Below are 57,671 nucleotides of genomic sequence, written 5' to 3' on the forward strand. Positions count from 1 at the left end.
ATATAAGATATATGAACCTTTTATAAATACTTCTAAAAACTCTTTCGAAAATTTATGGAATGATATTAAAGAGCAAATTATTGAGATATCTAAGAAAGGCTACCCAGATTGGTATGAAGCCTATTTGCGTGGAAAAGATTTTAAAAAAATAGATTTAGATCCTCTAGATAAGGTTTATAAACCAACCACTTAAACATATAAGACAATTGTTTATATTCATTTAAAAGCGCGCTTTAGCCCCGACTGTAGCGGTATCCTGCTGGTTTGGGCGAGTTGCGGTGGCTAGAGTTTGAGGTGGTGTCGAGGTAACAGTAACATCTCAATTCGTGTCACCGCCGCGCCCAGACTGGCAGATACAAGTGGAAGGCGGGAAATAGCTCACTTACTTATAAAAAAATTTATATATTACTCAGCTCTTTTAACGCAGATAGCGCCTGCTCCGCCTTATCGTTCGACACAAATATATGGTCATGATAATAGGCAGCGATCACATTGGCACTGATACCTTTTGAGGTCAGTTTGGTTGACACGGCTGCGGTTAGACCTACCGCTTCTAAGCTTGAATGCACCATCAGAGTGATTTGGCGAAACACGCCCTCGTAATGCAAACCTGCCTCATCAGCTTTGTCTTTTGTCAAAACCAGAGTCAGCCCTTCTGACTCTACAAACGTCGCTATTGGCGCTAAGTTTACGTATTCAGCCAGTTGTCCTTTCACAGTACAAAACACAAATAACTCATCAACCAATGCTGGCTGCATAGAACCCAATAGCTCATTGATATCTGTAATTCCTGACATGTTCTTATTCCTTATTTTGCCTGATTTTAATCTTTGTTAACCGCAATTTTAACATGTGTCTCATCACCTATACTCGTGAAAACACGGTATAAACATTAGCCTTCATTTCCAAACACTCAAATCTTAAACACAAAAAAGGTGAGCCTAAGCCCACCTTCTTATTTTGAAAAACAGCTATCTAAAACCATAAGCAATTGCTAGAGGTTTGCGACTAGCGCAACCAAGCTCGGGCGTTACGGAACATACGCATCCACGCGCCGTCTTCGTCCCACTCTTCTGGTTTCCAGCTGTGGTTATAGGCTTTTAGATTACGCTCAGGATGTGGCATCATGATAGTGACGCGACCATCAGTGCTACACAGACCCGTGACACCGCCGACAGAACCATTTGGATTGAGCGGATAGGTCTCAGTCGGATGACCTTGGCTATCGACATAACGCATCGCAAGCTGACCGTGTTTTGCCATACCGTCGATTTGTGTATTGTCTAGTGTGGCATAGCCTTCACCATGCGCGACAGCGATTGGCAAAATGCTGTCTTGCATACCTTTGAACAGGATAGACTTGGTACGCTCGATTTTCACATTGACCGTACGCGCTTCAAAACGAGCCGACTGGTTGGCGATGAAGCGTGGGAAGTTATCTGCACCTGGGATAAGGTCTTTTAACTGAGCCATCATCTGACAACCGTTACAGACGCCTAGTGAGAAGGTATCAGGACGGGCAAAGAAGCGGACAAACTGCATGCGTAGCTCGTCATGGAACAAGATAGAGTTTGCCCAGCCAGAGCCTGCGCCGAGTACGTCACCATAACTAAAGCCACCACAAGCGACCAAACCATCGAAGTCACGTAGATTGATACGGCCACTGAGTAGATCACTCATGTGTACATCGACCGCTTCAAAGCCAGCTTGCGTAAAGCCTGCTGCCATTTCTGTCTGACCGTTGACGCCTTGCTCACGCAAGATAGCGACTCTTGGCGTGCTGTTATCAGAATCAGCACGACTGTTTACATATGGTTCTTCAACTTTTTGATTCAAATCAAAGTTTAGCGCAGCGATCAGGCCTTTATGGCTAGCGTCGCTAATCAAGTCATACTCTTGCTGTACGCACGCTGGGTTATCACGGCGGCGAGCGATTTGATAGCTGACCTGCGTCCACGCTTGCTGTAATTCAGTACGGCTAAAGCGTAAAGTGTCATCACCCATGAGCGTTGGCGTTTGGATAAGAAGACTGTCTTCTTCCGAGCTTTGACCAACGAGGCTGAGCATGTCAGCAACATTAAACTCTTCTGCCAATTGCATTAGAGCCGCAACGTTTTCTGGTAATACTTGAATGACTGCGCCCAGCTCTTCACTGAACAGTTGACCGAGTAAGTTATCGTCGGTCAATGACAGTTTGATACCTTGACGGCTGGTGAATTGCATCTCAGCGATGGTTGCTAATAGACCACCATCACCGATATCGTGATAGGCGCTGATGACGCCTTGCGCGTTACCCGCTTGGACAAAGTTAAAGAAGTCGACCAAGTCGCTTGGCTGCGCCAAATCTGGGCAGTCGTTACCTAATTGGCTAAGCGTTTGCGCAAGGATTGAGCCACCTAAACGCAATTTACCTTTAGACAAGTCAATACGGTAAAACGCGCTGTCGCCATTGATTAGCTCAGGGGTTAGCGTTTTTGCCACATCAACCACAGGAGCAAAGGCAGTAATCACCAAGCTCATTGGTGATACGACTGATTTATCCGTCTCACCTGCTTCACTGCTGTCAGTCCAATTGGCACGCATCGATAGCGAGTCTTTACCGACTGGGATAGCGATACCCAATGCTGGGCACAGCTCTTCACCGACTGTATATACAGCATCAAACAATGCTGCATCTTCTGCATCATCGCCACATGCTGCCATCCAGTTCGCTGACATGGTGATATCAGACAACTGAGCAATGCGCGCACCAGCGATGTTGGTAATCGCTTCGCCAATTGCAAGGCGTGCTGAGGCTTGAGGGCTGATTAGGGCAACTGGCGTACGTTCACCGATACTCATCGCTTCACCGCTCATCACCTGACCATCTAACGCGATCAAACCTGATGCCGTAACCGCACAATCCGATACAGGTACTTGATAACGACCAACATACTGATCACGCACGACCATACCAGTGATAGAACGGTCACCAATGCTGATCAAGAATGATTTGCTAGCGACGGTTGGATGACGCAATACATCAGTGATAGACTCAGCTAAATTGACGTCGCCTAACTCTAATGCAGGCAAGCTGCTGTCATGACGCTCAAAGCTACGCTTCATCTTCGGCGTGCCACCTAGCAATACTTGCATCGGCATATCGACAGGCTGCTCATCCAATAGCGTATCATCAACGACTAGCTGACGCACATCCGTGGCTGTTCCTAAGATGGCATACGGGCAACGCTCACGCGCACAGATCGCATCGAATTGGGCTTCGCTTTCTGGGCGAATCGCGAGGACATAACGCTCTTGCGCTTCGTTTGACCAGATGGCCATTGGTGACATGCCAGCTTCTAACGATGGTATTTTACGCAGGTTTAGTACCGCGCCCATCTCGTGGTCATTGACCAACTCTGGCATTGCATTAGAGATACCGCCAGCGCCCACATCATGCAATGACACGATAGGGTTGCCATCTTTACCATTATTGCTGGCATCGACATCACTACCCGCTAGTGCCCAGCAGCGATCCATCACTTCTTGGCAACGACGCTCCATTTCAGCATTGTCACGCTGTACAGAGGCAAAATCTAGGCCTTCATCAAGTGAACCACTATCAACCGAAGATGCCGCACCACCGCCTAGACCAATCTGCATCGCAGGGCCACCAAGGACGATCAATAAATCACCTTGTTGAATGGCATTTTTTTCAATGAGGTTGCGTTTGATATTGCCGTAACCACCTGCCAGCATGATTGGCTTATGATAGCCACGCATCTCGCTGCCGTCTTTTGCTGCTGAGGTGTCCAATTGGAAACTACGGAAATAACCGCATAGGTTAGGACGACCAAACTCATTTGAGAAGTTGGCTGAACCGAGTGGCGCTTCAGTCATAATCTCAAGGCTGGTTGCCATACGATCTGGCGTGCCATAAGCCTGAGTACTCAATTGACCTGACTGCTCCCACTTTTCGCTAAGCTCTGGGATATGTAGGTGTGATACGTGAAAGCCTGTCAGACCTGCTTTTGGCTTACCGCCACGACCTGTTGCGCCTTCATCACGAATCTCACCACCAGCACCTGTCGCAGCACCTGCATAAGGGGCGATAGCGGTTGGATGGTTATGGGTTTCGACTTTCATCAGAATGTCGATTGCTTCTTGATGGAAGTCATAAGGATGGGCAGAGTTTGCATCCATCGCGTCAGTCGGAATGGGGTAAAAACGCATACCGTCAGACCCTGCCATCACAGCAGCGTTGTCTTTATAGGCAGATAAGATACCTTGTGGATTCGACTGGTAGGTATTTTTAATCATTTGGAACAGTGACTTTGGCTGTACTGCACCATCAACTGTCCACTCAGCGTTAAAAATCTTATGACGGCAATGCTCTGAGTTTGCCTGTGCAAACATCATCAGCTCAACGTCAGTTGGATTACGCTTTAGCTCATTGACATACGCATTCATTAAATAATCAATGTCTTCACTTGATAACGCAAAACCAAACTGGGTATTGGCTGACTCTAGTGCTGACTGACCTTGTCCGATGACATCAATATGATTCAATGATGCTGGCTGCTCATCATCAAACAATTTGTTCAAATCATTCAAATCATAGACCAAGCTCTGCGTCATACGGTCAAACAACAACTGCTCAGCGTCTACTGGTAGTTTTTCGCCTGCGTCACCATCAATTGTTAACGTATAAACAACCACACGCTCAACACGGTTGAGCTCGATTTCACAGTTATTAAAAATATCAGTCGCTTTACTTGCCCATGGCGAAATCGTGCCAAAACGTGGACCAACGATGACTTGTATCTGATTAGCTTGTGGGTCGGCGAGCACTGTCGCACTGTCAACAGCGAGTAGGTCTAACGCCTTTTTATGTTCATCACCTTCGAGCTTGCGTGATAGCACATACACTTGCTGGGTACTTATTTGACTGACATTGAGCTCGGTTTTTTGCTGAAACTGACTGATGAGTTGCTGCGTCTGAAAATCGGTAAGAAACGGTTGTCCGGCGATGGTCATCATAAAGGCATAATCCGTAAGATCAAGGCATCTCTGCCATGCTAAGTAAATGGTCTGCGTATTATAACAAGAAGCCCTGTAATAAGCAGGTCTAAACCAAGATAAATTGCCGAAAAGCGCATTTATTGAACTCGCAAACGGTTAACAAATAATTGCCTTGTTCTTCCCTTTGACCTTCTCCCTGATCTACTCTTTAGGCTTCCATCTGTGACATCATATTACATACCGTTTTTTTCAGAGCAGCAAACTTGGGTGGGCGCATACATTCGATTCAATTTAAAAGCAGTGAAAGACAACTGAGTGTAGATGTACATTAAATACCTCAAGCGAAGTTAACGCAGTAACACTTTTATAGTGAAATGAGTATAACGTCACAATTTTTACTTAACCCTTATACTCCTTACAAACTCTAACATCGTATTACTGGCAACCTATATAAATAGACCACTGGTTATCGGTATTCTAAATACGAATTGTCAAAAAGCTAAAAATTAATAAATAAAAATCTACCTAACAAAAACTTCATAACTATTAATCAAATACTATAAAGAAAAGGAAATTTACTATGAGTAGACAAGACCATATCGATAAAGTGCAAGAGCTGGTAAAAGACATCAAATTTGCCATGATGACCACCCGTACTCACGAAGATCATCTACATGCCTGCCCAATGACCACCAGTGAAACCAGCATTGGAGCAAAAGAAATTTGGTTCATCGGTGATAAGACCACTGAAACGGTCAAAGACATCGAAAGAAATCCGCAGGTCAACTTGGCCTACGTCAGTCAAGATGCTAAGAATTATGTCTCTATCAACGGTAAGGCAGAATTGGTCGAAGACCAAGAGAAGCTCGATGAGCTATGGTCACCAATTTACAATGCATTCTATGAGCAAGGTAAAGAAGATAAGAATATCCAGTTGATTAAAGTTGTACCACACGGTGCCGAATATTGGTTAAGTGGCAGCTCAGTCGTCAATATGTTTAAGATGACGACTGCTGCAGTCATGGACGGCAAAAAAGCGACCAATCTAGGCGAAAACAACTCTGTAACGCTATAAGAATCTGTTATATGAAAGCAAAATAGTAGAATACAAAAACGCCAGTGGCTAATGCGACTGGCGTTTTTGTATGATTTATCTATTATCTATTGATAGGCATTATTGCGGTGGTTTCGCATAACCATTATCAGCTGGATAAGCCTGTGGCTGCGCTGGCTTTGGCTTAGTAGGATCATACAGCCCATAAACTGCCGTACCGATTACACCCGTATTATTGATAGAGCCCGAGCTGGTATTGGCAGCATAGGCACTCTCTGGCTTGCTAAAAACAAAGGATGCCACCGAGCTCTGGCTCTTACGGAAGCCTTCAATCACCAAATCATCATTGGGATTTAGCACATATCCACTATCATAACGGCTAGCAGCGCTACCATTGAGGACGTTTATTCCATCAACACTAGCGACGATCTCATAAGTATTGGCGCTATTATTATGATACACCAGACGGTATGCCTGACCTGCTTGACCTCGGACATAGTAATTGCCCGAGTCTCGATAAAGGGATAGTGCACCTGTATCTGTTTCCATCGAAAAATCAACCTTGCCCGCCAGTAGCGACATGCTATTGACGGCACGACCAGTATAGGACTTATCTGCATAACGAACCTGCATCTGCTCAATAGGCTCAGGATGGGTACGGCGCAAATCAACAGTAGTGACCTCTGAGTTAACATCATCACCCCATTTGGTACCCAAGCGTTCTGATTCAGCAGCATCCTGAGTAGAACGTTCTGCAATAGAGTCTGTTTGGATAGACTTTTCTTGCTCAATGGTTGAAGTGGATTGCTCCTGCATATTTGAGCCAGAGGAACACCCTGTCAATAATGCCAATAGTAATACGGCAGCGCCCGACTTTTTCTGATGTGATGTCATGCCTATTTCCTTATTTGAATGACCTCTCGTCATACTTCGGCCAATTCTCTTGTATTTTGTTCACTAATTTTGAGTATATATGAACAATACATACAATCAAAGAGTAAAATAAATCGACCGCCCCGTAAGCGAATACTAGACAATAAAAAACGCCAGTGGCTAATGCGACTGGCGTTTTTATCTAAATTTTATGATACTACAATCAATAACATGGCTTAACCACTCTGCTTGAGATATGGCCAAGCGGCTCTTAGATAAATCATCATCGACCATAATGTCAGAACAACAGCTGCAACCATCAACACATAGCCAATGGTTTCAAGCGACTCCCAATTTAATAGCAGCACCGTAATTGCCACCATCTGAAATGTCGTTTTTAACTTACCAACATAAGATACTGCCACGCTGGTACTCTTGCCTAGCTCTGCCATCCATTCACGCAGTGCGGATACCGCAATCTCACGCGAGATAATGACAATCGCTGCTATCGCCATTATGATATTGGGATGCCACTGTACTAAGATGATAAGCGCTACTGCAACCATCAATTTATCAGCGACGGGGTCCAAAAATCGCCCAAAGGCTGACATCACATTGAGCTTACGCGCAAAGTAGCCATCTAGCCAATCGGTAATCGCAGCGATAATAAAAACGCCCGTCAATAATAAATGGCGTACCAAGCTATCGCTAAACTCGCTCATGCCTACCCGCGCAATCACATTATCTGAGATGGCTGGCATGCCGATTCCCATAGAAGGTGGCCAATAAGCAATGGCGACAAATAGCGGAATCATTAATATTCGCGCAATAGTCAGGTTGTTGGGCAAGTTAAAAATACTCTTAGTATTTTGCGTACTTGATGGCTCCTGCGTATGCAAATGCGTATTCTCAGTCATGGCAAACCCAGTTTCATATAGACATAATAATGGCGGATAGCTTAGCATTTTTCGGGCAAGTCGTCATGCCATCTCTTTAGCTACTAAGTTACCAATTATATTAAAATCCATCCGTAATCGTTATATAACTACGAAGCATTAACACTATATATTAGTAGTGTGCATAAAATCACAAAAGCATCCATGTTTATTCGACATCATACTAGCGATATGTGTTCTATCCCATACCTCCTCCGAATGTCTTTTTAAACGTAATATCATGTAACCAAAATCGCCAAACCGTGGCTGTTTACGCTATGATGACTATTCCAATAAAACACTTGTACACTTAAGCAGGTAAGTAACTACATCTACCTATTGAATTAACCGCTATCACTCTAATTTTAGAGACTGATAGTAGAGTTACTTATAATAACAACAACGCCCAATCACTGCCCTTGTAGTCATCATAGTTATTACTATACGCTCAGTTTCCTCAGCCCACAGTTCCTCCTTTGTGGGCTCTTTTTTGTCTACATTTATTCATCAATAAATATTTCATCATTTATACTAATACAATGCCCTTTTATACCCACCTGAGCGTTTTAATTGTTAAAACCCTATGAAAGCATTTTTTGCTTTAAATTAAAAAACCCACTCAGCGGTAGGTTTTTGATACAGATTGTAAACCTGTTGAGCTAATACAATATAAATTACGACATTTCGAATTTCACATCACTCAAAGTCATTGGCAACACTTTGATTGGCACAGCACATAACCATGCTATACCTGCGGTACAGTAGAATTTTTCATCATCATAAGATACGATTCTCGCTGTAAAATCATTCTCGATTTGATCTTTCATAGCATCTTCATCGCTACTATCATCTACCGCACACCATATCTCCTGACAACCATTTTCGAGCATCACGCGAGTTAAATCACTTCCTATCAGCACTTTATCCACTTCTAGCTTCATACTATTTAATATATTACGAAAAGCAAATATATCGGTTTATCAGAGATTTTAATAGTGTTATTTGTAACTTAAAGACTATATTTAATACACAAATATTGATTATTTATATGCAAATTAATCTCTCTCGACTTTACACATCATTGATTACTCCTCTACTTTTGTAGAATTGGTTTGAATTAGTTTGTTAACATTTCAGATACATTTCATCATTGATCAGACCCTACGAGATAATGAACGACTCATCTCCCATCAGACAACTTTATGAATATAATAGATAGCCTCGACCGTCTGTTGTGCCATTTGATAGCAGCTTTCGATATTGCCTTGGCCACACCAGTCACCACTGACAATCCACTGATACGTCTCGTCGAATAAAATACCTGACGCATCTTTGTCGTTGTTGTCATTAACCACCGTTGCAGCATAACGCCAGCGATGACTGTCTATTTGGCTAGGTGCGCTTTCCTCGTTCCAGTTCAATGCTTGCTGTGCGGCTTGTAGCAATTGTGATTGGACGGTCTCAATATCATCATCGACATGCTGCTCTGACCAATGATTGTTGGCATGAATGGTCACACTGGGTAGCAGATCATCATGAGCAGGCTTTTGATGCTCGATAAATATCCTATCGAGAATAGAATCACTCAGATAAGCAACATCCCATTGCTGTGCTGCCAAACTGCTTAGCGTTTTCGGTAAGGCGGCAATATCATTCCACCCCAACATCAGCGTATAGCAAGCCTGCATCTGTCGCTCAGTAATCCTTAATTGCTCAGCAAAGCCACTATCTGCCATCAGCTCGACTGCCTGACCATTCGGCGCGGTACAAATCACCCAGTCAAAGTGACCTAGGCTTGCGCCAGTATCGTCAAACAGCTCCGTTTTTTTATCAACTTTTTCTGCTATAGCGCTGTCATATTGAGCCAACGGTGCAACGCGAGTTTTAAATTTCATGGTGGTGTGCTGCAATTCATCAGCCAATTCACGTCCCCAGCTGGTCATTTTGGGGGTACTGATATAGCGTGCTTGCGTGGTATTCCATTGCTCTTTGCTTTGGATATCGGATGCCTCAATACTATTGTTTGCTGGTGTTAGGTTGACCACTTGTGCACACCATGGTTGCAATAAACCTGACTCTAGCCAAGGCACAATGAACTGTTGAAAACTGGCTGTTTTAGCCGTAAAAAACTGTGCCCCAAATGCCCATTGCCAGTTTTTACCCGTTTGACTGTCGGTACGATAACGAGTGGCTAAACGTCCAACACTGCGAGACTTTTCAAAAATCGTAATATTAGGGACTGGTGTTTTATCATTACCTTGGCTAAAAGCACGCTCTAATAATGTGGCAGTAAATAGTCCTGTCAGACCACCACCGATGATAGCGATTTTAGGTGAAGTAGTATCAGTACGGTTTAAAGGATGATGAGTCATAATGACAATAAGCCTTATAGGATATGTGGTCAGAAAATAGTATGTATAAAAATAACGGGTTGTTTTAGTCGATACAATTTTAAATAGTATTAAACTTTTAAATAGCATTGAACCTTTAAAACCTACTCATATCAATATCGTCTACGTAAAAAAGCCATGCTATTTCTATAACATGGCTTCTTTTTAATTGCCTAACGAGGATATAGCTGTGACTATTCTCCACGCTCAGCTTTGACCACTTCGACCAACTGATTAATCACGGAACTATCTGCAAGGGTGGATAAATCTCCCAAGCCGACATACTGTCCTGCCGCTAGATTACGCAAGATACGGCGCATGATTTTACCTGATCGCGTTTTTGGTAGCACATTGACGATATGAATCGTATCCAGATTGGCAATGGGGCCAATCTCAGAGCGCACTTGTCGATTCAGCTCAGCCTTCAGTGACGCTGTCTCTTTTTCGCCTGATTTTAGAATGATAAAGGCGCAAATACCCGTCCCTCTAATCTCATGTGGCATACCAACGATAGCAGCCTCAGCCGTGGCAGGATGTGCGACCACGGCACTTTCAATCTCGGCTGTACCCAGACGATGACCCGCGACATTGAGCACATCATCGACACGTCCCGTAATCCAGTAATGTCCGTCCTCGTCGCGCTGCGCCCCATCACCAGTGAAATAATAGCCTGGATAATCGCTAAAATAAGTCTCTAAAAAGCGTTCATGGTCATTATAAATGGTCCGCATTTGGCCCGGCCAGCTACTATTAATTAATAAATTACCTTCGGCAGAGCCTTCTAATATAGTGTCATCTCTATCAACGATTTCTGGTTTTATACCGTATAGAGGATTCATCGCCGCACCGGGTTTAAGTGCAACTGCGCCGGGTATCGGAGCCATTAGAATGCCACCAGTCTCCGTCTGCCACCACGTATCTACGATTGGACACTTACCGTCACCGACCACATGATAGTACCAATCCCATGCTTCGGGATTGATTGGCTCCCCCACGGTTCCGAGCAAGCGCAGGCTAGAACGATTAGACTCACGGACAAAGGCATCTCCCTCCTTCATCATCGCTCGAATCGCAGTCGGCGCGGTATATAAGACCGTCACATTGTGCTTATCAATGATATGACCGATGCGTGCCCATGTTGGATATTCTGGTACACCCTCGAACATCACTGTCGTCGTGCCATTGGCGAGCGGTGCATAAGTTGAATAAGTATGACCCGTAATCCAGCCCACGTCGGCTGTACACCAGTAGACATCATCGTCTTTAATATCAAAGACATCTCGAAATGTAGAGAGCGCATAAGTGATATAGCCGCCAGTCGTATGCAACACGCCTTTAGGCTTGCCAGTTGAGCCAGACGTATAGAGTAAAAACAGCGGGTCTTCGGCATTCATCACTTCAGGCTCGCAATACTGCGATTCACCGTCTACTAAACTATGATACCAAAGGTCGCGGCGACCACTCATCGGAACAGAGTTACCAGTACGATGAACGACGATGACGTTGGTTACGCTGTCAGTGCCATCCATATCAAGTGCACGATCGACATTCGCCTTGAGCGGCGTACGTTTATTACCACGTAAACCTTCATCAGCAGTGATAACCAGTTTCGAGCGACTGTCTATCAAACGGTTGCCCAAGCTCTCAGCAGAAAAACCACCGAAGACCACTGAATGCACGGCACCGATACGCGTACACGCCAGCATCGCTACCATCGCTTCCGGTATCATCGGCATATATAAGGTGACGCGATCGCCTTTTTTGACCCCAAGCTTGCGCATGGCGTTACCCAAGCGGCAGACCGATTCGTGCAGCTCTTTAAAGGAGATGATTTTATGTAAGGAAGGATGATCGCCTTCCCAAATAATCGCTGGTTTGTAAGGGTTGTTTTGTAGGTGTCGATCAAGGCAATTGACAGAAATATTCAGCTCGCCATCTTCGAACCACTTAATTCGAAAATCCTTTAAATCATAATTAACGTCGCTGATTTTAGTTGGTTTTTTTATCCAATCAATCAGCTCGGCACGCTTCGCCCAAAAGGCATCATGAGACTCAGGGGATTCGATAGACTGCTGGTAGTCGGTGCGGTATTGTTCGGCTGTCGTATTGGCAGCAGCGATGAACTCGGCTGCAAGGGGAAATGATTTCTGAGTCATAATAGTCATCCTTTTTAATTATTATGACCTGTACCAATCGTCAATAAAGACCATCTGTACAGGTAATAAGAGCCATCTTCCATAATGCGTGACACGTAAGGTTAGTTTGACAAATAAGCCGGACGGTTGCAAGGCATCAACCGCCATTCATAACAATATCACTGTACAGCTGTATAATTGGTCATACATGATAAAATTTATGGACAAGGCAATAAGCTATTTAATCCTTGTAACCTTAAATAAAATATGGACAATAGCTACTCTAAAGCGAACGCTAAGAGCGACTGACTCTTTTCAAGCACGACTTTATTAAATATAAGCAATCGGCTTTATTTTTACTATTTTATATCTATAGTCAATTCACCCTATTATCGATACAACAAACTGAGTGCTCACGATACGGTTGGATAGTGAGCGAGGTTGATACCTGTAGCGATTTTATAGTGGACAGGCTCTATCATTTTATGAGACCACAATGAGCAATCAACGCAATACATCACAATACGCCCACTACGATGTCATTATTATCGGTGCTGGCGCGTCAGGGTTATACTGTGCGCTCACTGCGGGTCGCCGTGGTCGCCGCGTACTGGTATTGGATCATGCCAATAAAGCGGGCAAAAAAATCCTCATGTCAGGCGGTGGCCGCTGTAACTTTACCAATTACTTCGTCGAGCCTGAGCATTTCCTTGGTGCCAATCAACATTTCTGCAAATCAGCCCTCAGCCGTTATCCCAGTTGGGAGTTTATCGGTATGGTTGAAGCGCATAAAATTCCTTACCATGAGCGTGAGCACGGTCAGCTGTTCTGTGATGACTCTGCACAAGATATCTTGAGCATGCTCCTTGATGAGTGTGCAGCAGCAGGCGTGCAAGTCAAACTAAATGCTCAAATTGAAAGTGTTCAAACTGTCGAAAATGATAAAAATGCTCGTTTTCAATTATTAACGACCAAGCAACTCAGTAAAAAAGAAAAGCAAGAGAGAAAAGAGGCGGCAAATCAAACCAAGCTGCCACAAACAGGCTACCGCTGTGAGTCGTTAGTCGTCGCCACGGGCGGATTGTCTATACCAACCATGGGCGCTAGTGGCTTGGGCTACGAGGTGGCACAGCAGTTTGGGCATACACTCATACCGACTGATGCCAGTCTCGTGCCTTTTACATTCACCGATAAAACAGGCGAACTGATTCGAGCATTGTCAGGTATTAGCTTGCCAGTCATTGCCAGTAATGAGCGTATTTCCTTTAAATTACCACTGCTGTTCACCCATCGTGGACTGTCTGGTCCTTCTATGCTGCAACTATCCAACTATTGGCATACGGGTGAAACCATCAGCATTAACCTGCTACCAGAGACAGATACGACAGCGCTCCTATTGGCTCATAAAAAATCCCATCCCAAGCAGCTGATTCGTACGGTGTTGGCGGACTATACAGACAATGCATTACCAAAAAAGCTACTGACTGCGCTGCAGACTCACCTGTGGGAAGACATAAAAGATACAGAGCTTGCTAATATTAAAGATGAGCGTTTGGCAGAGCTTGGTGCGAGTCTAAATGGTTGGCAACTTAAGCCGTCTGGTACTGAGGGTTACCGTACCGCTGAAGTCACGCGCGGCGGTGTCAAAACGGATGAAGTATCCTCAAAAACTATGCAGAGTAATTTGCAAGAGGGTCTGTATTTCATCGGTGAGGTACTCGATGTCACAGGCTGGCTTGGTGGTTATAATTTCCAATGGGCGTGGGCAAGCGGTTTCGTCAGTGGCGAGATTGTCTAACGGTTCATTTTTTAACAACTCATCTGTTTAGCCATTAGTCTATTTAAAAGTCAGTCGTGCTCAATGATTTTGATCAGGTATTAGGGCGTGTTTTTAGAGCACGCTGAACACGCTATAACTATCTACGTTTAATTTTTTATTCTACTTAAGTTGATTTTTAACTCAATAAAGGCTTGATAACTGCTAGAATAAGAAGCATGACAAAAGTGAAGCCGCTTAGTGGTCACGCTTGAAAAGCAATAATAAAAATTAGAATAATATATTTGGTTCGATATAATTTGGATACAAGGAAGCCGAGCGAAAGGGCTACAAGTAGTAGACTAAGCGAGACTGACACCGCATCCAATTTATAGAGGGTTGACTATACATCTCATTTTATGGGGGAATACATGCGTCCGATTGAGAACGTTCATAGTAAAAAGGCACCGCATTGGGTCGGTGATGGCTTTTATGTAAAAACCTTCATCAACCATCTCGAAGAAAACCCCGACTTTAACTATGAACACACTGATCCATTTCTGTTATTCGATTATGGCGAACCGACTACCTTTGAGCCGAACCCCAATTACCAAACGGAACCGCATGGTATCGGTAAGCATCCACACAAAGGTTTTGAGACAGTCACCATCGCCTATTCGGGCGAAATCAGCCATGCAGACTCGACCGGTGGATGCGGTGATATTCTAGAAGGTGATGTGCAGTGGATGACAGCAGGACGCGGCATCATGCATGAGGAGTTCCATTCAGCAGCGTTTGGGCAGCGTGGTGGCGTCTTTAGTATGGTGCAGATGTGGGTCAATCTACCGAGCGCAGACAAACTAACCCATCCAAAATACCAAAGTATCAAACGGGCGGAGATACCTCTCGTTGACTTGATAGATAACAGCGACGACAGTGACGGTAGCAATCAAGCCACTATTGGCAAAGCTGCTATCATCGCTGGCGAATGGCAAGGAGTAACAGGTTCAGCCAGTACCTCTACACCCATTAATGTCTGGAATATCGAGCTGTATGCCTCTGGTTCAACGACACTGCAAATACCCAACACACACAATACACTGCTGCTAGTGCAAGAAGGTGAGTTACGGGTCAATGATACGCCTGTGAGTGCAGGCAATCTAATTCAGTTTGAGGCACCCACGCAACATCGTGCTGACATTCAAGATGAGCAAGCACCTGATACTGACACCATTGATCTGTACTGCCCTACTACCGTAACCGACGGACAAACACTAACGCCTATCAAACTTTTGCTATTCAGCGGTGAGCCTATTGGTGAGCCAGTGGCAGGTTATGGGCCTTTTGTCATGAACACGCAAGAAGAACTGCGCCAAACGTTTCGAGATTATCAGACAGGTAATTTTATTAAGTAACTCAATTAGCTGAAGTAGTTCAAGTAGCCGAAACCTATTTATCATCATGCATAAAAAAGCCACCAGACGATTATCGCCTGGTGGCTTTCGATTGTCAGTTATATAGAACTAACTATAGTCAAAGAACTCTAAAGTGGATACAAGGCAGCCGACTGCAGATTGTACAAGTAGTACGTCTAAGGAGGGTAACGCCGTAGCCGTGTAGTAGTTCACCGACTATATATTACGCTTGGTTTAAAAACGGATAGTCGGTGTAACCTTCAGCACCGCCACCATAAAAGCTATCAGGATGCTGCTCATTTAGCGCAGCACCTTCACGAATACGCTCGGCCAAATCAGGGTTGGCAATATAATCGCGACCAAAAGCAACGGCATCGATGTAGCCAGCTTTCACATTTTTTTCTGCTTTTTCGGCAGTATAACCACCAGCAGCGATAATCAAGTTATCAAAAGCAGCGCGGACACGTTGACGGAATCCATCACTATAAGGCGTGCCACCAGCCCAATCAGGCTCTGACAGATGTAGATACATCAAGCCACGCTTGTTAATCTGCTCAATTAGCCAGATATTCTCATCTTCATTATAGCCAGCTTCTACATTGTTAAATGTTCCAAGCGGTGAGATACGAATACTAACGTGATCAGCATCCCAAGCATCCACACAAGCATCGATAACATCTAATGTTAGACGCGCACGGTTCTCACGGCTACCACCATATTCATCTTCACGCTGGTTGGTTTGCTCAACCCAGAATTGATGCAATAGATAACCATGGGCACCATGAATCTCAACCCCATCAAAGCCCGCTTCTTTGGCATTTTTGGTTGCTTGTGCAAAGTCAGCGATGACTTGCTTGATTTCATCAAGTGTGGCTGGGCGTGGCGTCGTTGCTTCAACGCGGATGGCTTGGTTATTGCTATCACGCAATGAGGTACGTATACCGACATGGACATCAGAGGCAGAGATTGGTGCTTTGCCATCCGGCTGTACGCTCTCATGCGAGACCAGACCGGTATGCCATAGCTGTACCACAATCTTGCCACCTTTGGCATGGACATTATCAACGATGGTTTTCCATGCGGTGATTTGGTCTTGGGTATGAACGCCAGGTGCACCTGCATAGCCTTTTGCTTGAAAAGAAACCTGCGTTGCTTCAGTAATCACAAGCCCTGAGCTAGCACGCTGTGAATAATACTCGCTAGCAAGTACAGTCGGTACATCACCGGGCTCTACTGAACGCAGGCGCGTCAACGGTGCCATAATGATACGGTTTTTTAGCGTTTGCGTGCCCATTTTTACGGATTCAAATAAATTATCGTGTGCCATGTTATGCCTTATTATGTTTGTCGTTATAAGTTACTGTTCTTTATTATGAGGTTCATTACTATTAATTAAAGTGCTCGACTATTCATTAAAGCCCTCAAAAAAAACTGGCTTAGAACCATAAAAAAATGCGAGCCATTGAATCAATAGTATTGGGTCAATAGAATATATCGTTGCCTATTTGCTAAGCAAAGACGCATATTGAACGACCGTTATCTTTATAGGGAGTGTCCGTTATTATTCAAGTAAACTTTACAAACAGAAACACTGCTTTATATTTATTTAATAAAGAATGATAGCCACTATTTCGATAGCCTATTAAAGGGTAAAATCACCATAAGCAAACAATAGTTTTATTATTCGTTTATTAGAATTTATTTTAAACTATACATATTCATATTTTACGGCATGTTAAGAGGATACAGTCTGTGCAAAAAAATCAAGTGTCATTCATCATAGGTTCAAGCCTGCTGCTCGTTAGCACTGTTACTGTCACTGCATGCCAGCCAACCTCGAATACCCCATTACCCCAAGCACAAGCTATTGAAGAATCAAACATACCAACGGTCGTAGAGAAACCTGAACCTAGTAAAAAAAGCTTAGGTGTAGATGCGAAAACTTGTGTACAGCTGAATCAGACAATGCAAACAGTGGATGGTACTAGCAAGATTGAAGATATTTATGCCATTCAAAAACAATTAGATACTTGCTTACCGACGGCCAGCAATGCTGAAGTAATGGCATTATTGAGCAGTTATGAGTCAATGTATAAACAGTTTCTAGTAGGTGATATTGATATAGACGATGAAAGCTTTAACAGCATTGTCTATGACTTATATTATGAAGAAAGTGCAACATCAAAGCAGCTAGCGACCCTAAGCCCACGTGCACAATACTTGATTGGGCTAATACAAAGTGGTGCCGATGTGAGATTCCGTGACTTGGGAGAAGGTCTATTTTCATTTGATCATGACATGCTAGCGATGGTAAACATATTTATACCTTATCTACAAAAAGACCAAGCAGCATTTATCCAACGTATGGCACAGAACAATCAAGAGAGTTTTTGGATGGATGCATCAGTGACTACCACCTTTCAGGAATTGGTCGAACGTGCAACATTTTGGGAGCTTTATATACAGCAATATCCAAATGGCTATGCTGTAAAAGATGCCAAGACTTTATTGAACTTATATCGCTATGTGCTTTTCTATGGCGCAGACAATACACAATGGACAGATGATGCTATCCATCGGTTTATGGAACCTAGTTATAAAAAAATCATGCTTGATTTAGCCAAGCGTCCCAACAGTATGTTAGCCAAAAATGCTCAGCTTTTTCTTGGCTTCTTGGCGTTACCCGATAGCGAACGACAGATTAAATATCCTGTACCTAGCACAGATGAAGATGGTTATGAAATACATGATTGGTCCAAAGTGCGTTATCAATTACACCAAGTATTACAAATACCTTCTCCTTGGGATGTGCGGCATGATAGAGATTGCCTAAATGGTATCTCTTGCACTGACCAGATAGACCTTGATAGCCTAGACATTTCATCAAATTTCGCTTATGCCTGCCCTTCTGCTATGCAGGGAGCAATGCAACTTGAAAACGACTTGCAAGTTTGGGAACTCGACACCGAATCTTCCGAGCAAGCGTCAAGCTGTAAACCTTCTAATCTAAAAGCGTATTCGCAGTTTGAATGTAACCTCAGCATTGATTGGCACCAGAACGCAAATATTGATATTTATAGCGACAGAGAGGTATACAAAAACGTGTATGAGAATTTAGAAGATTGTGAGCTTGCCCTAAAATAAAATACAAGATGGCTGTTTTATTAGGGTCTGTTAGACTGTTGCGGCTGTCCTACTCACTCTTTCCTGCTACGGGTATAGAAATAAAAAATGAAGTCGTTATCACTTATACAAAATAAAAAGCTACCGCTCATCATAGGTTCAAGCTTAGTGTTTGGCCTTACTGCTTGCCAGCCTCCTTCTGACAAAGCTACTTCATCAGAAGCACAAACGACAACTATCCAAAGCGAACAGCCTATCGCAGAAGCAAAGACGCCAAAAGAACTCACTAAAGCCTTGGTGAAATTATCGGAAGATACATTAAAAGAGCGGCTGATTTGTAGCAAGCTTAATGACACAATAAATGCTATCAATAATAAAAATGAAATCGAAGACATTCATGCGGTTCAGCACCAGTTAACCGCTTGCTTGCCAGTGGCCAACAACGCTGAAATATTGCAATGGCTAGCAGAGTATCAGGAGATGTATGCACGTTTTCTGAATGTTGATAGCGCTATAGACGACAGCGCATTTTATGCCTTGATGCGCACCATCGAACAAGGTAAAAAGGTTTCGGTGACACAATTAAAAGCAGTGAACTCTCATGTTCGATATTTGGTTAGCTTAATCATGAGTAGGTCTGACGTCAGTGTGCGCTATTTGGGCGAAGGTGATTATGAGTTTCATCACGACCTAACGGCTATGGCAGATATATTCATTCCCTATCTACCAGAGGATCAAGCTGCCTTTATCCAGCGAATGGCTCAAGACAACCAAGGAATATTTTGGTTTGATGCAGCGATAGCTTTTTCTTTTGAGGAGTTGGTAGAGCGTACCGTCTTCTGGGAAGATTTCATGCACCAGTATCCACAGAGTATCTTTTATAACGATGCTAACGTGTTATTCAATATGTATCGTTATCTACTGTTTTTTGGGTCAGAGAATACCCAATGGACAGATGAAGAAATGCGTGAATTCTATGACTCAGATAACGAACAACTGATGGTGCAGCTGAATCAACGCCCTAATAGTAAACTGGCTAAAAATGTACAAAACTTTTTAATATTTATGGAGCAATCCGATACCGAGCGTCTTAAGCGATACCCTATACCTGACAAAGATGAAAACGGTCGTGAAATAGATGAGCGAAACATCACACCCTATCAATTGCATAAAGCATTAGACCTATCGTCACCATGGACCGTCACTCAAAATAGAAATTGTTTGAATGGCATTATTTGTGTGGGTAAGAACGCTCAGTAAAGCCAAAATACACATATTATTCCGTACATAATTTACGACTTTATCATCCTAGTAACAGACAACTCTAAAGACAAATACGTCCCAAACAATATCACCACCGAACCGATAATGGCAGGTGTATCCAATGCTTCACCCAGTAATAAATAGCCCAAAATAATCGCAAAAATTGGGATCACTAGCGTAATGCTCGTTGCTCTCATAGGGCCAATACTTTTGATTAATTGATTCATAAAAATCAGCGCAATGGCGGTAGAAAACACACCAATACAGATAACAGAAACCCAAGCCTGAGCACTGATACTCTTGCCATAAGGGAACTCATATATTGCAACCGGCAGCATAATCACACTGGCAATAATGAGTGACCCTGCGGTAATCGCCACTGGAGAGACATCATTCAAGTAATTCCTAGTAATGTTCGCCCCTAGCGCATAACCAACACAGGCCAACAACCCATAACCCATCGGCAACAGACTCGAACCCGACGTCGCATCCTGCCCACCAAACAAACTCTCACTCATCAAAATTACCACACCGATAACACCAATAATGAGGCCCAAAATTTGCTTTTTTGATAGTCTGTCTTTAAAGAACGTACTGGCGATAAATCCACTCAGCATCGGTACAGAAGCATTGAGCACTGCCAAAACACCCGCATTCACCGAACGTGCAGAAAAAGAAAACAGCATAAATGGCACGGCAGCGGAGAATAATCCAACAAGCGCCAACACTTTCCAATTTTCGCGGATGCCTTCTCTGTTTTTCTTGCTAATTAATACAAAGATCAGCATGACCAGCCCAGCAAATATGACCCGTAAACTGGCAAAGGTCAACGAGCCAAACTCCGGCACACCCACGCGATAAAATATAAAAGACAGCGACCACATAAAGGACAGTGTTACGAAAATAATGAGGTCGCGGTTGGTCATGAAAAAATCCTATCAAGCATGGGACGGCTGTTTCCTATTTATAAGAGATGGTCATTTATGATAAATGTACCGTTATAAAAGGTCTCAGTCGTGAAAAAGGTTATATCGTAAAAAAAGACCACGATGATAACTTTTTAATCGCTTAAAAGGGATTATTTTTCTATACTCATCACTCACTTTTGTTTATAAATTTACCTTATCTAAAATAAAATCAATATCTTTATCACCGCGATCATTAAATTCCAACCTCGCATCGGTAAGAATGGTTATGCCTATATATAAAAGCCAACTCATAAAACCTAATAAATAACCTTCTACTCAAAAGGATAAAAAATGAAACTACGCATCTTAAAATCTGCCGTGACCAACCCTTGGTTTAACCTTGCTACCGAAGACTGGATATTTAACACCCTCAATCCCGACTCGCACACGCTATTCTTATGGCGTAATTCTGAGACCGTGGTCATTGGTCGTTCGCAAAATCCATGGGTAGAATGCAAAATCGATAAAATGGAAGCCGACGAGGTGTTTTTGGCGCGGCGTCAGAGTGGTGGCGGCGCAGTGTTTCATGACTTAGGCAATACCAACTTTACTTTTCTATCACCCAAAGATAGCTACGACCAAGAAGCGAACTTTGCCATCATCATCAATGCGTTGAAAAAACTGGGCATCGATGCTGACTTATCTGGGCGTAATGATATGCAAGTAGGTGATAAGAAAATCTCAGGTAGCGCCTTTAAACATGCAGCGGATCGCAGCTTTCATCACGGGACATTACTCGTCAATGCCAACATGCAAAAACTCGGCGACTACCTCAATCCACATCCGCTCAAACTAAAAGCCAAAGGCATTAAGTCTGTCCGTTCTCGTGTTGCAAACTTGGTTGAGTTTAACGAAAACATCAATCATGACACGCTGTCTGATGCGATTATCGAAGCGTTTTGTGAATACTATCGCGACAAAGATTATGACAACACTGCACCAGTAGAGGCGTTAGATGAAGCCAGCCTCGCCAAGCAACCAACTTTGAATAAATACTATCAGCAAATGGCAGATTGGGATTGGCGCTTTGGTAAGACCCCTGAGTTTACCCACCATATTGAAACACGCTTTGATTGGGGCATTATCGATTTGCACCTTGATGTAAAGCAAGCAATGATTCGTGAAGTCGTTATCTTCTCTGATGCGCTAAACGTTGAGTTGATTGAGCTGTTAAAAGACGCTTTGACTGATAGCAAATACAATCGCAACGACGTAAAAACTAAGCTCGACGAACTAGGCATAGCGCAACCTGAATTAGCAGCGCAAGTGAATGACGTATCTGAGTGGTTGACTAGCGAGATGGAAGGTTAGATTTTGCGACGTCAAATTTAATCTAGCAAGTATTGCAGGGTATGCCGCTTGCACTGCTTGATAAAAAGTTACTGACACAAATGCGCTTTATATAGTTAATGGTATTGATATCATACAGACGCCATTTGAGATTTTTTATATTAATGATGCATAACAAGCACCCTACCATTACTCCATTTTTTATGAACAATAAATATTAAGGCATTTTTATGAAGTACTTACATGCAATGATTAGAACCAACAAACTAGAAGAAACGTTATCTTTCTATTGTGACCTTATGGGCTTACAACTGCTAAGAAAGAGAGACTCTGAATCAGGCAGATTCAGCTTATATTTTTTAGCAACGCATGAGGGTGCGCCAGAGATTGAGGTGACACACAACTGGGATGAAAAAGAGTATACCAATGGCGATAATTTTGGGCACTTTGCCTTTAAAGTCGACAATATATACACGCAGTGCGACACCTTTATACAGGCAGGGGTCGAGATATTAAGACCACCTAAAGATGGCCATATGGCTTTTGTTAAAGACCCTAACAACATCTCAATTGAACTGCTACAAAGTGGCGAAGACCTAGAACCTATCGAGCCTTGGATTTCGATGGAAAATGTTGGCAGTTGGTAAATGAGTGAGGCTAGCTAGCTGGGCTAGGATCGATGGACTGATTCGTTTTTTGCAGAAAATGATGATGACACGTATATCACAATTTAGCTTTCTTAAAATACAATCAAGCTCTAAAAAATGAGGGTAATATGAAAAGGTTATGCATCACTACAATCAGTATTTTAGGCACTTGCTTACTTTCCACTTATGCAAATTCAGCAAGTTTTGATTGCGACAAAGCTGCTAGTTGGGTAGAAAAAACTGTTTGCGAAAATCCTGAGCTTTCTAAGCTTGATGACGCCATGGCAGAAAAGTACAAAAGTAATCTAGTCACCTCTTCTGACTATGAAGACAGCAAAGCTTTTAAAGATAGGTTCATTGCTAATCAACGCATATGGCTAAATTTTCAGCGTAATACTTGCAAAGATACCAAGTGCCTTATCCGTGAGTATAAAGAATATATCGAAGAAGATACATATTATGATTGGGAAGATGAGCTAAACTCTTCTGAATTTCCCAATAAGGATATGTTTGGAGAATTTTCTAAAAACTTTCAAATTTCAGTATTTAATGTAGATGGTAAGCACAAAAATACGTTGCAAAATGCAATGAATACTTTGTCGATTAATAAGGTTGATAAAAAACCTAATCTTTCTGTAATTGAAAGTGACTTAATTTTTGATAATTTACATACCTGTAGTATTGAAGATAGCATTGCAAGGTGGTCACAAAATCATTGGGTCGTTAACGATGATCAGCCAGATGAAACCGTCGAGCTAAGATTATATCCAGCAATGTATAAGGGTAAGAATCAACTATTATTAAGAGACATTAATTATCAGTTTAGTTCAGGGCGTTGTGGTGTCCGAGGGTATTTTGACCGGATTATATTAGAGCACGAGGTGAGTTAGGTTTTCGAACTTCGAAGCAATGATAAGCTAAATTTTATCTCAATTAAAATAAAAACCTTGAGCAATATTTAAGCTCTAAATAAAAAAACAGCAGGAGATCACTCCCCTGCCGTCTTCTAGTTTTAGACACTGATTTTAAATCAATCGTTTAAATCTGCACAGCAACCTCAGCCCCATCACGAATCGCGCGTTTAGCATCTAGCTCAGCTGCAAGCTTAGCGCCGCCGATTAAATGATACTGCGCGTCTGGCGCATCACCAACGTTTGGCATTAGCTCAACGACTGACTCTTGACCTGCACAGACGACGACGCTATCGACACGTAGTAACTGGCTTTGACCTTGACCATTGGTCACCCAAATACCTTCATTGGTAATTTTGTCATACTGCACGCCAGCGACTTGGATGACGCCGTGTGATTTGATATGAGCACGATGCACCCAACCAGAGGTTTTATTGAGTCCGCTGCCCAAGCGACCTTTGCTGCGCTGCATGAGATAGACTTGGCGAATAGGTTTAATGGCCTCAGGCTTAACCAGACCACCATCCGTTTGATAATTGACATCATTAGTCACGCCCCACTCTTCGCGCCACTCACTAATTGACTGGGCTTTTGGACGATAGCTTGGATCTTTCAACGTCTCAGGATCTAGCTCATCAAGTGGTTGACCATGTTTGGCGGTGAGATATTCACTGACATCAAAACCAATACCACCAGCACCGATGACAGCAACTGTATTGCCAACTGATTTCTCACCAGATAGCAGTTCAGCATAGCTCATCACTTGTGGCAAATCTGCACCTTCAAGCTTACCTGCTAGACTTCTAGGTACGACACCCGTTGCGACGATGACATGGTGGAATTTGGCTTTTTCAAGCATGTCTTTATCGACTTTGGTGTTCAGTTGTACGTCGACACCCAAGTGCTCAAGCTCATTAATATAGTAGCGAATGGTTTCAAAGAACTCTTCTTTACCAGGGATGACTTTGGCATAGTTGAACTGACCGCCCAACACGTCTTTGGCTTCAAACAAGGTCACATCATGACCGCGCAGTGCAGCCACATGAGCGGCTGACATACCCGCAACACCGCCACCGATGACAGCAACTTTTTTCGGCTTCTTCGCTTTCTTATAGACCAATTCAGTCTCATAACAGGCTTGTGGATTGACCAAACAAGTCGAACGTTTGTTTTCAAAAGTATGATCTAGGCAGGCTTGGTTACAGGCGATACAAGTATTGATACGGTCTGCTTGACCATTTTTGGCTTTATTGACCCAATGTGCATCAGCTAAGAATGGACGCGCCATTTGAATCATATCAGCTTGACCAGTCGCGACGATTTCTTCAGCCGTTTCTGGCATATTGATACGGTTCGCTGCCATCATTGGGATATTGATGTGCTTTTTAATTTCAGCAGTGAAGTCAACAAATGCGGCACGTGGTACGCTCGTCACAATCGTCGGGACACGTGCTTCATGCCAGCCGATACCCGTATTCATGATGGTCACGCCCGCTTCTTCTAGCGCTTGAGCCACCGTGATGACTTCATTCATGACGTTGCCATCTTTGACCAAATCAATCACTGACAGGCGGAACAAAATAATGAAATCTTCACCAGCAGCAGCACGAACCGCTTTAACCACATCAACGGCAAACTTCATACGGCCTTCGATATCACCACCATAAATGTCTTTACGCTTGTTGACATGACGCGATAAGAACTGGTTCAGCAGATACCCTTCTGACCCCATGATTTCTACACCGTCATATCCTGCCTGCTTGGCAAGCTTGGCTGAACGGGCGTAATCTTTTACCGTCTGCTCGATGTTTTTAATACTCATCTTGCGCGGTTTAAATGGTGAGATTGGCGATTTAATCGGGCTTGATGACAGTACAAAGGGGTGATAACCGTAACGACCACTATGCAAGATTTGCATGATGAGTTTGCTGTCATGTTTATGCACAGCACGGGTCACGCGTTGGTGATTGATGACGTCGGCCTTTGTATTCATGGTACCGCCCGCAGGAAGCAACCACCCTTCGCGATTGGGCGAAATACCGCCAGTGATCATCATCGCCACGCCGCCTTTGGCACGCTCTTCGAAATACGCTGCCAGCTTGCCATAATTATAGAAACGATCTTCAAGACCCGTATGCATAGAGCCCATTACTAGACGGTTTTTGAGCGTCGTAAAACCCAGATCGAGTGGCTCAAATAAATGCGGGTAATGTTCATTGGTAGTGGCAGTTTCAATCGGCGCGGCAGTGCGGCTGGCGGTCATATCATTTTCCTTATGAATAGCTTGCGGGGTTTAACGTTACTGGTATCGTACCACACCGCTATTATCATCAGCTACGCAGACAAACGACTGATGAGTGGACGTTTATTCATTACCATACCAAATGGCTCTGCTTAATAGCTGACTTCCTAGTATGCGGTTAAACAAACACGACAAAACCAGTCCAATTATCAATGACGAATGTCTATAATAATTAGGTATTAAGACGTAGCATCGACTGGATTAATCGATTAGATTATAAGGGTAAAAATACAAATACTTCCAATTGATGACATGCCCTGATAAAGTCGATCGACTAAGGTATTACCTCAGAAAATCTCAAATATATGATAAAGGATTATCACAATGACAGACTTCCATACTGGTCTTGGCAAAAATGCAGCCAACCATCAACCGCTTACCCCCATTGATTTTATCATTCGCAGTGCGCAGGTTTACCCTGACAAGACTGCCATCATTTATGACGACCTAAAATATAATAACTTCACCCAAACGTGGCAACAAACCTATAATCGTTGCAGGCAGTTAGCCGATGGGCTACGCAAACTGGGCATTGATAAAAACGATACCGTGGCAGTGATGATGCCGAACACGCCAGCGATGATTGAATGCGCCTTTGGTGTGCCGATGTCAGGTGGTGTACTCTGTACATTGAATACCCGACTCGATATCAACGCCCTCACCTTTTGTCTACAACATTCAGAAGCCAAAGTTCTGGTTTTGGACAGTGAGTTTGCTGAATATGCCGAGATTATCGATGAAACCTTTCCCAACCTAATTGTTATTCATGCAACAGATGCGGCTCTCAAAGTCGATAGATTTGGACAAATGAGCTATGAGGAATTGGTTGCCAGTTCAGACAGTTTGGATAACTGGGAAAAACCATCAGACGAATGGGATGCGATTGCACTGAATTATACCTCTGGCACCACAGGCAAACCCAAAGGTGTGGTCTACCACCATCGCGGTGCCACGCTCAATGCTGTGTCCAATATCCTAGATTGGGACCTACCGAAGCATCCTATGTATCTCTGGACGCTGCCGTTATTTCACTGTAACGGTTGGTGCTTTCCATGGACCATCGCTGAGCGTGCCGGTATCAACGTCTGCTTACGTAATATTGATGCGGATTTGATTTTACAACTAATTGCTAAGTACAAAGTCAGCCATTATTGCTCAGCTCCTGTGGTACACAATATGATTGCAGGTGGTAAGTCTGAATATAAAGAGGCGATTACCCACGAAGTAAATGGTTGGGTCGCTGGTGCGCCACCATCTGAGACTATGCTAGCCGCAATGGAAGCCATGGGATTCCACATCTCTCATGTTTATGGTCTCACTGAAGTATATGGGCCAGTGACGCTCTGTGCCGAGCAAGCAGAATGGGATGAGCTGGATGTCACTGTACGTGCGCAAAAGAAATCACGACAAGGTGTGACTTCACACTTGATGACTGGGTTTGAGGTGTTTAAGCAAGGTACAACTGAACCTGTCGCGGCCGATGGTGAAGAAATGGGCGAGTTGGCACTACGCGGTAATATGGTGATGAAAGGCTATCTCAAAAGTCGTAAAGCTACCGAAGCGGCCTTTGCTGATGGCTGGTTTCGCACGGGTGATTTAGGCGTCAAATACGCTGATGGTTATATCAAAATCATGGACAGGCTTAAAGATATCATCATCTCAGGTGGTGAAAACATCTCTAGTATTGAGGTCGAAAACATCCTATATAAAATGCCTGAGATTCAAAGCTGCGCCGTGGTCGCTGCACCACATGAAAAATGGGGCGAAGTGCCCGTTGCCTTTATCGAGATTCATGCTGATAGCACCTTGCAGCGCGATACCGTGATGGCGCATTGCAAGCAGCATTTAGCGGGTTTTAAAGTACCCAAATATATTATCTTTGCTGAAATACCAAAGACCAGTACGGGCAAAGTTCAGAAATTTGAGCTGCGACAAGCAGCCAAATCATTGGCACACGAAACCCCGAAAGTCACAGTCAGTGCGAAATAGGGCTTCTGAAAGTGTAAAATACTTTTATAACGTGAAACGTTTTTTATAGAAATATAGAAAGGGTCAGCTTGATCATATTAGGCTGACCTTTTTTTGAGCGCTAGCTTATTTATACTGTAGTTGGTTCAATATAATTTGGAGACAAGGCAGCCGAGTAAAAGTACTACACCTAGTAGACCAAGCCAGGCTGATACCGTATCCAATTTATAGAGAGCTAACTATATCAGCCAAGTTTTGGCTCTAACCATTGATAAATCAGCATGCCAACTATCATGGCAGGGATGAATACATACGCTTGCCATTGTCCTGTTCCGAGCAGTACGATTCCTGGCCCTGGACAAATACCCACCAAACCCCAACCAATACCGAACAGCATCGCGCCGATAAGGAGTTTTTTATTGATAACGGTTTTGTTTGGCATCTCGATTAATGTGCCAATCCAGCTCGTCTGCTGACGCTTGGCCAATTGTACACCAATGATTGCCACGATTAACCCACCACCCATGACCAATGCGAGGGAAATATCCCATGCACCAAAGACATCCAAAAACCCTTGCACCTTCACAGGATCAGTCATGCCAGATATCAGCAGTCCAAAACCAAATAACAACCCTGCCAGTAATCCAATTATATTTTTTAGCATGTTTTTTCTCACACCTAATATGTTAATTCAAGCTGCTATAAACAGTACTCAACGCCGTCTTAGCGCGATTCTTTAAATCAAACTTAAAACATGCCGACCAAAATACACCGTCACAATACCAAAGAGCATAAAGGTTACCGTCGCTGCCATCGAGCGTGGAGACAAGCGTGCATTGCCACAGATACCGTGCCCACTAGTACAGCCTGAGCCCAAACGCGTCCCAAAGCCAACCAACAATCCCGCGCCGACTAATAGCGGTAAAGAAGTGCTGATATCTATATTGGGTAACGGTCTTCCAAGACTATATATTACTGGCGAGACGACCAGACCCACGATGAACAATATCTGCCACATCTCAACACGCTTTGGCTTCAGCAGGCTTGAAAAGATACCGCTAATACCCGCAATACGCCCAATACCCAGTAGCAGTATAACGGTCGCCACACCTAGCATTAGGCCGCCTGCTAAGGAGATTGGTGTAAATGCCTGCCAGTCTATTTGTATGCTCATAACGGACTACCCAATTAAGTTTATTAAATACGTGCCTAAATATTAATTTATAAAAATACATTATATTATAAAATATAATAAAAGGGTAAAAAAATACTGAACCCATATTAAACAGGCTCAGTATTCTTTTAGCTAAGCATGTGGTAAATACTATTTAGCCAATACTTCATCAAGTGCTGACTCAAAACGTGTGACGGCACCATCAACGTCAGTCAATTTGTCTAGACCAAATAGACCCAAACGGAAGGTCTTAAAGTTATCCGGCTCACCTACTTTGAGAGGGACACCAGAAGCGATTTGCATACCGGCTTCTGCAAAGGCACTGCCTTTATGCATGTCCTCACGATCGGTGTATGCCACGACAACACCTGGCGCTTCAAAGCCTTTGGCTGCCACGCTCTCGATACCTTTATCAGCAAATACCTGACGGATGCGGTTGCCCAACTCCCACTGCGCATCACACAATGTATCGAAGCCAATTTTTTTAGCCTCTAGAATGGTATCGCGGAACTGACGTAAGCTGTCCGTTGGCATAGTCGCATGATAAGCGTGACCGCCATTCTCATAGGCACGCATGATGTTTAACCACTGCTTCAAATCCAAGCTAAAGCTATCAGATTCTGTACTGTCTACTTTTTGGATAGCAGCATCGCTGAGCATGACCAAACCAGCACACGGCGTACTACTCCAACCTTTTTGCGGAGCACTGATAAGAACATCAATTCCCAAATCTTTCATGTCTAACCAAACACAACCTGATGCGATACAGTCGATAACCAATAAACCACCAACGCTATGCACGGCAGCACTCAACGCTTTAATGTAGTCCGCTGACAGAATAATACCTGATGAGGTTTCGACATGCGGAGCAAATACCACGGCTGGTTTTTCTGCTTTAATTTTTGCAACTGCCTCATCGATATCGACAGGTGAAAACGGCTTTGGAGAATCACCCTCTTCGCGATGAGCAGTCAAGACCGTAGTCGATTGGGCAATTTTGCCTTTTTCTAGGATTTGCGACCAACGATAGCTAAACCAACCATTACGAATAATGAGGCAATCTTCATCGTTTGCCAATTGACGCGCAACCGCTTCCATACCATAAGTACCAGCACCCGGTACAATCACGACTGCATCAGCGTTATAGACTGATTTCAGGTCGCTAGACAGGTCATTCATCACTTGTTGAAAGACTTTCGACATGTGATTGAGGGCGCGGTCAGTATAGACCACTGAGTATTCTAATAAGCCGTTTGGATCAATATCTTGACGTAATGCAGTCATAGGGCGCTCCTAGTTTATTGTTAGATGATTTAATAATTCTTAAGCTGTAGCTACAGCAAGCTCCAGACACTAAAACCTCAATATTAAAATGCAGATACTAAAATCTAAGTGCAAAAATCTAAATGCCAACCTAGCCAAATACTATTTATAGTGAAATAGCACTATTGCTAGAGACTATAGTTGATTCCATTTAAAAGTAGTACAAGGCAACCGAGTGTAGATGTATGTTTAATACTTCAAGTGAGGTTAAAGCAGTAATACTTTTATAGTGAAATAGCACTGTCGCTAGAGGCTACTATAGCTAATATTCATTTGGATATAATATCGAGTAATAATCGAGAGTACGACGCAGGGTTGACGATATAGCGCTTTATCCTAGTGCTATTGCCGTTGATGATTGTGTCTTGCATGCATTGATTTTATTAACTTGGGACGAAATCGTACAAAACATATGCACCGATATAAATGCTACACAGTGGTAGACTCATTACAGTGGTCGCGGATGATGGAATGACATGAATAGATACTGAGCCAGCATAAGTGCGCTAAGGCGTTTATCGAATAATGGCCAGCGAATCCCGACAGATTATCATCGCTTAATATGCTTATGACAGCTCGATATTAGCACTGATAATGCAGGTTGACAACGATATGTTCGCGCAATGCGTGCACTGGCGAATCTATGATTTTTTGATAAAGGAATGGCTACTATCGACGGCCGCGATGTGACTCATTCAAGCCTGCTACCACAAAGTCTAACAGTTCGCTGTCACCTTCACGGGCAGCTTTACGCAGCAGCTTCGATGGTGCATGTGTGAGTTTCTGGGTCAGACGGCGTGACAGCTCGGTGAGGATATCTTCAGGGCTGGCATCACTCTGCTGTAGCTGAGCGATAGAATCATGCAGTAGTTTGTCTACTTGATCCTGAGTACGTGCACGGTATTGCTCTATATCTTTACCGACTTGGCGCACTTGAAAACGACGATCCATCTCAACGACCAGTTGGCTGACTAGTAGCTCTGCGTCTACCGCTGCTTGCCTACGCTGCTCGATGTTACCAGCAATCACGTGCTGCAGATCGTCGACAGAATACAGATAGATATCATCTATACGGCTAATGGTAGAGTCAATATCACGTGGCACTGCTAAGTCAATCATCAACATTGGCTGATAGCGGCGACGCTTGAGCGCCTGCAATGTCATGGTTTTATCAATCAACAAATCCATACTGCCGCTACAGCTACTGACAATATCAGCCTCTGCCAACACTTGCGGTAGCTCTTGCAGTGTTCTGACTTCCACACGGCGATTAGGGTTGCGCAGCTCAGCCGCCAGTGCTTCTGCCCGTTCAGGATTACGATTGCAAATGATAACCCGCCCGACCCCAAGCCCCGCAATGTGCGTCGCGACCAATCTATTCATCTCGCCTGCTGCCACAACCAATAGAGTTCGGCTAGGCAAATCATCAAATATTTGCGTGACGAGTTTGGCCGCCGCAAAGCTGAGCGATACCGCTTGTGCACCTACTTTGGTCTCATTACGCACACGCTTAGCAGCCGCAAACACTTGATCGACGACCCAACCGAGCTGATTACTCAATACTTTTTGCTCTTGTGCGAGGTGTACAGAGCGCTTAATTTGACCGAGTATCTGCGGCTCACCCAATATCATAGAGTCTAGCCCTGCGGCGACCCTGAGCCAGTGAGTTAAAGCATGCGTATCACGATGCACATAGAGATACGAGTCAATCTCAGAGAGTGATAGTTGCTTAAAAGTAGCGAGCCAGCTTTTAATTTTGATAATATGAGCACTGATGGTAGCAGATGAGAGCTTGCTACTACTGGTAAAAGCATTACTAGCCACTTCCTGCCCAGTAGACTCGGCCTTTTGGGATTCTGATAATTGTGAATCTAACGATGATGTTAAATTTGACGACGGTAAGGTTGAATTTTGCGATGCTAAGGCTTGTGGTACAAGGGCGTAAATCTCGGTACGGTTGCAGGTAGAGACAATCACACTACCATCTGTGAATGCTTCTAACTGTTTGAGCGCGATATTCACATCGTCACCTACTAACGCCAAGCGCTCTCGTAGAGCGACTGGTGCAGTTTTGTGATTGACCCCAATGACCACTAATCTCATTATTGATAGACCATAAAAATGATGCTCATCTGCCAACCGCTCTATCTTATTATTTTTAAAAGACAGTTTTGGACGACAGCGTTAAAAGAAATAATCTGAAAACCGCTTATTATATCATTATTGCCAGCTTTAATTAACACTCGCCTACCGATGATAACTATTTGCTTGTATCTGGGCGCGCATGTCACAAATCAACTACTCATACGATTGGTAAAGCCAATGTTTGAATTTGAGCAAATGTTTAAAAAATGCTCACAAACCATTCGCTTACTCTGCATTAAATTGTTATATTTTCATAATATGCTGACCAATATTGATAGCGAATTATCGTCATAGATAGTCAGATAATCATGCTTTGCCCACCAGCTATTGTTAGAATAGTTAATACTACTATCTGAGTAACACGGTCACTATTGTTTATACCAGCTATCTACTCTTATAATGTTTGTCATGGGTACTCGTTACCAACATTTAGTTTAAAATAATTAAAACATATAGTTAGAAAACTGCTAAACAGCTACGGCGTTACCCTCCCTAGATGTACGGCTTGTACAATCTGCAGACGGCTGCCTTGTACCCGTTTTAGAATTCTTTGGCTATAGCTTATCTTATCGATATAGATAAATAATGGGCAAATACGGTTATCTATGATTTTTTTAGGGTCATTACTTCGATCAAAACTTGCGCATGACGCCCAATCTAACCTTCATGCTTTATGGCATGACATTATTGAACGTCTATGGCAACACTATAAGCTAACATTATCGTTGGCCGTCTGTCTGTGCCTAGGATCTTCTTCTGTATACGCAAACCCTTCCAACGTCTTATTACAGACCACTGGACCCAGCGTATCAGCAGCTATCATAGACGACAACGCATACAGCAACAATGCATCGAATAACAATGCGACGAGTCATACTACAACAACTATCCATACAAGCATACAGCCCACAGGAAAGGTTGCCAATATTGATGGCCTAGCCCCAGCAAGCTTATGGCAACCTGAGCTCGCAGAGCCAAGTTTATATGCGCTGCTAGATGCGGAATTTGCAGCAGATCGTGATGACAAAAGACGCGCGATTACTATCTATAAGCAGCAATCTTTTAAAGAAGATGCGACGGCAGTCTTTGAGCGCGCGCTTAGTTTGTCTTTGCGCAATGAGCGAGTCGAGGATTCATTACAGTTTGCCAAAACATGGCAAGACCAAAACCCCGATCACGTGCCTGCTTGGTTTTATGTGGCGCATTTGGCACTACGAGCACACGACTACTTGCTAGCTGGCGAGACATTGAATCGTATCTTGCGTTACGATCCTCGAGCAGACCTAAGCGAAATCCTTATCGGTATTTATCCAAACGATGATGAAGATAAGCGCGAATTACTTGCCGCGCTACAGCCGCTAGATAGCGAGCAAAATGCTTCATTGTCCGTATTAAAAGCAGGCTTGCTTTACCAATTTAATGAGCCTGAAAATGCCATTATTCATATCAACCGTGCTTTAGAACGCCAACCAGACTATGTGCCTTTTATTACGTTAAAGGCCGACATATTGCGCAAAATCGTTACTGCTGAGACAGTAATCAATTATGTCAGTCAAGCACGACTGCGTAATCCAGACAGTAAGAACCTGTACTTGTATGAAATTCGCTATTTGTTGGACTTAAAGCAAAGCCAAAAAGCATGGGAGTTATTGATTGAAGCGCATAAGCATTTCAATGATGATGCTGAGATTACTTTATTAGCAGCATTAGTAAGCTTGGATATCGAAAAATATGATAATGCCGATCAGTTACTCAATATGCTGGCAAAGACACCCGCTTATCTTAATCAGGCTTATTACTACCTCGGTATCAGTGCTGAGCGCCAGCAGAAATTTGAACAAGCCAAATACTATCTCAATGGTGTCATGCAAGAAGACTTGGTGTTAGAAGCTCGTAGAAAAGTCGTCGCATTTGAATTACTCAATAACAATACCAAGGCGGCAATGTCAGTTTTAGAAAAGCTGCGCAAAGACTTTGAAGTATTTGCACCTGACACGTTTGTGATGCAAGCCGATATCTTATGGCAGCAAAACAAACCTGACGAAGCGCTGAGTCTATTAACGAAAGCTGCACGTAATTATCCCGATAATGAAATGCTCTTGTTTGCACGTGCCCAGCTCCTCGATGACAAAGAAGACTATATCGTAAAACGGCCACTGCTCAATCATTTGCAGGCTTTAGATCCTAGCAATCTGTCTTATAAGCTCAGTTATGCACAGCTACTATTGGCCAACGAACGCAGCTCTGAGCAAGGCCTCGCGCTTGCGACAGCGATCATTAAAATTCACTATGATGACCCACGTTACGATAATGAGCTACATCTACAAGCACTCAATATCCTAGCAAGCAATGCGCTGGCTAACAAAAACTACCAGCAAGTTATCGACTACCTACAGACACCTTATGACGTGTTGCCTACGCTACGTTCAGGTGCTTTACTGTTACGTGCGTATCAAGGCCTAGGCAATAATGAAAGAGTCGAGACACTACTCACAGATTTGCAGAAACGCTTTTCATTCGGACAGCATAATATTAATGACCGCATACAGCTGTATTAGATACATGGTCAATAAATCATTTTGATAGTAGGCAAAACAGTTCTACGATTGCAGAGCACTTAGTTACAAGGCACTTATAAGAAGCTAACAGCCACGCATAACTGAGTAACAAATAACACTTAAGCTAATATCTTTGTAAATTTGTTCATTATTGGGGAAACATCATGTCAGTAGTAACCACTTCTTATAAGCTTAATAAAGTCACTCTATTTACAGCCATGGCGGCAGCGCTCGTGATAACGTCTGGTTGCCAGTCATTAAAAACAGCGAGTGCGACTACCAACCAACCAACCACAACTATACAAGAGCAACCACAAAAGCTTGAGACCTTTAATATTACTGGCAAAATTGGTGTAACGATGCCTGCTAATGACACCACAGGCGCGCAAGGTGGCAGTGCCTTTTATGCGTGGGGACAACAAGAAGACCGCTTTGCTATCGAGCTGATTGGCGCGCTAGGTATCGGTAAAACCAATATCGAATATGATGGTCAAACCGCCACGCTAGTCAGTGAAAAAACAGGGTCATTGACAGCGAATGATCCTGAGACTCTATTGAAAAAAGCAACCGGCTGGCAGGCTCCTATCTCACAGATGCCTTATTGGATATCTGGTCGTCCAGCACCTTCAGACAGTGCACCAGAAATGGATGCCCAAAGCCGCTTAATCAGCTCAGTCAACGGTGAGTGGACCGCAAGCTTCACTTACAAGGGCACTGATAAACTACCGAGTAAAATCAGCGCGGTACAACCTCAAGGCAATAAGGTTGTGATGACAATTAATCACTAGCCCATCATTCATCAGTGACCGCAATTACTGATCAAGCCACCATTGCTTACTAAGCTAGCCATTTACGGCTGAAAAATTTATGACTGCACATTATGATTAAAAATATCGCCGCATCATCTGCCTCTACTATCACACGCTTATCCCCTGCAAAGATTAATTTATTTTTGCATATTACTGGTAATCGTCCTGATGGCTATCATGATTTGCAAACGGTTTTTCGCTTGCTCGATTGGGGCGATTATTTACATTTTTCAGTAGACAGTGATGTCGTCGTTGATACTGGTGATAACACGTTAGAAGCTACGAACCTTTGCCATCAACTACTCACTCTAACTGGCGCAGAAGCGATAACGACCAGCATAGAAGACAATCTCATTTTTAAAGCAGCATACGCATTATTAGCTGCTTCAGTACTATCTGACAAGCTACCTAAGCAGTTAGCATCAGTGAATGTCACTTTAGATAAACATTTACCAATGGGCGCAGGATTGGGTGGTGGCTCCTCTAATGCTGCCACCACCGTATTGGTATTAAATGAGATTTGGCAGCTTGGCTTTACTCGTGACGAGCTTATAAAAATCGGTGCAAAAGTGGGCGCTGATGTGCCCATATTTATCTTTGGGCAAGATGCGATTGCGATGGGTATTGGTGAGGAACTGACCGCCATTGATTTACCAGAACATCAATATTTAATGTTGACACCTGATGCTCATGTGAATACCGCAAAGCTGTTCGCGCATCCGAAACTACAGCGGAATATCGCTCCCCTATCGATTGAAACCATTCAAAGCCAATACGCTGATTATGTACAAACGCTCACTGTGCCCTATCACAATGTTTTTACGCCAGTAGTGAAGAGCCTCGCACCTGCTGTTGAAGAGGCTTTGCATTATTTGCAAGGGTTAGAACAGCAAGCACTGGGTACAGCACGAATGACTGGCTCTGGTAGCGCAGTGTTTTTACCTTTGGATGCAAGCGTGACTACTGACAAAGTGCTTTTGGCAAAGTGGATTATGGATGCGCCTTGCGCAGGATATGTGGTTGGGAGTTTATAACTGCGCAAGTTTTTATAGATAGGTGAAAAGGTAAGAGCCGCAAATACTATCAAGCCTAAAGCATTTAAGAGCAAAATATGATCACTCTCGGAAATACAGAAACTATTGCTTTTACAATGCATGAAATAAAAGAACAATTTGTCGTGATGGATATTATTGTGAACTCAGTAAATATTAGTTATCAAGATAATAGCTATTATATTTTTCCACTGATTAACAATATTAAGAAAGAAATAGAACTTATTACTGATGGCGAATTTCACCTAAATAAAAGCTTGATCAATAAACCACTAAGCAAGCTACACGATATTTTTTATGAAACTGAAACTGGAGTTTACGATAGCAGTAGTGAGAGAACTAACTTTTTGTTCTATGACTTATCTACTAACAAATCTCTATTTTACATTTACCAAGAAGATGAATGTCTGATATTTTTTGGGAAATTTTTTGATAGTAATAATACTATCACTTCAAGAATAAAGAAAAGTGAGTTCTTAGCTACATTGCTAAAGCTGTTGCATACAGTTGAGTCTTACGCTGCTCCTCGGAACATATAAGACTACTTTGGAAATCCTGTACCAGATTCACCCTACTAAAACCCATTCACACAACCCTATGATCACTTTGATTAACACTTCAATTTTCGGCACTTACTTACCAAAACCACCTCATTACGAATAAAAGCCAGAAAAAGGCGCAAATGACTTGCAAAATCTGAAAATTTACTTATAATAGGTCGCCTCAATAGGGGTATAGCCAAGTTGGTAAGGCATCAGGTTTTGATCCTGACATCCGTTGGTTCGAGTCCAGCTACCCCTGCCATTTTTAAGTTCGAAGTGTTTGATATGTATACATTATAAGCGGTTTATAGACAGCCAATTATCGTATTACCATTGACAACGCCATCCCAGTTTCGGTATAGTTCGCAATGAACGCCGCTAGGGAAAAGTTAGATATCAAACGGTTCATCCGTTTTGTAGATAACTGAAAGGTCGTAACGCCATTCTAAAAGTAACAATTACTAAAAGTTACTGCTAGAAATCGGACGTACACAGCCTAGACATTACAGGGGTATAGCCAAGTTGGTAAGGCATCAGGTTTTGATCCTGACATCCGTTGGTTCGAGTCCAGCTACCCCTGCCATTTTTTACTGTAATAGTATTCATCAAAACTTTCCACCACTCTTTTCTGAATTTGAGCAGTTTGACACTGCTTAGCGGTCTCTGCTTGAGTCAATCAATAGGACTTCTGTCATGCCTTATTTGGCGATTTTTACGGGCAATGCCCACCCAGAATTAGCAAAAACCGTAGCCGATCATCTTCACATACCTCTTGGTAAAGCTGACATCACGCGTTTTTCTGATGGCGAAATTGCCGTGGAAATCAAAGAGCACGTGCGCGGTAAAGACGTGTTTATCATGCAGCCTACTTGTGCACCGACCAATGACAACTTGATGGAAATCATGATGATGGCTGACGCCTTGCGTCGCTCTAGTGCTGGTCGCATCACGGCTGTCATGCCTTATTTTGGTTATGCGCGTCAAGATCGTCGTCCACGCTCAGCTCGTGTACCTATCTCTGCTAAAGTCGTCGCTGACATGCTAAACATCGTCAGTATTGACCGCGTAATGACGGTTGATTTGCACTCAGATCAAATTCAAGGTTTCTTCGATATTCCTGTAGACAACATCTACGGCACGCCTGTGCTATTGAACGACCTACAAAAACAAGATTATGACAATATCATGGTTGTCTCACCTGATGTCGGTGGTGTTGTGCGTGCACGCGCCATGGCCAAGCAGTTGGGTGATACCGACATGGCAATTATTGATAAGCGCCGTGCTCGTGCCAACGAATCACAAGTGATGCACATCATCGGCGACGTTCGTGACCGTGATTGTGTGATCGTTGATGATATGGTTGATACTGCAGGTACACTATGCAAAGCCGCTGAAGCATTGAAAGCGAATGGTGCGCGTCGCGTGTTAGCTTACATTACTCACCCTGTTCTATCTGGTAATGCATTGAAAAACATCAGTGAATCTGCGTTAGATGAGCTAGTTGTGACTGATACGATTCCACTGTCTGATGCAGCAAAAGCTTGTAGCAAAATTCGTCAAGTAAGCATCGCGCCGATGCTGGCTGAAAGCCTACGCCGTATTAATAACGAAGAATCTATTAGTGCAATGTTTGATGGCTAACATTTAAGCAGTAGTGCTCGTCATAAAAATAGCGTCAAGTTTCATTACTTGGCGCTATTTTTTGCTTAATAATTTTACACAGCTCTTTTTCGTAGGTCTTTATTATTACTACAAAATCCCGTATAATGCGCGCCTGTGCCGCCCGTTTGTTTTATTCAATCAGGTTGGCATTATCGAAAGTGCTGATCATGCTGTGAGTAACGACGACCATGATAATAACTATCATAAAAATCGTTATGACAAGCAAATGGCTAAGCGTAGAATTTTTGGTAGTAACTATCACTAATAATACTTAGCTATCATCACGTATTAGTGGATTGGTCGCAAATCCACTTTTTTATGACCAGACACTTCATCATTCTTTTTATAGGATTATATCCATGAGCATTAACCATTTTGAGCTAAACGCAGTTGATCGTTCTGCTGAACAACAAGGTAAAGGTGCGAGCCGCCGCCTACGTAAGCAGAATCTAGTTCCTGCTATTATCTATGGTGGCAACGAAGAGCCTACCTCTATCTCTATCAAAATCAACGAGTTGGTAAAATCGCTTGAATTTGAAGCGTTCTTCTCACACATCTTGACCATCAATGTTGACGGCGTAGAGCATCAAGCAGTTATCAAAGATTTACAACGCCATCCAGCTAAAGGCTTCCCAATGCATGCTGATTTCCAGCGCGTTGTGAAAGGTCAAAAAATCACTATGAACGTTCCTGTTCATTTTGCTGGTAAAGAAGAAGCGCCAGGCACAGCAAAAGCTGGTGTTTTATCAACGCTAGTATCTGATATCGAAATCTCTTGCATTCCATCACTACTACCTGAGTATCTAGAAATAGACGTATCTGGTATGGAAATCGGTGATTTGCTTCGTTTATCAGACATCAAACTTCCTGAAGGCGTTGTTATCAACGAGCTTGAGCTAGAAGACGGCCATGATCGTACTATCGCTAACATGCTGCCACCGACAGTTGAAGAAGTTGATGCAGATGCTGAAGAAGTTGACGCAGCTGACGTACCTGCTACTGAACAGTCTGAAGACAAGAAAGACGGCGAGTAATAACCAAACTCTATATAGCGGCTTATTGTTTGTTATATAGTTACTGGTGCGCTTAGTCAAAGAAACAGCAGGTGATGAATATCTCCTGCTGTTTTTGTAAGTACGATTTGAGCATAATACGGATATTATTTATTCAACGTTTATGCGTTCGGACGTTACCACTCATTTGTTAAATTCAAGCAAGGTGTTTTTATGGCCATAAAGCTTATTGTCGGTCTTGGTAATCCTGGTCAGCAGTATATGTTTACGCGCCATAATGCAGGATTTTGGTTCGTCCATCATTTGGCCCAGCAGTTCAATATTACCCTCTCTCCTGATAAAAAATTCCATGGTGTCACAGGACGCGGGCAAATTCATGGGCATGATGTGCGCTTATTGATGCCTCTCACCTTTATGAATAAGTCTGGTGAGTCGGTTGTGCCGATGGTCAATTTTTATGGCATTGATAATGATCAATTGCTCATTGCTCATGACGAGCTCGATATTCCTGCTGGCAGCATTAAATTAAAAACAGGTGGTGGCCACGGTGGTCACAATGGCTTGCGTGATATTACGCCGCATATTGGTAGCGATTTTCATCGTCTACGCGTGGGTATTGGTCATCCTGGTCATAAATCCAAAGTTAGTGGACATGTCCTCTCAAAAGCCTCTCCTGATGAGCAAATTGGTATCGATAGCGCCTTAACTGCAGCTTTTGAAGCTTTACCATTACTGCTAGATGGCGATATTGAACGCGCGCGTTCTCAGATAAACGGTTTCAAACTACCCGAATAACACGGTATGATACCGCCTACTCTGGCAGATGTATTTTGATCCCAATTCTGCCTAGTTAATCAATAACTTACCCAACACTGCTCATTCAGCTACGGGTTTGGGTAATACTGCCTTTTTTTGGGTAGATTTGCCCCCATTAACTTATTACTTTCATCACGCTAAGGAAGCAATCCATGCTACTTAATATGCTTAAATGCAAATTGCACCGTGCCCGCGTCACACATGCAGAGCTTCACTATGAAGGTTCTTGCGGTATTGATGGCGATTTATTAGACCTTGCAGGTCTGCGCGAAAATGAATCTATCGATATCTATAACGTTACCAATGGCAAACGGTTTCGCACTTATGCGATTCGTGCTGAAGCAGGTTCAGGCATTATCTCATTGAATGGCGCTGCGGCTCATATGGCTGATTTGGGCGATATCGTGATTATTTGTGCCTATGCTCATTTTGATGAGGTTGAAGCAGAAACTTATCAGCCAAAACTGGTCTACTGTAATGAAGACAACACCGTAAAAGACACAGCAAACATCATTCCTGTACAAGTGGCTTAAGAAAATCATTCAAAAGCTTGTTACATAAAGTATGAGTAAATACCTAATCATACAGTTGCCGTTGTTGTCAAAATCCCATTAAAATACTTATACTTATATCGAAGCTGAATCCAGATTGTGATTCAGCTTTTTTTTATGCCATTTTTATATGATGTAAGCTTATTCAAAACCCAATATCTATTTTCATCCCTAACGAAGGAGTTATCTAAATGTGGTTGGCAGTCATTGCAATTTTGATTGGTCTAGCAATTTTGGTTTGGAGCGCTGATGTTTTTATCGATGGCGCAACAGCATTGGCACAAAAATTTCGAGTACCCAGCTTTTTGATTGGTGTGCTTATTCTGGGTATTGGTACATCAGCACCTGAGATGGTGGTATCGGTACTAGCAGCGTTAGAAGGCAGCCCTGAGTTGGCACTTGGTAACGCTTATGGCTCTAATATTATTAATATTGCATTGGTACTGGGCGCAACCGTAATAATAAGCCCTATTATCATCCGTAAGGCCATCGTTAAGCGTGACTTGCCTATCTTACTGATGATTACGGCTGTTGCAGCATGGCAGCTGCGTGACGGCTCACTCAGCCAAGCGGATGGTATCGTACTATTGGTATTATTGGTCTTAGTATTGGCCACTCAAATCGTATTAAGTATTCGAGAAGGCAATCATGAACATGATGAAGATGTCATAACAGAAGATGATGCGAGCACAAACCATGAAGAGCCGAGCGTAATAAGAGGCTTGGGCAGTTTGTTTTTAGGCATGTTGATGTTGGTTGCCAGTTCAAGAGCCATTGTTTGGGGCGCAGTTGAGGTCGCAACATTTTGGGGACTGAGTGAGTTGATCATTGGATTGACGATTGTTGCAGTCGGCACCTCATTACCTGAGCTGGTATCGAGCTTGTCTGCCGCTCGTAAAGGTGAACATGACATGGCACTGGGCAATATTATTGGTTCTAATATTTTTAATACCCTTGCCGTGGTTGGCTTGGCAACCGTCATTGCCCCTATCACCGTAAACCCAGTGATTTTTTCACGTGACGTGATGGCCATGGGTCTGATTACGGTATTACTGGTGGTGCTTTGTGGATTTGCTTTTGTCACCAATCGACCATTTGGACGAACCTCTGGTGCCATGTTAATGCTATTTTTTGTGGGCTATACCGGATGGCTTATTCAAACCGTCAACTTATAAAATGTTGGTGTGATTGCTCGCACATACCAGTACGTAGCACGTAGCACGTAGCACGTAGCTATAAATATTACGGTTTATTTTGCGACTGCTTGCGGTTTCTAAAACCACGCCATAACCCTTCGTGTGCTACTTTTGGCATTTTTAGGGTTATGGTATTGGATAACATATCTTGCACTGCTAAGCCGCGACGATTAAACAAACAAAAGGCGTAATTAAAAACCCAACCTAATAAGGCGCTGGTCAATAATATCGCACGTGACCCACCGATTAAGCTACCGATAATACCAAACAGTAATGGCATCAAACATGCCGCCAAAATACGCTTAAATGACTGTCCCCATGTCAGTAAATGACCTGCGTTATTCACGGTTTTTAATCGCCAAGTTTGCATACCTAATGTCTGCCCACCACGACGCCAAAACAACCCATAGAACGCCACTAGCGTCAGTACAAAAGACGGCGTCATAATGACGTTCTGATACCAAGTGGGCAACGACTGTGCTTGAGAAGAGTCTGTACCTGTATTCATGGTCAGCAATGTGCCAATCACAGTCAGCATCGTCCCCACTAAGAATAGCAATGCCAAAATCAACATGCCATCATAGAGTACCGCTACCACACGTGTAGTGGGCTTAGCGATCGTTGGCTCTTCATCAGGTATTTGCTGCATAGGAGCATTACGTTGAGGCTTTGACTTGGTGGTTGCTTTGGATGTGCGTTTAGATAAACTTTTTGACATGGTACAAGCTCATAGCAAGCAGTGAATAATGGCTCCATTGTACCGTAATTCACGGTTGTATCGTACATTATCCTCAGATGCTATCTGCTCATACATTTGCTCACGGCAGGAAGTATTAAGACAAAAGTAACAGACATAAAAAAACCGCCAAATTGTCATAAGACAGGCGATTTATTTAATTGGTTAGCTTGAAATAAGCTAGTATGCAAATGGTGCGCCTGGAGAGATTCGAACTCCCGACCCCTTAGTTCGTAGCCAAGTGCTCTATCCAACTGAGCTACAGGCGCGTATTTTGCACATCATCCACTGCGTTGTTAATAACAATTACAGTAAATTAGGTTGGTTATTATATAGATAATATCACTTGTGTCAACATCTTTATTTATTAAAATATAATTAATTTTTAACTTATAAAGACTAACAACTAATTTTTGCGATGCTACTCTAAAAACAACACTATAAATGGAGGTGAAGGAGGGATTCGAACCCTCGATACGCGCAAACGTATGGTTCCTTAGCAGGGAACTGGTTTCAGCCACTCACCCACTTCACCAAACGACGTAAGACTTTTTAAGTTCTAAAAAATAGTATTATTGCTGATAATACGTCTTATCCCGTGGGCGATGATTATAGCAAAACCAAAAAGAATTGCAAGCCTTGTCTAGCTATTTAATGCAATTTTTATGATATTTATTTGTTTATATCGTCTTATGCCTTTTTTAACGACTAAAGTATCTCTAAAAACTAGCAAAAACGAGGTCTGAGACAATCAATATGCGCTCAATTACTATTTATCGGTACATTTGATCGATGCATTAATTTTCAATATATAGTCCAATCCATATCAATCCGCTACATCGTCATCCTCGCTAAGCACACTAATGTATAACTTGCACTCGGTTTCCTTGTATCGAAATTATTTGAACTCAACGATACAATCTCTCACCTACTATGGCTTTTTCAGCAGTGGATGGCTATAGTATTTATTATTCATTTTAAAATATATCAAAGGAAGTGTTATGCGACCAGTGGTTCTTTGCTTTTCAGGATTGGATCCCTCCGGTGGTGCTGGATTGCAAGCCGATATTGAAGCCGTTGGCCAAGCAGGTGCTCATGCTGCCATTGCCTGTACTGCCATCACCGTACAAAACTCGCAACAGGTATTTGGCTTTGAGGCTTGTGCCGCGAACTTGGTAAAAGACCAAGCCACAGCGGTGCTCGACGACCTGCCTGTTAGCGTTATCAAATCAGGTATGCTTGGTACGACTGATAATATCGCGATGTTGACCCAGTTGTTTGCTGAGCAAGTTATCGCTGCTGAGACACCTTTTGTATTAGATCCAGTATTAGTCGCCAACAGCGGTGGCAGCCTAGGCGATGAGAAGACATTAGTAACGGCATTTAAAGCGCTTCTCCCCTACGCCACTCTAATCACACCGAATACGCACGAGCTTCGTGCATTAAGCGGTGAGCAGGACTTACACATCGGCGCGCAGAAGCTATGTGCTCAAGGTACTCATGCCGTATTGGTAAAAACGTCACATGATTTTGATAGCGGTGATATTGAGCAGTATCTATATATAAAAGGTGAAATGGTACATCAAAGCATTTTGCCGCGTCTAGAAGGCGAATTTCATGGCTCAGGCTGCTCACTGGCTAGCTTTATCGCTGGGCGTTTAGCAATGGGAGATTTACTTGCTGATGCAGTCAAGGCAGCGGATAGTTGGATTACCCAAACACTGCGTGCTGCTGATGCACCGCACCCTGATAATGCTCGCGCCCAACTGATACCCAATCGTTTTATTTGATTTTAACTTGCTGACACCTTTATATACCGATGACTTTTATCAGTGACAAAAAAAGGCGCTCTATGTCTTATAGAGCGCCTTTTTTGTGTGGTATTTCTAATAATGTCACTTTTTAATTTCTGGCAATATAACTTTTTAGCTTAAGAAACTTGGCTTAGCCTAACATCGGTAGGAAGCTCGCTGCCAAACCACCAATAAACATCTCTAGCAGAATAAAAGCAACAAAGGCTATCATCGGTGATAAATCAAGCATACCCATGTTTGGCGTTATACGGCGGAATGGCTCCAAGATTGGTTCCGCAAGATTCATAATGATGCCAATAATCGGATGCTGAGATTGCGTAAACACGACAATCCAGCTGACAATAATTGAACCAATAACCAAGTAGCGACACATACGCAAAAAATCTAAAATCAAGCTGACAGTACCAGTGAAAAATAACGGTACAGGTGCAATGCCTTTATGGGTCAGTGCTGCCTTTCCAGAGATATCAATCAGACGAATCAAAAACATCAGTACAATCGCTGCAATACTGATACGACCTTGACCAACCGTTGGAAAAATACGTCCAAAAACATCGACAATATGGGTCGCTTTATAAGCAGGGGCTATCATTGGATTGCTCGCATCTATACCTGCAAACTGCAGCATAAAACGAATAAACACCAACATCATCGCAAAGGTGGTGACCAAATCAAAGATTTGAAATAACATGTTGTTCATGAAGTGCTACTCAATGTGACGTTATTAACAGGTTAGAGGATGACGAATGTCATTATCAGATGCTTAGTACAGTCAACCCTCTATAAATTGGATACGGTGTCAGACTCGCTTAGTCTACGACTTGTAGTACTTTCACTCGCCTTCCTTGTATCCAAATTATATGGGGAACCGACTATATTACCAAAAATAAAATGAGCCAGTGATACGAGTGTCAATACGGCAATTTGTAGATCGCAATAATCTGGACACCAGCAATCATATTTTTGGGTTTTGTCTAACTATTTGCTCATCTCTTCACTAAGCGCTTGGCTGCGATCAGAGCAAGCTTTCATCGCTTCGCTGATTTGACGACCGATTTCATTGGCTTGCATAGACTCTACTGCGGCTTGAGTAGTACCTTTTGGCGAGGTGACTTTACGACGCAATTCAGCAGGCGTGTCATCACTGTTCATCGCCATTTTCGCAGCGCCTAACATGGTTTGCATCGCTAGCGCTGAGGCTTTTTCTTTGTCCAAACCTAAAGCAACGGCTCCATCAACCATCGATTCGATGAAGTAAAACATATAAGCAGGTGCTGAGCCTGATACGGCCGTAACAGCATGCATATGCGCTTCATCATCAACCCATATGACCAAGCCTGAGGCTTCTACGACTGCGGTTGCTAGCTGCTTTTGTTCCGCTGAAATAGCATCCGTACCATATAGACCAGTAGCACCCATTTGAATCATCGAAGGTGTATTTGGCATTGCGCGTACGATGTTGCTATAGCCACCCAACATGTCAGACAACAGATCCGTCGACAGACCTGCTGCCACTGAAATCACCAACTGATTGTCTAGAGCGTCAGCAAACTCGCCAACAACCTGTCTCATTACCTGCGGCTTAACAGCCAGTACGACGATGTCAGCGCCAATCACAGCAGCTTTAGGGTTTTCACTGGCATCAACCGTGTTCATTTGCTGCTTGTCATACTGATCACGTGTCTCTTTGCTAGGTGCTGATACGGTAATAAGCTCAGGATTGACGCCAGAGCTCACTAGCCCGCTAATCAAAGCCTGAGCCATATTCCCGCCGCCGATAAAGCTGATTTTTTTATTATCTAATACTGACATACTTGTCTCCTACACAAAAATTCAAAGTTATTCAAACTAACATATGCATATACAAAATGACATTTAGTTTACCATACTGCTACTAGCATCGTTTGATAAATTCATGGCAACCACAGTGCCACTAAACTTAGAAGTATCTAATAAATTACAATCAATCTGTCCTATTTTTTGCATCTTTTTCGGGACTTAGATTGCTTTTGATAAGGTCAGTGAGCTGATGACTGGGAGTATCAGTTTTCAGATTATCAACGCTTAATATCCAACGATCAAAAGGTGACAGCAATAAAATAGGCAACGCTATCGGACTTTCATTTTCGGTCATTTTCTCATCTATAACATCCACACTGATCACTATTAAGCTATCGCGTAACCATGAGGGGATACCCAAAGTTTGGTAAAGCTTTTTGCCAGACTGTGGGCGTGAGGCTAGTGCTGTTTGTACACGCTGCTTGCGACCCAACGGTGCTATCTTTAACATTGCTGCTTTTGATGATTTTAGCAATGCTTCGTGTTGGTCATGGTCTAATAATCTCGCCACTACATTTGCCAAAACCTGCACCTGCCAAATGAAATTATCGTCACTACGTAAGGTAGTCAAGATAGGCTGTTCGTCAGCTGCATTAAACTCAGGTGAAAAAGGTTGAGGTAGCATTTCCGCCTGTTCGATAAGCGACAATTGTAGCCAAGTCAGCCACTTATTGCTTAGACGATAAAGCTGCTGCCGATAACGACGGATAGTATAGGACTGCTTACGACCTTGCCAAAAAAGTTCCGTTTGATGGTCGTGGTCATCACGTTGACTTAGAAGTAGCACATCATCTACGAGCTGCTTAGCTGGTGGTAATGGCTCATCTTGACCTAGCCAATAATGTAATAATTGACGTTGGCGATACAGCGGCAGTTTGTGCAGCTCATCAATATTTAGGACTTGCTGAGCAGATGGTAACTGTAATGAAGCAACCGCTATCTGCTGCAAATCTGCAGCTGCTTGTGCACTGACACTTGCCTGTGCGTCACTCAATAGCTGTGCGCTACGAGCAATATTATCAATGACGTTGGGATTGTATGACGCCAATACCGGCATGATGTCACGGCGTAACCCACTACGCACGTTATCGCCTGTGTCATTGGTTGGATCATTAATATAGGGCAGTTGTAAACGCTGAGCATAGGCACTAATACGGGCACGCCGAATGGTTAGCCAAGGCCGCCATAGTATATTGTGCTGCCCGCCTTGCCTCTGTACGCGCCACGATTGCATGCCTGATAGACCATTCACGCCAGCGCCTTGAATCAATCGCATCAATACGGTTTCAGCTTGGTCGTCAGCATGATGGCCCAATAGCAAAACATCACCTTGATTGATATGTGCGCGCATGACGTCATAGCGAGCTTTCCGTGCTGCCTGTTCATCATGACCGTTCACTTGCGCATGCAAAATCTGACACGGTATTTTTTGCACTGCTGCCCAATCAGCGACATGTGATGCCCAAGCAATACTGTCTGCTTGTAAGCCGTGATTTACATGTAAGAGCTGCGGCAAAAATGGCAATCGGCCTTGTCGATAGAGCTGCACACATAAAGCGGCTAATGCCAGTGAGTCACGCCCACCACTACATGCCAGCCAAAGTCGTCGACCATGCAGCTGTTCACCATACTCGGCCAAACTGCTCAATAAAGCTTCGGCTAGCTTATCATCAGCGGGTAATTCAGCGATTGGCTCAATAGAATAAGAAAGGATCGCACTGCTGGTCATAGTCAGCCTTATTTTTAGTTTCGTTAGGTGCTTTATATAGTAACAGCCACAAAAAAACGCGCCATTAAATGACACGTTTTTATTTTAGCACTAAGCTCAACATCTAATATTAAAAGCCACGTATTCGTGATGTTTAATATTAGGTTGGTACAGTATTAGATTACTAAGCAGGCAACATCACTTCAGAGTTAAACGTTTTTAGCTTTTCATAACGTAGCTCGCAACGATCATGCGCATCTAAGTCTTTAAGTTCATCTAACTGTTCAGCAATGAGTGCTTTCAGTGCGGTCATGACTGGTTGCGGTTGCACGTGAGCACCTTCGCCCTCTTCAATAACAGCATCAATTAAGCCCATTTGATATAGGTTAATGGCGTTTAATTTCAATGCTTCACTAGCATCTTGTGCTTTTTCAGCGGTTTTCCATAAGATGGACGCACAACCTTCAGGAGAGATAACTGAGTAAATACTGTTTTGCAGCATGTTTACTTTATCACCCACACCGATGGCTAATGCACCACCTGAACCACCTTCACCGATAATGGTGACAATGATAGGTACTTTTAGGCTAGAGAACACCGCAATACTTTCTGCAATGGCTTGTGCTTGTCCACGTTCTTCAGCACCGATACCAGGGTATGCGCCTTGGGTATCGACAAAGGTCATCACAGGAATATTAAAGCGCTCAGCCATTTTGACCAAACGAATAACTTTGCGATAACCTTCAGGATTGGCCATACCAAAGTTATGAGCAATACGCTCGCGAGTACTGCGACCACGATGCTGACCGATTACCATCACTGGCATATCGTCAAAACGAGCCAAGCCACCAAGTATGGCTTTGTCGTCGGCATAAGCACGGTCGCCATGTAACTCATCAAATTCGGTAAACAGTTGATTAACATAGTCCATAAATAATGGACGCTTGGCGTGTCGTGCAAGCTGCACACTATCCCAGACAGTGCTCATAGACCTTTCCCTTTAATAATTATATTTAACAATAGCGTCGTTATCGGTTTGTAGATAATGGGTTTGTAAATAATGGAAGTACAGTTGTAAACTCAATAGAAGCTATAGTAGCACATCTTAAATCGCATAACATTACCGACAGAGCAGCTTTTGTTACGCGAATCTTTAGCTTAATAATTACAACCGTAATTTCTATAAGCGCTAAGCTTCAACCACGCTCAGCTTCACGCCCCACTTGGCAAATTGATCCGCTTCCGTCAGGAGATCAGACAATAAGAAAGCATAGTGTTCACTGCTATCAATAACGGTGATTTGCCAACAGTTATCATCCATGACTTTTAACTCTAATTCGGGTAACTCATAATCGCTGCGACTATGATGTGCCAACACTGCCAGACGTAATAGCAAACAGAGATAAACGAGCTGTTCACCACCGATAGTGCACGTCTGCTCAAGCATATCAGCCTTGAGCTTACGGCGATGATTGAGCATCAACTGCGCCATACGTTTTTGATCGACTTGCGAAAATCCTGGAATATCTGAATATTCGAGCAGATATGCACTGTGCTTATGATAGCTGCTATGACTGATCGCGAGCCCTATCTCATGCAAGAAGGCTGCCCGTCTGAGCAAGTCACCATCATCGCTACTAAGCGCAAGCTTATCCATAACCTGCTCAAATAAATGACGGCTGGTCTTGACCACTTGCTTGGCTTGTTTCTTATCACCTGAATAACGCTTAATCAGTGCCAAGACACTGCGGTCACGCACATCTTCACTAGCAAAACGCCCGAGCATGTCATACATAACCCCTTCGCGTAGCGCACCATCTGAATAAGCAATGGTTTCAATGCTCAGTACCTTCATCACCGCACGCAATACGGCAACACCCGCTGGGAATACTGCTTTACGGTGCTCTTTTACACCTTCTAAGTCAATATCATCAACGTTGCCAATCTTGAGCAGCAGCTTCTCTAGTTTTTTGACACCTTTATAAGTGATGCGTTCTTGCTCATCGGCCCAGCCTTTCGAAACAAGGACATTACGCACCGCTTTGATCGTACCACTAGAGCCAACCACACTACTCCAGCCAGTCTTTTGATAACGGCCATTGATTGCGAGCACTTCTTTGCGTGCGCCTGAGATAGCATTATTAAAAGCTTCTTTAGTAATCAATCCGTCAGAAAAGTATTTTTGCGTAAAAGCTACGCAGCCCATCTGTAGACTCTCAGTCAATAGTGGATCGAACTCTTGACCAATAATAAACTCTGTCGAACCACCACCGATATCCATCACCAAGCGTTTATCGCTACTGGCATTGGTGTGCGAGACACCCAGATAGATCAATCGAGCTTCTTCGCGCCCTGCAATAATCTCAATAGGCTTGGGCAAAATCTTATTGGCATGAGCAATAAAGTCGTTTGCGTTTTTGGCTTGTCGCAACGCATTGGTCGCGACGATACGAATACGCTCAGGTGGCACCGAGTCCAAGCGCGCCACAAAACGACTCAGGCACTCAAGGCCACGCTTTTCAGCTGCTGCACTTAAGATTTTGTTTTCATCTAATCCGGCGGCGAGCTGAACCTTTTCAGACATAGACACTACTTTTCGCACCTCACCATGATCGAGACGCGCAATGGCTAGGTGAAAGCTGTTGGAGCCAATATCAATGGCTGCCATCATTTCGTCATCAGCAAGCGGTGGATTCGTAAGGTAGTCAATAGGCATAAGAGAAGTCGTTACCATGTTAGATAAAGGAAGAAGAATACTTATTAAAATCAGGCGGCTAATCTGTGCAAAAATTACAGATGCATAAAATAGGGCTATCTATACAAATAGACGCTATTTTTGCCATTAAAGCATTTATGCCAAACACTCGCAAGCGACACAAAACCACAGCGCACGCGTCATGACACCATATATACAGTAAACGAGGCACACTCAGCATCTATTGCTTGTGTTAATAATATGGGTTTGCTACATTGAAAGCCACCAATATTATAATAAATAACAGTGACTTGGTATCTGTTTTTAGATAGGCTATCGCCTATAATTAGCATCTAAATAAAAACATCTTTACTCATCCTGCCTTAATTTTATATGGCATACACCACTAGCAAGGAAGCTAAAAAATGAATAATACTGCTACACAGAGCATGGCTCAAACTGCTGATACGCATATCAACAGCAATTCTAAGAAAGAAATCGTCAAAACCAATACGCCAGCTGCTCAGAAATTTTATGATTTCTATTTGGATGAGCATCAAAACATGGCTTGCCGACGCCTGCATTTTGCAGGTAGTAGTTTTGGATTATTGGGACTCGCAAAGTCTGTCAAAACTGGCTCAGCCAAACCTTTACTAAAAGGCATCGCGGCTGGATATGCTTGCGCGTGGGTGGGTCATTTTTTCTTTGAAAAAAACAAACCGGCTTCTTTTAAATTTCCATTAAAAAGCTTTGCCAGCGACTTCAGAATGTATGGCGATGTGGTGCGCGGTAACTTAAGCTTGAGAGATCGCAAGTTTGATAAAGCGCGATAAGACTCAATCATCATATAACACACGCATTAAAAAACGGGGCTGCTTAAAATAGCAGCCCCGTTTTTTATTCGTTTTGAGGATTTTATTCGTGTCATTCCACATTCATTAGTGAAATGACGTATTCATTTATCGCAAAGATTTACGTAATATTTTACCGACTGCTGTCTTCGGTAACTCATCGATAAACACATAAGACTGCGGACGCTTATAGCCAGTCAGACGCTCAATAGCAAAAGCCGCCAGTTCATCAGCCGTTAAACTTGGATCTTTTTTAACCACAAAGGCTTTGGGTACTTCACCGCTGTGTTTGTCTTCGACACCAATGACGGCCACTTCTAGCACTTTTGGATGCTCAGTTAATGCGGCCTCTACTTCATTAGGATAAACGTTAAATCCTGAGACCAATATCATGTCTTTTTTACGATCAACGAGTGTCAAAAAACCATCGTGATCCATGACGCCAATATCGCCAGATTTAAAATAACCGTCTGTAGTAAAGGTATCTGTATTGTCTTTCTGCCAATAGCCTTGCATCACTTGTGGTCCTTTGATGCCGACTTCCCCAGGTGTTCCAATTGCACATGAGGACCCATTTTCATCAATGATTTTAATATTCATCGAGGCTAATGGCAGACCAACGCTACCATTAAAATTCGTAATCCTTGGTGGATTGAACGAGATAACTGGTGCCGTCTCAGACATTCCATAACCTTCATGAATCATCATGCCCGTCACTTGTTGCCACTGATCGGATACCGCCTTGATGATGGCAGTGCCTCCACCGATAGATAAGGCCAATCGACTAAAATCAAGGCCAGCAAATTTTGGATGGTTGAGCATACCAATAAACAAGGTATTCACAGAAGGAATAACATGCGGACGATGCTGCTCGATGGTATTGACTAAGCCATCGATATCACGTGGATTGGTAACCAAGATATCCTCCCAGCCACCATATATACCGAGCAAACCGCAAACGGTAAATGAGAAAATATGATAAAGCGGCAAAGGATTCAGTATCTTAATCTGCTCACTACGACCCGCTTCAATCGCCTTGCCAAACATCGCATAACACTGACAGATATTAGCCATGACATTATAATGTGTCAGCATGGCACCTTTTGGCTTACCAGTCGTGCCGCCTGTATATTGTAATAATGCCAAATCCTCACGCTCGATAATCACAGGCTGATATTGCTCAGCGTGGTATGTATTTATAATATGCGCAAAGCTTACACTCTGCTCTGAGGTGTCGTTTGCAGCATTATCAGCTGTGGTTTGGTTGGTTTGATTGAATTGACGAGTAGTATCAGCTGAGTCTTCAAGTTGGGTAAGTAAAGCAATATCGTTATCAGCAGGTGCCGCATTCGGATTGACAGAACAATATATGACCAGTGACAGCTGCGATTTCACTGCATCGTCTAATTGATCGAAAGCGGCTGTCATCCCATCAAGGACAACCAGCACGCTAACTTGTGCATCCGTCAGTTGGTGTGCCAATTCATAATGGGTGTACATCGGATTGACATTCACCAGTACGGTGCCCGAGCGCAAGCAACCAAGCAGCACGACTGCATACTGCAATATATTGGGTAGTTGTACAGCGACACGATCGCCCTTGTTGATTCCTTTTGCTTGTAAAAAAGCAGCAAAGCGGCGACTGGCAATATCCAATTGTGCAAAAGTAAGTGTGGCTGGCCCCATACTAAAAGCCACAGAATCACGATGCTGATCTATCTTGGGTTGCAATAAATCTAGCAGGTTGTGCTTGCCCTCTAACACATCTAGATTATTTCTTAGTCCGTGTTTCTCATACGAGGCTTGCCATAACGGTGGCGTATTACTGCTAGGCATATCGTTAGTGCTGGTAGTCATGAGTTAGCGTCCTTGCTGAGTATGTTTTTCTCAGCATAGCACACTCTAATAACGATTTTTTAAGCGGCTGAGTCACTTTATGGGCTCTGTTATTAGTAGTATTTTTCGGGCCATATGCATCACTTTTTATGACCAGTATTTAGAACAAAAACTTGGCTCGACTAGCTTAAAAAATATAGATATAATCGAAAATACACATTTACCAAACCCCTCATAAACTCAAGATATATGCGGAATATAGCCATGCTATGCTAAATGCCATTTCACACAAGTAACGAGATTATATGTTTATCATGAGTCATATTAAAAAAGTCGGCTGTCTTGCTTTACTGTCAACAGGACTATTTGTCAGTGCTCAAGCGTCTGCAGAAAACACCTGCGACAATGCCTATACTCAGACTGATATTAACAAGTGTATTGCAGCTGAGCTGGCCGTAGAAGACAAAAAACTGAACCAGTCTTACCGTGATTTTCAGCGTTTACTTAATAGCTCTGAGAAAAAGCAATTAAAAACGGTGCAATTGGCATGGATTGATTTTAGAGACAAAGCTTGCCAGTTTTCTGCCAGTTCAGTTCGTGGCGGTAGTGCTTACCCAATGGCGCTCAACGGTTGTTTGACCACTTATACACAGCAACGACGTGTACAATTAGATGCCGATATTAAGAACATCAAAAGTAAATAGATGACTGTAGAAAATAAGTAGTAATAAAGAATTAGCCATAAAAAAACCAGCACCTCTTAAGTCTTAAGGTACTGGTTTTTTTATGGCTTTGATTGCCTTGATCAATGCTACTTATGACGTTGAGTCAGAATAAATTAAGCACTGGCCATTTCAGCAAATATCTCATCAGCCGCTTTGATCGACGCATCAATATCTTCATCGCTATGCTTGATAGACATAAAACCTGCTTCATAAGCCGACGGTGCCAAATAAATACCGCGATCTAGCATACCGTGGAAGAATGTATTAAATACAGTCATATCACACTCTGTCACGTCATCAAAGTTCTGAGGCACAGTGGTCGCATTGTCTCTGACGAAGAACATACCAAACATGCCGCCCAATTTATTGGTACGCAGGTTGATACCGTGCTTGTCAGCCGCTGCTTGAAAACCGTCTACTAGACGATCAACTTTCGCTGCTAATTCGTCATAAAAGCCGTCTACCGTTAAGTCTTCAAACATCGCAATACCAGCACGCATCGCTAACGGGTTGCCTGATAACGTACCCGCTTGGTAGACACCGCCAAGTGGGGCGATACAAGACATGACTTCTTTTTTACCACCGAAAGCGCCTACTGGCAGACCTGCACCGATGATTTTACCAAAGCAAGTCAAGTCAGGATCGATACCGAAATGTGCTTGCGCTCCGCCAAGACCAACGCGAAAGCCAGTCATGACTTCATCAAAGATTAATACTGCCCCATTAGCAGTACACTCTGCACGCAACGTATCATGAAATTCTTGTGTTGGAATGACCATGTTCATGTTGCCAGCGATTGGCTCTAAGATAACGCAAGCGACTTCTTCGCCCCATTTCTCAAAACAGTCTTTAATCGCTTGCGGATCATTATAAGGAATCGTAATCGTATGCTTGGCAAAATCGGCAGGCACGCCTTTCGAGGTTGGCTCACCAATATCAAGCATGCCTGAACCTGCTTTTACCAATAGGCTATCTGAATGCCCATGATAGCAGCCTTCAAATTTAACGATTTTGTCACGCTGGGTATAACCACGCGCCAAGCGAATCGCGCTCATGGTCGCTTCTGTACCTGAGCTGGTCATACGAATCATCTCCACGCTAGGCACGATTTCGCAAATCTTATCAGCAACTGTCGTCTCGAACGGTGTAGGCGTACCAAAGCTTAAACCATCATCAGCGGCTTTTTTAACCGCATCAATGACTTTTGGATGCGCATGACCCAAAATCATTGGGCCCCACGAGCCAACATAATCAATATAAGCATTGTCTTCGGTGTCATAAATTTTGCTACCATTGGCACGATGCATAAAGATAGGCGTACCGCCGACTCCAGCAAAGGCGCGGACTGGCGAGTTGACGCCACCCGGGATATGTTTGCTGGCTTGTGCAAAGAGCTGTTCGTTTTTAGTACTCATAGTTATTCTCTACTCATAGGTTCTATGTTTTATAACTTCTGTATTTTTTGACTAAACTTCTATTTTATATTTGTTTATTATCCAATTTTTCAAGCACGTTTGGAGCGCTATGCTTTTTTGACAACAGAAGATTTGAGCTTCATTGGCCCGTAGCCGTCAAGTTTGCAGTCGATATCATGACCGTCAGTAGCATCTGGCAACAGGCGAATGCTTTTCGCTTTCGTCCCGACTTTAATCACGATTGAAGAGCCTTTGACTTTTAGGTCTTTGATCACAGTCACCGCATCACCGTCTTGTAGCTCGTTGCCGACAGCATCACGAATAACTGCATCTTGCTCTTCAGCTTGCGCAGCATCGGTCTCAGCCGCTGTCCACTCATGAGCACACATTGGACATACCAGTAACGCACCATCTTCATACGTATATTCAGCATCACATTTAGGGCAATTTGGTAAGCTCATTATTTCCTCGGCAGCCATGACAGATTAGGTTTTTACTAGAGCCAACATTGTACCGTAACTCGACAATTTTAACCAATTTGTACGGTTGAAAACTGGGTACTGAGCCCAATTTAACTGTTAACTCACCACTTAACCACGAGCTTTTTTATGACCGTGTTTTTTGTGGTACTCTTCTTAGCTTCATTTAGTTTAATGTGCACATATACTGTCAATGATAAAAGTGCCCGTATAATTTTTTATCACTTCGATTTAACCTACATATTATTAATAAATAAGCTCTCATCAGAAGGATAATAACAATGACTCAGTCTTCAAATTCATTAACCATACCGCAGTTTTCACAATTAACCATTCAAGGCGAGGATGCCGAAAAATTCTTTCAAGGACAATTGACCTGTGATGTTACCAAACTTGGGCTTAGCTATCAGGCAGCCGCCATCGGTAACTTAAAAGGCCGTATTGAATTTGGTATTTGGATTAAGAAACAAGCCGAAAAGCAGTATGATGTAGTTATAAGTAGCGACTGCGCTGAGTCATTGCAAGCACATCTTAAAAAGTATGGGGCGTTTTCTAAATTTGAGACCAGCGCACCGACGCCAATTTATCCTTGTGTCCTTGATAATGTACCGACTTTTAGCCATAAAGACGATCATAATACGACTGAGGATACACAAGCTTGGATGCAATGCAGTATTGCCACTGGTAACTATTGGATCGTA

General features: G+C 43.2%; 46 protein-coding genes and 4 tRNA genes (1 of these 50 running past the window's edge). 25 read left to right on the forward strand and 25 right to left on the reverse strand.

Translation table 11 applies throughout. The annotated features are described in order from the left end of the window. A partial coding sequence (locus ACZW67_RS05630; protein ID WP_465182477.1) for a hypothetical protein occupies positions 1 to 193 on the forward strand: 193 nt, incomplete at its 5' end. A gap of 205 nt (positions 194 to 398) precedes the next feature. Here ACZW67_RS05630 and ACZW67_RS05635 read toward each other — a convergent pair. Next, positions 399 to 797, reverse strand: a complete 399-nt coding sequence (locus ACZW67_RS05635; protein ID WP_465182478.1) for an ACT domain-containing protein — start codon at positions 795 to 797, stop codon at positions 399 to 401. 211 nt (positions 798 to 1,008) lie between these two features. Then, positions 1,009 to 5,019: a phosphoribosylformylglycinamidine synthase gene (gene purL, locus ACZW67_RS05640; protein ID WP_465182479.1), complete on the reverse strand. Its 4,011-nt coding sequence runs from the start codon at positions 5,017 to 5,019 to the stop codon at positions 1,009 to 1,011. A gap of 562 nt (positions 5,020 to 5,581) precedes the next feature. Between purL and ACZW67_RS05645 the strand changes: the two genes are divergently transcribed. Next, positions 5,582 to 6,076, forward strand: a complete 495-nt coding sequence (locus tag ACZW67_RS05645) for a pyridoxamine 5'-phosphate oxidase family protein (RefSeq protein ID WP_197215685.1) — start codon at positions 5,582 to 5,584, stop codon at positions 6,074 to 6,076. Between the two features lie 99 nt (positions 6,077 to 6,175). Here ACZW67_RS05645 and ACZW67_RS05650 read toward each other — a convergent pair whose 3' ends face one another. From ACZW67_RS05650 to acs, 5 genes are all read right to left on the reverse strand, one after another. Further along, entirely contained in the window at positions 6,176 to 6,949 is a 774-nt protein-coding gene (locus tag ACZW67_RS05650; RefSeq protein ID WP_465182480.1) for a hypothetical protein, read from the reverse strand. A 215-nt stretch (positions 6,950 to 7,164) separates the two neighbouring features. Beyond that, positions 7,165 to 7,845 carry a CDP-diacylglycerol--glycerol-3-phosphate 3-phosphatidyltransferase gene (pgsA, locus tag ACZW67_RS05655; protein ID WP_110922213.1) on the reverse strand — a complete coding sequence of 227 codons (681 nt, stop codon included), beginning with the start codon at positions 7,843 to 7,845 and terminating at the stop codon, positions 7,165 to 7,167. Between the two features lie 692 nt (positions 7,846 to 8,537). Then, positions 8,538 to 8,804: a hypothetical protein gene (locus ACZW67_RS05660; protein WP_465182481.1), complete on the reverse strand. Its 267-nt coding sequence runs from the start codon at positions 8,802 to 8,804 to the stop codon at positions 8,538 to 8,540. 249 nt (positions 8,805 to 9,053) lie between these two features. Beyond that, entirely contained in the window at positions 9,054 to 10,235 is a 1,182-nt protein-coding gene (locus tag ACZW67_RS05665; protein WP_465182482.1) for an NAD(P)/FAD-dependent oxidoreductase, read from the reverse strand. Positions 10,236 to 10,447: 212 nt separating this feature from the next. Beyond that, on the reverse strand, positions 10,448 to 12,409 hold the full coding sequence (acs, locus tag ACZW67_RS05670; protein WP_465182483.1) for an acetate--CoA ligase: 1,962 nt from the start codon (positions 12,407 to 12,409) through the stop codon (positions 10,448 to 10,450). Between the two features lie 475 nt (positions 12,410 to 12,884). Here acs and ACZW67_RS05675 point away from each other — a divergent pair, with 475 nt between their 5' ends. Both ACZW67_RS05675 and ACZW67_RS05680 read left to right on the forward strand, forming a co-directional pair. After that, positions 12,885 to 14,186: a BaiN/RdsA family NAD(P)/FAD-dependent oxidoreductase gene (locus tag ACZW67_RS05675; RefSeq protein WP_465182484.1), complete on the forward strand. Its 1,302-nt coding sequence runs from the start codon at positions 12,885 to 12,887 to the stop codon at positions 14,184 to 14,186. 389 nt (positions 14,187 to 14,575) lie between these two features. After that, complete coding sequence (locus tag ACZW67_RS05680) at positions 14,576 to 15,559, forward strand: pirin family protein (RefSeq protein ID WP_465182485.1); 984 nt, start codon at positions 14,576 to 14,578, stop codon at positions 15,557 to 15,559. A gap of 223 nt (positions 15,560 to 15,782) precedes the next feature. Here ACZW67_RS05680 and nemA read toward each other — a convergent pair whose 3' ends face one another. Continuing rightward, positions 15,783 to 16,886 (reverse strand): alkene reductase, encoded by a 1,104-nt coding sequence (gene nemA / locus ACZW67_RS05685; RefSeq protein WP_352259197.1) that lies wholly within the window; start codon positions 16,884 to 16,886, stop codon positions 15,783 to 15,785. Positions 16,887 to 17,311: 425 nt separating this feature from the next. Between nemA and ACZW67_RS05690 the strand changes: the two genes are divergently transcribed. After that, positions 17,312 to 18,703: a hypothetical protein gene (locus ACZW67_RS05690; RefSeq protein ID WP_352259198.1), complete on the forward strand. Its 1,392-nt coding sequence runs from the start codon at positions 17,312 to 17,314 to the stop codon at positions 18,701 to 18,703. 87 nt (positions 18,704 to 18,790) lie between these two features. Continuing rightward, positions 18,791 to 19,942 (forward strand): hypothetical protein, encoded by a 1,152-nt coding sequence (locus tag ACZW67_RS05695; RefSeq protein WP_352259199.1) that lies wholly within the window; start codon positions 18,791 to 18,793, stop codon positions 19,940 to 19,942. A 32-nt stretch (positions 19,943 to 19,974) separates the two neighbouring features. Here the strand turns inward: ACZW67_RS05695 and ACZW67_RS05700 are convergent, their stop codons facing one another. Then, positions 19,975 to 20,871: a DMT family transporter gene (locus ACZW67_RS05700; protein WP_201588754.1), complete on the reverse strand. Its 897-nt coding sequence runs from the start codon at positions 20,869 to 20,871 to the stop codon at positions 19,975 to 19,977. A gap of 333 nt (positions 20,872 to 21,204) precedes the next feature. On the opposite strand from ACZW67_RS05700, the gene ACZW67_RS05705 reads away from it, so the two are divergent. From ACZW67_RS05705 to ACZW67_RS05715, 3 genes are all read left to right on the forward strand, one after another. Continuing rightward, complete coding sequence (locus tag ACZW67_RS05705; protein ID WP_465182486.1) at positions 21,205 to 22,224, forward strand: lipoate--protein ligase; 1,020 nt, start codon at positions 21,205 to 21,207, stop codon at positions 22,222 to 22,224. A gap of 209 nt (positions 22,225 to 22,433) precedes the next feature. Beyond that, positions 22,434 to 22,850 carry a VOC family protein gene (locus ACZW67_RS05710; protein WP_352259201.1) on the forward strand — a complete coding sequence of 139 codons (417 nt, stop codon included), beginning with the start codon at positions 22,434 to 22,436 and terminating at the stop codon, positions 22,848 to 22,850. A gap of 128 nt (positions 22,851 to 22,978) precedes the next feature. After that, a complete protein-coding gene (locus tag ACZW67_RS05715) occupies positions 22,979 to 23,740 on the forward strand; it encodes a lysozyme inhibitor LprI family protein (protein WP_465182487.1) in 762 nt (253 codons plus the stop codon). Positions 23,741 to 23,888: 148 nt separating this feature from the next. On the opposite strand, the gene ACZW67_RS05720 is transcribed toward ACZW67_RS05715, so the two are convergent. Next, complete coding sequence (locus tag ACZW67_RS05720) at positions 23,889 to 26,024, reverse strand: 2,4-dienoyl-CoA reductase FMN-binding domain-containing protein (protein WP_465182488.1); 2,136 nt, start codon at positions 26,022 to 26,024, stop codon at positions 23,889 to 23,891. A 363-nt stretch (positions 26,025 to 26,387) separates the two neighbouring features. On the opposite strand from ACZW67_RS05720, the gene ACZW67_RS05725 reads away from it, so the two are divergent. Continuing rightward, the gene (locus ACZW67_RS05725; protein WP_465182489.1) at positions 26,388 to 28,052 is read left to right on the forward strand and encodes an AMP-binding protein; all 1,665 of its coding nucleotides are present in this window, start codon (positions 26,388 to 26,390) and stop codon (positions 28,050 to 28,052) included. 223 nt (positions 28,053 to 28,275) lie between these two features. On the opposite strand, the gene ACZW67_RS05730 is transcribed toward ACZW67_RS05725, so the two are convergent. The 4 genes from ACZW67_RS05730 to hemA all read right to left on the reverse strand — a co-directional run bounded on the left by ACZW67_RS05730 (position 28,276) and on the right by hemA (position 32,631). Further along, complete coding sequence (locus ACZW67_RS05730) at positions 28,276 to 28,695, reverse strand: DUF6691 family protein (RefSeq protein ID WP_465182490.1); 420 nt, start codon at positions 28,693 to 28,695, stop codon at positions 28,276 to 28,278. Positions 28,696 to 28,767: 72 nt separating this feature from the next. Continuing rightward, on the reverse strand, positions 28,768 to 29,205 hold the full coding sequence (locus ACZW67_RS05735; protein WP_465182491.1) for a YeeE/YedE family protein: 438 nt from the start codon (positions 29,203 to 29,205) through the stop codon (positions 28,768 to 28,770). Between the two features lie 150 nt (positions 29,206 to 29,355). Then, a complete protein-coding gene (locus ACZW67_RS05740) occupies positions 29,356 to 30,489 on the reverse strand; it encodes an aminotransferase class V-fold PLP-dependent enzyme (protein WP_465182492.1) in 1,134 nt (377 codons plus the stop codon). 708 nt (positions 30,490 to 31,197) lie between these two features. Continuing rightward, positions 31,198 to 32,631 (reverse strand): glutamyl-tRNA reductase, encoded by a 1,434-nt coding sequence (gene hemA, locus ACZW67_RS05745; protein WP_465182493.1) that lies wholly within the window; start codon positions 32,629 to 32,631, stop codon positions 31,198 to 31,200. Between the two features lie 647 nt (positions 32,632 to 33,278). Between hemA and ACZW67_RS05750 the strand changes: the two genes are divergently transcribed. The 11 genes from ACZW67_RS05750 to ACZW67_RS05800 all read left to right on the forward strand — a co-directional run bounded on the left by ACZW67_RS05750 (position 33,279) and on the right by ACZW67_RS05800 (position 42,851). Beyond that, positions 33,279 to 35,231: a tetratricopeptide repeat protein gene (locus ACZW67_RS05750; protein ID WP_465182494.1), complete on the forward strand. Its 1,953-nt coding sequence runs from the start codon at positions 33,279 to 33,281 to the stop codon at positions 35,229 to 35,231. Between the two features lie 164 nt (positions 35,232 to 35,395). After that, on the forward strand, positions 35,396 to 36,019 hold the full coding sequence (gene lolB, locus ACZW67_RS05755) for a lipoprotein insertase outer membrane protein LolB (protein WP_465182495.1): 624 nt from the start codon (positions 35,396 to 35,398) through the stop codon (positions 36,017 to 36,019). Positions 36,020 to 36,111: 92 nt separating this feature from the next. Continuing rightward, positions 36,112 to 37,074 carry a 4-(cytidine 5'-diphospho)-2-C-methyl-D-erythritol kinase gene (ispE, locus tag ACZW67_RS05760; RefSeq protein ID WP_465182496.1) on the forward strand — a complete coding sequence of 321 codons (963 nt, stop codon included), beginning with the start codon at positions 36,112 to 36,114 and terminating at the stop codon, positions 37,072 to 37,074. A gap of 77 nt (positions 37,075 to 37,151) precedes the next feature. Further along, positions 37,152 to 37,631, forward strand: a complete 480-nt coding sequence (locus ACZW67_RS05765) for a hypothetical protein (protein ID WP_465182497.1) — start codon at positions 37,152 to 37,154, stop codon at positions 37,629 to 37,631. Positions 37,632 to 37,820: 189 nt separating this feature from the next. Beyond that, positions 37,821 to 37,896: transfer RNA gene (locus tag ACZW67_RS05770), tRNA-Gln, on the forward strand. A 245-nt stretch (positions 37,897 to 38,141) separates the two neighbouring features. After that, positions 38,142 to 38,217, forward strand: a tRNA-Gln gene (locus ACZW67_RS05775). Positions 38,218 to 38,327: 110 nt separating this feature from the next. Then, positions 38,328 to 39,275 (forward strand): ribose-phosphate pyrophosphokinase, encoded by a 948-nt coding sequence (locus ACZW67_RS05780; protein WP_110921948.1) that lies wholly within the window; start codon positions 38,328 to 38,330, stop codon positions 39,273 to 39,275. A gap of 380 nt (positions 39,276 to 39,655) precedes the next feature. After that, on the forward strand, positions 39,656 to 40,330 hold the full coding sequence (locus ACZW67_RS05785; RefSeq protein WP_465182498.1) for a 50S ribosomal protein L25/general stress protein Ctc: 675 nt from the start codon (positions 39,656 to 39,658) through the stop codon (positions 40,328 to 40,330). Between the two features lie 192 nt (positions 40,331 to 40,522). Continuing rightward, positions 40,523 to 41,104, forward strand: a complete 582-nt coding sequence (gene pth / locus ACZW67_RS05790) for an aminoacyl-tRNA hydrolase (RefSeq protein WP_194196097.1) — start codon at positions 40,523 to 40,525, stop codon at positions 41,102 to 41,104. A gap of 173 nt (positions 41,105 to 41,277) precedes the next feature. Continuing rightward, positions 41,278 to 41,658: an aspartate 1-decarboxylase gene (panD, locus tag ACZW67_RS05795; RefSeq protein WP_025651868.1), complete on the forward strand. Its 381-nt coding sequence runs from the start codon at positions 41,278 to 41,280 to the stop codon at positions 41,656 to 41,658. Positions 41,659 to 41,867: 209 nt separating this feature from the next. Continuing rightward, positions 41,868 to 42,851: a calcium/sodium antiporter gene (locus ACZW67_RS05800; protein ID WP_465182499.1), complete on the forward strand. Its 984-nt coding sequence runs from the start codon at positions 41,868 to 41,870 to the stop codon at positions 42,849 to 42,851. Positions 42,852 to 42,918: 67 nt separating this feature from the next. On the opposite strand, the gene ACZW67_RS05805 is transcribed toward ACZW67_RS05800, so the two are convergent. From ACZW67_RS05805 to ACZW67_RS05815, 3 genes are all read right to left on the reverse strand, one after another. Next, positions 42,919 to 43,590 (reverse strand): RDD family protein, encoded by a 672-nt coding sequence (locus ACZW67_RS05805; protein WP_465182500.1) that lies wholly within the window; start codon positions 43,588 to 43,590, stop codon positions 42,919 to 42,921. A 210-nt stretch (positions 43,591 to 43,800) separates the two neighbouring features. Next, positions 43,801 to 43,877: transfer RNA gene (locus ACZW67_RS05810), tRNA-Arg, on the reverse strand. Between the two features lie 176 nt (positions 43,878 to 44,053). Then, positions 44,054 to 44,143: transfer RNA gene (locus tag ACZW67_RS05815), tRNA-Ser, on the reverse strand. Positions 44,144 to 44,609: 466 nt separating this feature from the next. Here ACZW67_RS05815 and ACZW67_RS05820 point away from each other — a divergent pair. Next, positions 44,610 to 45,398, forward strand: coding sequence for a hydroxymethylpyrimidine/phosphomethylpyrimidine kinase (locus ACZW67_RS05820; protein WP_465182501.1), 789 nt, complete (start codon positions 44,610 to 44,612; stop codon positions 45,396 to 45,398). Positions 45,399 to 45,552: 154 nt separating this feature from the next. Here the strand turns inward: ACZW67_RS05820 and ACZW67_RS05825 are convergent, their stop codons facing one another. The 5 genes from ACZW67_RS05825 to ppx form a co-directional block, all read right to left on the reverse strand. Next, positions 45,553 to 46,122: a YggT family protein gene (locus ACZW67_RS05825; protein WP_465182502.1), complete on the reverse strand. Its 570-nt coding sequence runs from the start codon at positions 46,120 to 46,122 to the stop codon at positions 45,553 to 45,555. A gap of 278 nt (positions 46,123 to 46,400) precedes the next feature. Next, positions 46,401 to 47,234 carry a pyrroline-5-carboxylate reductase gene (gene proC / locus ACZW67_RS05830; protein ID WP_110921956.1) on the reverse strand — a complete coding sequence of 278 codons (834 nt, stop codon included), beginning with the start codon at positions 47,232 to 47,234 and terminating at the stop codon, positions 46,401 to 46,403. A 151-nt stretch (positions 47,235 to 47,385) separates the two neighbouring features. Then, entirely contained in the window at positions 47,386 to 48,990 is a 1,605-nt protein-coding gene (tilS, locus tag ACZW67_RS05835) for a tRNA lysidine(34) synthetase TilS (protein WP_465182503.1), read from the reverse strand. A gap of 163 nt (positions 48,991 to 49,153) precedes the next feature. Then, on the reverse strand, positions 49,154 to 49,957 hold the full coding sequence (locus tag ACZW67_RS05840; protein WP_465182504.1) for an acetyl-CoA carboxylase carboxyltransferase subunit alpha: 804 nt from the start codon (positions 49,955 to 49,957) through the stop codon (positions 49,154 to 49,156). 201 nt (positions 49,958 to 50,158) lie between these two features. Next, complete coding sequence (gene ppx, locus ACZW67_RS05845) at positions 50,159 to 51,685, reverse strand: exopolyphosphatase (protein WP_465182505.1); 1,527 nt, start codon at positions 51,683 to 51,685, stop codon at positions 50,159 to 50,161. Positions 51,686 to 52,089: 404 nt separating this feature from the next. Here ppx and ACZW67_RS05850 point away from each other — a divergent pair, with 404 nt between their 5' ends. Beyond that, positions 52,090 to 52,497, forward strand: a complete 408-nt coding sequence (locus ACZW67_RS05850) for an Mpo1-like protein (RefSeq protein WP_465182506.1) — start codon at positions 52,090 to 52,092, stop codon at positions 52,495 to 52,497. Positions 52,498 to 52,623: 126 nt separating this feature from the next. Here the strand turns inward: ACZW67_RS05850 and ACZW67_RS05855 are convergent, their stop codons facing one another. Then, on the reverse strand, positions 52,624 to 54,372 hold the full coding sequence (locus tag ACZW67_RS05855; protein WP_465182507.1) for an AMP-binding protein: 1,749 nt from the start codon (positions 54,370 to 54,372) through the stop codon (positions 52,624 to 52,626). Positions 54,373 to 54,656: 284 nt separating this feature from the next. Here ACZW67_RS05855 and ACZW67_RS05860 point away from each other — a divergent pair, with 284 nt between their 5' ends. Further along, positions 54,657 to 55,055 carry a lysozyme inhibitor LprI family protein gene (locus tag ACZW67_RS05860; protein WP_197215634.1) on the forward strand — a complete coding sequence of 133 codons (399 nt, stop codon included), beginning with the start codon at positions 54,657 to 54,659 and terminating at the stop codon, positions 55,053 to 55,055. A gap of 134 nt (positions 55,056 to 55,189) precedes the next feature. On the opposite strand, the gene hemL is transcribed toward ACZW67_RS05860, so the two are convergent. Beyond that, the gene (hemL, locus tag ACZW67_RS05865) at positions 55,190 to 56,491 is read right to left on the reverse strand and encodes a glutamate-1-semialdehyde 2,1-aminomutase (RefSeq protein WP_201588803.1); all 1,302 of its coding nucleotides are present in this window, start codon (positions 56,489 to 56,491) and stop codon (positions 55,190 to 55,192) included. 107 nt (positions 56,492 to 56,598) lie between these two features. Next, positions 56,599 to 56,952, reverse strand: a complete 354-nt coding sequence (locus ACZW67_RS05870; protein WP_110921964.1) for a zinc ribbon domain-containing protein YjdM — start codon at positions 56,950 to 56,952, stop codon at positions 56,599 to 56,601. A gap of 299 nt (positions 56,953 to 57,251) precedes the next feature. On the opposite strand from ACZW67_RS05870, the gene ygfZ reads away from it, so the two are divergent. Then, positions 57,252 to 57,671, forward strand: partial view of a CAF17-like 4Fe-4S cluster assembly/insertion protein YgfZ gene (ygfZ, locus tag ACZW67_RS05875; protein ID WP_465182508.1) — the 5' portion only. The gene runs 333 nt beyond the window's last position; the window shows 420 of its 753 coding nt (coding positions 1-420); the start codon lies at positions 57,252 to 57,254; its stop codon lies beyond the right edge, outside the window.

Source organism: Psychrobacter sp. TPE 89C (assembly GCF_055522395.1).

What these genes read in the sequence shown, in the direction of transcription:
- ACZW67_RS05635 (WP_465182478.1), bottom strand. Translation starts at nt 797, where the DNA reads ATGTCAGGAATTACAGATATCAATGAGCTATTGGGTTCTATGCAGCCA.
- purL (WP_465182479.1), bottom strand. Translation starts at nt 5,019, where the DNA reads ATGATGACCATCGCCGGACAACCGTTTCTTACCGATTTTCAGACGCAG.
- ACZW67_RS05645 (WP_197215685.1), top strand. Translation starts at nt 5,582, where the DNA reads ATGAGTAGACAAGACCATATCGATAAAGTGCAAGAGCTGGTAAAAGAC.
- ACZW67_RS05650 (WP_465182480.1), bottom strand. Translation starts at nt 6,949, where the DNA reads ATGACATCACATCAGAAAAAGTCGGGCGCTGCCGTATTACTATTGGCA.
- pgsA (WP_110922213.1), bottom strand. Translation starts at nt 7,845, where the DNA reads ATGACTGAGAATACGCATTTGCATACGCAGGAGCCATCAAGTACGCAA.
- ACZW67_RS05660 (WP_465182481.1), bottom strand. Translation starts at nt 8,804, where the DNA reads ATGAAGCTAGAAGTGGATAAAGTGCTGATAGGAAGTGATTTAACTCGC.
- ACZW67_RS05665 (WP_465182482.1), bottom strand. Translation starts at nt 10,235, where the DNA reads ATGACTCATCATCCTTTAAACCGTACTGATACTACTTCACCTAAAATC.
- acs (WP_465182483.1), bottom strand. Translation starts at nt 12,409, where the DNA reads ATGACTCAGAAATCATTTCCCCTTGCAGCCGAGTTCATCGCTGCTGCC.
- ACZW67_RS05675 (WP_465182484.1), top strand. Translation starts at nt 12,885, where the DNA reads ATGAGCAATCAACGCAATACATCACAATACGCCCACTACGATGTCATT.
- ACZW67_RS05680 (WP_465182485.1), top strand. Translation starts at nt 14,576, where the DNA reads ATGCGTCCGATTGAGAACGTTCATAGTAAAAAGGCACCGCATTGGGTC.
- nemA (WP_352259197.1), bottom strand. Translation starts at nt 16,886, where the DNA reads ATGGCACACGATAATTTATTTGAATCCGTAAAAATGGGCACGCAAACG.
- ACZW67_RS05695 (WP_352259199.1), top strand. Translation starts at nt 18,791, where the DNA reads ATGAAGTCGTTATCACTTATACAAAATAAAAAGCTACCGCTCATCATA.
- ACZW67_RS05700 (WP_201588754.1), bottom strand. Translation starts at nt 20,871, where the DNA reads ATGACCAACCGCGACCTCATTATTTTCGTAACACTGTCCTTTATGTGG.
- ACZW67_RS05705 (WP_465182486.1), top strand. Translation starts at nt 21,205, where the DNA reads ATGAAACTACGCATCTTAAAATCTGCCGTGACCAACCCTTGGTTTAAC.
- ACZW67_RS05710 (WP_352259201.1), top strand. Translation starts at nt 22,434, where the DNA reads ATGAAGTACTTACATGCAATGATTAGAACCAACAAACTAGAAGAAACG.
- ACZW67_RS05715 (WP_465182487.1), top strand. Translation starts at nt 22,979, where the DNA reads ATGAAAAGGTTATGCATCACTACAATCAGTATTTTAGGCACTTGCTTA.
- ACZW67_RS05720 (WP_465182488.1), bottom strand. Translation starts at nt 26,024, where the DNA reads ATGACCGCCAGCCGCACTGCCGCGCCGATTGAAACTGCCACTACCAAT.
- ACZW67_RS05725 (WP_465182489.1), top strand. Translation starts at nt 26,388, where the DNA reads ATGACAGACTTCCATACTGGTCTTGGCAAAAATGCAGCCAACCATCAA.
- ACZW67_RS05730 (WP_465182490.1), bottom strand. Translation starts at nt 28,695, where the DNA reads ATGCTAAAAAATATAATTGGATTACTGGCAGGGTTGTTATTTGGTTTT.
- ACZW67_RS05735 (WP_465182491.1), bottom strand. Translation starts at nt 29,205, where the DNA reads ATGAGCATACAAATAGACTGGCAGGCATTTACACCAATCTCCTTAGCA.
- ACZW67_RS05740 (WP_465182492.1), bottom strand. Translation starts at nt 30,489, where the DNA reads ATGACTGCATTACGTCAAGATATTGATCCAAACGGCTTATTAGAATAC.
- hemA (WP_465182493.1), bottom strand. Translation starts at nt 32,631, where the DNA reads ATGAGATTAGTGGTCATTGGGGTCAATCACAAAACTGCACCAGTCGCT.
- ACZW67_RS05750 (WP_465182494.1), top strand. Translation starts at nt 33,279, where the DNA reads ATGATTTTTTTAGGGTCATTACTTCGATCAAAACTTGCGCATGACGCC.
- lolB (WP_465182495.1), top strand. Translation starts at nt 35,396, where the DNA reads ATGTCAGTAGTAACCACTTCTTATAAGCTTAATAAAGTCACTCTATTT.
- ispE (WP_465182496.1), top strand. Translation starts at nt 36,112, where the DNA reads ATGATTAAAAATATCGCCGCATCATCTGCCTCTACTATCACACGCTTA.
- ACZW67_RS05765 (WP_465182497.1), top strand. Translation starts at nt 37,152, where the DNA reads ATGATCACTCTCGGAAATACAGAAACTATTGCTTTTACAATGCATGAA.
- ACZW67_RS05780 (WP_110921948.1), top strand. Translation starts at nt 38,328, where the DNA reads ATGCCTTATTTGGCGATTTTTACGGGCAATGCCCACCCAGAATTAGCA.
- ACZW67_RS05785 (WP_465182498.1), top strand. Translation starts at nt 39,656, where the DNA reads ATGAGCATTAACCATTTTGAGCTAAACGCAGTTGATCGTTCTGCTGAA.
- pth (WP_194196097.1), top strand. Translation starts at nt 40,523, where the DNA reads ATGGCCATAAAGCTTATTGTCGGTCTTGGTAATCCTGGTCAGCAGTAT.
- panD (WP_025651868.1), top strand. Translation starts at nt 41,278, where the DNA reads ATGCTACTTAATATGCTTAAATGCAAATTGCACCGTGCCCGCGTCACA.
- ACZW67_RS05800 (WP_465182499.1), top strand. Translation starts at nt 41,868, where the DNA reads ATGTGGTTGGCAGTCATTGCAATTTTGATTGGTCTAGCAATTTTGGTT.
- ACZW67_RS05805 (WP_465182500.1), bottom strand. Translation starts at nt 43,590, where the DNA reads ATGTCAAAAAGTTTATCTAAACGCACATCCAAAGCAACCACCAAGTCA.
- ACZW67_RS05820 (WP_465182501.1), top strand. Translation starts at nt 44,610, where the DNA reads ATGCGACCAGTGGTTCTTTGCTTTTCAGGATTGGATCCCTCCGGTGGT.
- ACZW67_RS05825 (WP_465182502.1), bottom strand. Translation starts at nt 46,122, where the DNA reads ATGAACAACATGTTATTTCAAATCTTTGATTTGGTCACCACCTTTGCG.
- proC (WP_110921956.1), bottom strand. Translation starts at nt 47,234, where the DNA reads ATGTCAGTATTAGATAATAAAAAAATCAGCTTTATCGGCGGCGGGAAT.
- tilS (WP_465182503.1), bottom strand. Translation starts at nt 48,990, where the DNA reads ATGACCAGCAGTGCGATCCTTTCTTATTCTATTGAGCCAATCGCTGAA.
- ACZW67_RS05840 (WP_465182504.1), bottom strand. Translation starts at nt 49,957, where the DNA reads ATGAGCACTGTCTGGGATAGTGTGCAGCTTGCACGACACGCCAAGCGT.
- ppx (WP_465182505.1), bottom strand. Translation starts at nt 51,685, where the DNA reads ATGCCTATTGACTACCTTACGAATCCACCGCTTGCTGATGACGAAATG.
- ACZW67_RS05850 (WP_465182506.1), top strand. Translation starts at nt 52,090, where the DNA reads ATGAATAATACTGCTACACAGAGCATGGCTCAAACTGCTGATACGCAT.
- ACZW67_RS05855 (WP_465182507.1), bottom strand. Translation starts at nt 54,372, where the DNA reads ATGACTACCAGCACTAACGATATGCCTAGCAGTAATACGCCACCGTTA.
- ACZW67_RS05860 (WP_197215634.1), top strand. Translation starts at nt 54,657, where the DNA reads ATGTTTATCATGAGTCATATTAAAAAAGTCGGCTGTCTTGCTTTACTG.
- hemL (WP_201588803.1), bottom strand. Translation starts at nt 56,491, where the DNA reads ATGAGTACTAAAAACGAACAGCTCTTTGCACAAGCCAGCAAACATATC.
- ACZW67_RS05870 (WP_110921964.1), bottom strand. Translation starts at nt 56,952, where the DNA reads ATGAGCTTACCAAATTGCCCTAAATGTGATGCTGAATATACGTATGAA.